55 protein-coding genes (2 of these 55 running past the window's edge) are annotated in these 57671 nt (G+C 27.7%); 3 read left to right on the top strand and 52 right to left on the bottom strand.

Annotation, left to right across the window (positions count from 1 at the left end; all coding sequences use genetic code 11):
• The 5 genes from SFBMNL_RS04210 to SFBMNL_RS04230 all read right to left on the bottom strand — a co-directional run.
• A protein-coding gene (locus SFBMNL_RS04210; protein ID WP_042294643.1) for an alpha-mannosidase crosses the window boundary here: on the bottom strand, nt 1-386 show its start. The gene continues 2746 nt to the left of window position 1, outside the view; only the first 386 of its 3132 coding nucleotides appear in the window; its start codon is at nt 384-386; the stop codon falls past the left edge of the window.
• A gap of 22 nt (nt 387-408) precedes the next feature.
• Entirely contained in the window at nt 409-1356 is a 948-nt protein-coding gene (locus SFBMNL_RS04215) for a carbohydrate ABC transporter permease (protein ID WP_014017953.1), read from the bottom strand.
• Nucleotides 1357-1375: 19 nt separating this feature from the next.
• A complete protein-coding gene (locus SFBMNL_RS04220; RefSeq protein WP_007439881.1) occupies nt 1376-2335 on the bottom strand; it encodes an ABC transporter permease in 960 nt (319 codons plus the stop codon).
• Nucleotides 2336-2502: 167 nt separating this feature from the next.
• Nucleotides 2503-4032, bottom strand: a complete 1530-nt coding sequence (locus tag SFBMNL_RS04225) for a response regulator transcription factor (RefSeq protein WP_042294644.1) — start codon at nt 4030-4032, stop codon at nt 2503-2505.
• Nucleotides 4033-4039: 7 nt separating this feature from the next.
• Nucleotides 4040-5779, bottom strand: coding sequence for a sensor histidine kinase (locus tag SFBMNL_RS04230; protein WP_042294645.1), 1740 nt, complete (start codon nt 5777-5779; stop codon nt 4040-4042).
• A 285-nt stretch (nt 5780-6064) separates the two neighbouring features.
• Between SFBMNL_RS04230 and SFBMNL_RS04235 the strand changes: the two genes are divergently transcribed.
• Both SFBMNL_RS04235 and SFBMNL_RS04240 read left to right on the top strand, forming a co-directional pair.
• Entirely contained in the window at nt 6065-6631 is a 567-nt protein-coding gene (locus SFBMNL_RS04235; protein ID WP_242821368.1) for a DUF624 domain-containing protein, read from the top strand.
• 15 nt (nt 6632-6646) lie between these two features.
• On the top strand, nt 6647-7939 hold the full coding sequence (locus SFBMNL_RS04240) for a glycoside hydrolase family 125 protein (RefSeq protein ID WP_042294646.1): 1293 nt from the start codon (nt 6647-6649) through the stop codon (nt 7937-7939).
• 20 nt (nt 7940-7959) lie between these two features.
• Here SFBMNL_RS04240 and SFBMNL_RS04245 read toward each other — a convergent pair whose 3' ends face one another.
• The 22 genes from SFBMNL_RS04245 to SFBMNL_RS04350 all read right to left on the bottom strand — a co-directional run bounded on the left by SFBMNL_RS04245 (nt 7960) and on the right by SFBMNL_RS04350 (nt 30259).
• Nucleotides 7960-10200, bottom strand: a complete 2241-nt coding sequence (locus SFBMNL_RS04245; RefSeq protein WP_042294647.1) for a glycoside hydrolase family 31 protein — start codon at nt 10198-10200, stop codon at nt 7960-7962.
• Between the two features lie 150 nt (nt 10201-10350).
• A complete protein-coding gene (gene pdxT / locus SFBMNL_RS04250) occupies nt 10351-10929 on the bottom strand; it encodes a pyridoxal 5'-phosphate synthase glutaminase subunit PdxT (RefSeq protein ID WP_005806220.1) in 579 nt (192 codons plus the stop codon).
• Between the two features lie 6 nt (nt 10930-10935).
• Complete coding sequence (gene pdxS / locus SFBMNL_RS04255) at nt 10936-11811, bottom strand: pyridoxal 5'-phosphate synthase lyase subunit PdxS (protein ID WP_042294648.1); 876 nt, start codon at nt 11809-11811, stop codon at nt 10936-10938.
• 382 nt (nt 11812-12193) lie between these two features.
• Nucleotides 12194-12742 carry a Bsp6I family type II restriction endonuclease gene (locus tag SFBMNL_RS04260; RefSeq protein WP_042294649.1) on the bottom strand — a complete coding sequence of 183 codons (549 nt, stop codon included), beginning with the start codon at nt 12740-12742 and terminating at the stop codon, nt 12194-12196.
• 16 nt (nt 12743-12758) lie between these two features.
• Nucleotides 12759-13001: a helix-turn-helix domain-containing protein gene (locus SFBMNL_RS04265; protein WP_042294650.1), complete on the bottom strand. Its 243-nt coding sequence runs from the start codon at nt 12999-13001 to the stop codon at nt 12759-12761.
• A gap of 163 nt (nt 13002-13164) precedes the next feature.
• Entirely contained in the window at nt 13165-14352 is a 1188-nt protein-coding gene (gene dcm / locus SFBMNL_RS04270) for a DNA (cytosine-5-)-methyltransferase (protein ID WP_042294651.1), read from the bottom strand.
• A gap of 716 nt (nt 14353-15068) precedes the next feature.
• Nucleotides 15069-15266, bottom strand: coding sequence for a hypothetical protein (locus SFBMNL_RS04275; protein ID WP_042294652.1), 198 nt, complete (start codon nt 15264-15266; stop codon nt 15069-15071).
• 151 nt (nt 15267-15417) lie between these two features.
• Complete coding sequence (gene spoIVA, locus SFBMNL_RS04280) at nt 15418-16899, bottom strand: stage IV sporulation protein A (protein ID WP_007440682.1); 1482 nt, start codon at nt 16897-16899, stop codon at nt 15418-15420.
• Nucleotides 16900-17059: 160 nt separating this feature from the next.
• Nucleotides 17060-18058, bottom strand: a complete 999-nt coding sequence (locus SFBMNL_RS04285; RefSeq protein WP_005806199.1) for an NAD(P)H-dependent glycerol-3-phosphate dehydrogenase — start codon at nt 18056-18058, stop codon at nt 17060-17062.
• Nucleotides 18055-19377 carry a ribosome biogenesis GTPase Der gene (gene der, locus SFBMNL_RS04290; protein ID WP_042294653.1) on the bottom strand — a complete coding sequence of 441 codons (1323 nt, stop codon included), beginning with the start codon at nt 19375-19377 and terminating at the stop codon, nt 18055-18057. Before der ends, SFBMNL_RS04285 begins: the two co-directional genes overlap by 4 nt.
• Nucleotides 19378-19755: 378 nt before the next feature.
• Nucleotides 19756-20817 carry a M28 family metallopeptidase gene (locus tag SFBMNL_RS04295; protein WP_042294654.1) on the bottom strand — a complete coding sequence of 354 codons (1062 nt, stop codon included), beginning with the start codon at nt 20815-20817 and terminating at the stop codon, nt 19756-19758.
• A gap of 415 nt (nt 20818-21232) precedes the next feature.
• A complete protein-coding gene (locus SFBMNL_RS04300) occupies nt 21233-21742 on the bottom strand; it encodes a helix-turn-helix domain-containing protein (RefSeq protein ID WP_005806194.1) in 510 nt (169 codons plus the stop codon).
• Between the two features lie 145 nt (nt 21743-21887).
• Nucleotides 21888-22556, bottom strand: coding sequence for an N-acetylmuramoyl-L-alanine amidase (locus SFBMNL_RS04305; protein ID WP_081832578.1), 669 nt, complete (start codon nt 22554-22556; stop codon nt 21888-21890).
• Nucleotides 22557-22671: 115 nt separating this feature from the next.
• A complete protein-coding gene (phoU, locus tag SFBMNL_RS04310; protein WP_042294655.1) occupies nt 22672-23328 on the bottom strand; it encodes a phosphate signaling complex protein PhoU in 657 nt (218 codons plus the stop codon).
• An 18-nt stretch (nt 23329-23346) separates the two neighbouring features.
• Nucleotides 23347-24099 (bottom strand): phosphate ABC transporter ATP-binding protein PstB, encoded by a 753-nt coding sequence (gene pstB / locus SFBMNL_RS04315; protein WP_042294656.1) that lies wholly within the window; start codon nt 24097-24099, stop codon nt 23347-23349.
• 21 nt (nt 24100-24120) lie between these two features.
• The gene (gene pstA / locus SFBMNL_RS04320; protein ID WP_042294657.1) at nt 24121-25008 is read right to left on the bottom strand and encodes a phosphate ABC transporter permease PstA; all 888 of its coding nucleotides are present in this window, start codon (nt 25006-25008) and stop codon (nt 24121-24123) included.
• A gap of 19 nt (nt 25009-25027) precedes the next feature.
• Complete coding sequence (pstC, locus tag SFBMNL_RS04325; RefSeq protein ID WP_081832579.1) at nt 25028-25894, bottom strand: phosphate ABC transporter permease subunit PstC; 867 nt, start codon at nt 25892-25894, stop codon at nt 25028-25030.
• Nucleotides 25895-25952: 58 nt separating this feature from the next.
• Nucleotides 25953-26864 carry a PstS family phosphate ABC transporter substrate-binding protein gene (locus SFBMNL_RS04330; protein WP_042294659.1) on the bottom strand — a complete coding sequence of 304 codons (912 nt, stop codon included), beginning with the start codon at nt 26862-26864 and terminating at the stop codon, nt 25953-25955.
• 218 nt (nt 26865-27082) lie between these two features.
• The gene (locus SFBMNL_RS04335; protein WP_042294660.1) at nt 27083-28306 is read right to left on the bottom strand and encodes a sensor histidine kinase; all 1224 of its coding nucleotides are present in this window, start codon (nt 28304-28306) and stop codon (nt 27083-27085) included.
• The gene (locus SFBMNL_RS04340) at nt 28293-29012 is read right to left on the bottom strand and encodes a response regulator transcription factor (RefSeq protein WP_005806177.1); all 720 of its coding nucleotides are present in this window, start codon (nt 29010-29012) and stop codon (nt 28293-28295) included. The genes SFBMNL_RS04335 and SFBMNL_RS04340 overlap by 14 nt, the downstream gene beginning before the upstream one ends.
• Before the next feature lie 23 nt (nt 29013-29035).
• Nucleotides 29036-29758 (bottom strand): peptidoglycan editing factor PgeF, encoded by a 723-nt coding sequence (gene pgeF / locus SFBMNL_RS04345; RefSeq protein ID WP_005806175.1) that lies wholly within the window; start codon nt 29756-29758, stop codon nt 29036-29038.
• 231 nt (nt 29759-29989) lie between these two features.
• Nucleotides 29990-30259 (bottom strand): YlmC/YmxH family sporulation protein, encoded by a 270-nt coding sequence (locus tag SFBMNL_RS04350; RefSeq protein ID WP_005806173.1) that lies wholly within the window; start codon nt 30257-30259, stop codon nt 29990-29992.
• 118 nt (nt 30260-30377) lie between these two features.
• On the opposite strand from SFBMNL_RS04350, the gene SFBMNL_RS04355 reads away from it, so the two are divergent.
• The gene (locus SFBMNL_RS04355) at nt 30378-32498 is read left to right on the top strand and encodes a heavy metal translocating P-type ATPase (protein ID WP_042294661.1); all 2121 of its coding nucleotides are present in this window, start codon (nt 30378-30380) and stop codon (nt 32496-32498) included.
• Nucleotides 32499-32533: 35 nt separating this feature from the next.
• Here the strand turns inward: SFBMNL_RS04355 and sigG are convergent, their stop codons facing one another.
• The 25 genes from sigG to accB all read right to left on the bottom strand — a co-directional run.
• Nucleotides 32534-33304, bottom strand: a complete 771-nt coding sequence (gene sigG, locus SFBMNL_RS04360; RefSeq protein WP_005806171.1) for an RNA polymerase sporulation sigma factor SigG — start codon at nt 33302-33304, stop codon at nt 32534-32536.
• Between the two features lie 258 nt (nt 33305-33562).
• On the bottom strand, nt 33563-34273 hold the full coding sequence (sigE, locus tag SFBMNL_RS04365) for an RNA polymerase sporulation sigma factor SigE (RefSeq protein ID WP_007440624.1): 711 nt from the start codon (nt 34271-34273) through the stop codon (nt 33563-33565).
• 11 nt (nt 34274-34284) lie between these two features.
• Complete coding sequence (locus SFBMNL_RS04370; RefSeq protein WP_007440625.1) at nt 34285-35055, bottom strand: sigma-E processing peptidase SpoIIGA; 771 nt, start codon at nt 35053-35055, stop codon at nt 34285-34287.
• 204 nt (nt 35056-35259) lie between these two features.
• A complete protein-coding gene (gene ftsZ / locus SFBMNL_RS04375; RefSeq protein WP_005806164.1) occupies nt 35260-36411 on the bottom strand; it encodes a cell division protein FtsZ in 1152 nt (383 codons plus the stop codon).
• Nucleotides 36412-36559: 148 nt separating this feature from the next.
• Complete coding sequence (locus SFBMNL_RS04380) at nt 36560-37828, bottom strand: glycosyltransferase family 2 protein (protein WP_014017958.1); 1269 nt, start codon at nt 37826-37828, stop codon at nt 36560-36562.
• A 55-nt stretch (nt 37829-37883) separates the two neighbouring features.
• The gene (locus SFBMNL_RS04385) at nt 37884-39008 is read right to left on the bottom strand and encodes a type IV pilus twitching motility protein PilT (RefSeq protein WP_007445694.1); all 1125 of its coding nucleotides are present in this window, start codon (nt 39006-39008) and stop codon (nt 37884-37886) included.
• 55 nt (nt 39009-39063) lie between these two features.
• Nucleotides 39064-39753 (bottom strand): RNA polymerase sporulation sigma factor SigK, encoded by a 690-nt coding sequence (gene sigK, locus SFBMNL_RS04390; protein ID WP_005806158.1) that lies wholly within the window; start codon nt 39751-39753, stop codon nt 39064-39066.
• A gap of 37 nt (nt 39754-39790) precedes the next feature.
• On the bottom strand, nt 39791-41389 hold the full coding sequence (locus tag SFBMNL_RS04395) for a penicillin-binding transpeptidase domain-containing protein (RefSeq protein WP_005806156.1): 1599 nt from the start codon (nt 41387-41389) through the stop codon (nt 39791-39793).
• Between the two features lie 137 nt (nt 41390-41526).
• On the bottom strand, nt 41527-42759 hold the full coding sequence (locus SFBMNL_RS04400) for a peptidase U32 family protein (RefSeq protein ID WP_014017960.1): 1233 nt from the start codon (nt 42757-42759) through the stop codon (nt 41527-41529).
• Entirely contained in the window at nt 42746-43411 is a 666-nt protein-coding gene (locus SFBMNL_RS04405) for an O-methyltransferase (RefSeq protein ID WP_005806151.1), read from the bottom strand. The genes SFBMNL_RS04400 and SFBMNL_RS04405 overlap by 14 nt, the downstream gene beginning before the upstream one ends.
• A 165-nt stretch (nt 43412-43576) precedes the next feature.
• On the bottom strand, nt 43577-44611 hold the full coding sequence (mltG, locus tag SFBMNL_RS04410; RefSeq protein ID WP_005806149.1) for an endolytic transglycosylase MltG: 1035 nt from the start codon (nt 44609-44611) through the stop codon (nt 43577-43579).
• A gap of 130 nt (nt 44612-44741) precedes the next feature.
• Nucleotides 44742-45083 (bottom strand): YlbF family regulator, encoded by a 342-nt coding sequence (locus SFBMNL_RS04415; RefSeq protein ID WP_005806147.1) that lies wholly within the window; start codon nt 45081-45083, stop codon nt 44742-44744.
• 48 nt (nt 45084-45131) lie between these two features.
• On the bottom strand, nt 45132-46955 hold the full coding sequence (locus SFBMNL_RS04420; protein WP_042294662.1) for a ribonuclease J: 1824 nt from the start codon (nt 46953-46955) through the stop codon (nt 45132-45134).
• A gap of 13 nt (nt 46956-46968) precedes the next feature.
• Nucleotides 46969-47418, bottom strand: a complete 450-nt coding sequence (locus SFBMNL_RS04425) for a Fur family transcriptional regulator (RefSeq protein ID WP_005806144.1) — start codon at nt 47416-47418, stop codon at nt 46969-46971.
• Nucleotides 47419-47453: 35 nt separating this feature from the next.
• Nucleotides 47454-47867 carry a Holliday junction resolvase RuvX gene (gene ruvX / locus SFBMNL_RS04430; protein ID WP_042294663.1) on the bottom strand — a complete coding sequence of 138 codons (414 nt, stop codon included), beginning with the start codon at nt 47865-47867 and terminating at the stop codon, nt 47454-47456.
• Between the two features lie 67 nt (nt 47868-47934).
• Nucleotides 47935-48210, bottom strand: coding sequence for an IreB family regulatory phosphoprotein (locus SFBMNL_RS04435; RefSeq protein WP_005806140.1), 276 nt, complete (start codon nt 48208-48210; stop codon nt 47935-47937).
• A gap of 69 nt (nt 48211-48279) precedes the next feature.
• Nucleotides 48280-50913, bottom strand: a complete 2634-nt coding sequence (gene alaS, locus SFBMNL_RS04440) for an alanine--tRNA ligase (RefSeq protein WP_041568918.1) — start codon at nt 50911-50913, stop codon at nt 48280-48282.
• A gap of 43 nt (nt 50914-50956) precedes the next feature.
• Nucleotides 50957-52030 carry a tRNA 2-thiouridine(34) synthase MnmA gene (mnmA, locus tag SFBMNL_RS04445; protein ID WP_042294664.1) on the bottom strand — a complete coding sequence of 358 codons (1074 nt, stop codon included), beginning with the start codon at nt 52028-52030 and terminating at the stop codon, nt 50957-50959.
• Nucleotides 52031-52054: 24 nt separating this feature from the next.
• Complete coding sequence (locus SFBMNL_RS04450; protein WP_042294665.1) at nt 52055-53200, bottom strand: cysteine desulfurase family protein; 1146 nt, start codon at nt 53198-53200, stop codon at nt 52055-52057.
• On the bottom strand, nt 53193-53639 hold the full coding sequence (locus SFBMNL_RS04455) for an RrF2 family transcriptional regulator (RefSeq protein WP_005806132.1): 447 nt from the start codon (nt 53637-53639) through the stop codon (nt 53193-53195). The genes SFBMNL_RS04450 and SFBMNL_RS04455 overlap by 8 nt, the downstream gene beginning before the upstream one ends.
• A 127-nt stretch (nt 53640-53766) precedes the next feature.
• Nucleotides 53767-54573, bottom strand: a complete 807-nt coding sequence (locus SFBMNL_RS04460; protein WP_042294666.1) for an acetyl-CoA carboxylase carboxyltransferase subunit alpha — start codon at nt 54571-54573, stop codon at nt 53767-53769.
• On the bottom strand, nt 54566-55432 hold the full coding sequence (gene accD / locus SFBMNL_RS04465; RefSeq protein WP_005806127.1) for an acetyl-CoA carboxylase, carboxyltransferase subunit beta: 867 nt from the start codon (nt 55430-55432) through the stop codon (nt 54566-54568). Before accD ends, SFBMNL_RS04460 begins: the two co-directional genes overlap by 8 nt.
• Entirely contained in the window at nt 55432-56778 is a 1347-nt protein-coding gene (locus SFBMNL_RS04470) for an acetyl-CoA carboxylase biotin carboxylase subunit (protein ID WP_042294667.1), read from the bottom strand. Before SFBMNL_RS04470 ends, accD begins: the two co-directional genes overlap by 1 nt.
• 13 nt (nt 56779-56791) lie before the next feature.
• Nucleotides 56792-57220, bottom strand: a complete 429-nt coding sequence (gene fabZ, locus SFBMNL_RS04475) for a 3-hydroxyacyl-ACP dehydratase FabZ (protein WP_081832580.1) — start codon at nt 57218-57220, stop codon at nt 56792-56794.
• A gap of 18 nt (nt 57221-57238) precedes the next feature.
• A protein-coding gene (gene accB, locus SFBMNL_RS04480) for an acetyl-CoA carboxylase biotin carboxyl carrier protein (protein WP_042294668.1) crosses the window boundary here: on the bottom strand, nt 57239-57671 show its 3' portion. Its footprint extends 65 nt past the window's final position; the window shows 433 of its 498 coding nt (coding positions 66-498); the start codon falls outside the window, past its right edge — the gene reads right to left on this strand; it ends in the stop codon at nt 57239-57241.

The following is a 57671-nucleotide window of genomic DNA, read 5'->3' on the forward strand; positions in this document are numbered from 1 at the left end:
CCAGCTATAGCGTTATGAGTTAATATAATTTCCCTATGATTTATGTCAACACCTTGAATGTGTTCACCGTCAACATAAATAATAAATTGAGGATTTGTAGCATCCCAACCTTCCTCGAAAGTAGATAAATTAAGAGCTATTGTTTGTCCAGTAAAATTTTCCGGAACAACAACACTAAATTTGAACCACCCATGACAATCTCTTCCACCCCATAAATCTCCACTCTTAAATTTTCTCCATTTATCTTCACTAACTTCTTTGATTAATTCAATATTATGGTAATTTCCATCGACATACATAAAATTGTCAATATTAATTGTATTTTTATATATGTGTTTTTGAATTTCTCTGCAGATTTTATCAATTCTTTCTAATAAATAAGTCATTTTAAAATAATCCCCTCTTTTATTATTCTTTTACAGCTCCAACAGTCAATCCACTTACAAAATATTTCTGAAAAAATGGATATGCACATATTACTGGTAGTGTTGATATTACAACTATAGCCATTTTTATTGTATCTTTCGGTAGTTTCGATGCTTGTTCAACAGCAGCTATACCAAGGCTAGATGAATTATTAGTCAAAAACTCTATAGATTTTTCTAATTTCACAAGTAAATATTGAAGTGGCATTAAACTATTGTTATCTATATAGAGCATTGCATTAAACCAATCGTTCCAGAATCCTAAAGTTAAAAATAAAGCTATTGTCGTTATTGCTGGAAGTGATATTGGTAAAACTATTTTTAAAAACAATAGCCACTCCGATGCTCCATCAATTTTTGCTGATTCAATAATTGCATCGGGTACTGTGGTTTTAAAAAATGTTCTAAGAATTATTATGTGGAAAGAACTAACACAAATAGGTAAAATAAGTGCTAGTAGATTATTTTTTAATCCTAAAAATCTTGTTACAACTAAATAAGAGGCAACCATACCTCCTGAAAACAACATAGGTATAAATATAAGTTTTGTAAAAAATTTTCTATAAGCAAAATTTTTACGAGATAAGGCATATGCATATGTCGTCATGATTATTAAACCAAGTAAAGTTCCCGTTATTGTAACAAATATTGTAATTCCATAAGCATTTAAGATATTACTTCCAGATGCAAAAATATATTTATAAGCATCAAGGCTCCATTCAGAAGGCCAAAACTGGTAACCATTTAATTGAAGTGATTGCTCACTTGTAAACGAAATAATAAGTACAAATACAAATGGAACAATACATAATGCTGCTAATATGATAAATAGCAAATTAAACATAAAATTAGTTTTTTTAGATATAGCATTAAACTTCATAATTTTTTCTTCTGATTGTGATACTTTTTTAGTCTTTGATACTCTACTCATAAATTAAATCACCCCATTTCTAGAAGAATGCATTTTCTTCATCAACCTTTCTAACTATTCCGTTTGTAACTAAAATAAGAACTAGTCCAACAAAAGATTGATATAATGCAGCAGCAGAACTCATACCGATATCTCCTAAATTGATAAGTCCTCTATAAACATAAGTATCAATAACATTTGTTACAGAATATAAAGCTCCTGAATCTTTAGGTAGTTGATAGAATAATCCAAAATCAGCTCTAAATATTCCCCCAACGGCCGTTATAAACATAATTATCAAGACAGGTTTTAATAAAGGAAGTGTTATATATTTTATTTGCTGAAATTTATTTGCACCATCTATCATAGCAGCTTCAAAATAAGACTTGTCTATACCACAAATGGATGCTAAGTAAACTACAGTTCCATATCCAACACCTTTCCACTGACTCATAAAGATAATTATAAATATCCAATATTTAGGCTCTGTGTACCAGGATATCCGATCCCCCCCTAGAGAAGTGATTATATTATTTAAATATCCTTTATCTGGACTTAAAAAAGTATATAAACAATAACTCACCACAACCCAGGATAAAAAATATGGAAGAAACATTGCGCTTTGATAAAATTTTGATAATTTTTTGTTAAGTAATTCCTTTAAAAGTATTGCAAGTGTTACAGGAATAACTATACCTAAAATTATAAAAGTTATATTATAAAGAATGGTATTTTTTGTAATAAGCCACGCATCACTACTTCCAAATAAGAATTTAAAATTCCGTAATCCAACCCACTCACTTTTAATTAAACTTTCTAAAAAACCACCGTGAATTCTCCAATTTTTAAAAGCTAAGACTATACCGAACATAGGTAAATAAGCAAAAACCAAAAACCATAGTGTGCCTGGTATCGTAAGAAATAAAAGCTCTTTATTCTCTTTAAACGTTTTAAATATAGATTTTTTATTAGCTTTATTAGAACTTTTAACTCTAGACAACCAACTCAACTCCTTTACATATATTTGTGTAAATTTTCCATCAAACAATTAAACTATAACATATAACTATTGATGCTTTGAGTTTAAAAATTTTAGATTTAGTNAACAAATTAAGGATTTCAAAAAAGTATTTATACTTATCTGTAGTAAATATAAATACTTTGATTTTAATATTTTTTCATATTTCTTAAAGTTGATGGACATACACCAAAATATTTTTTAAATTTCCTATAAAAATAACTCGTATCTATATAACCTACAGATCTTGCAATATCGTTAATCCTCATATTTGTATTCAATATAAGATCCTTTGCTTTAGTATTTTTAATCTTGTTTAAATACTCAGAAAATGAAACACCAACTTCTTTAGTAAATATTTGTCCTAAATAAGAACTATTTATGTTGTATTTTTGTGCAAGTGTTTTTAAACTTAATTCTTTATGATAATTTTTATTTATTAGATTGATAACTTGTCTAATTACAGGACTATAACAAACATCAGTATTATTCATAAGTTCAATTATTTCTCTAAGCTCGCTTGTAATAAATGTTTTAACATTTTCTCTAGTATTTTCACTACAAAGTTCTAATATCATATTGCCTAAACTATCATCTTCATATTTATCACTTGACTTTTTTAATTTGAATTCTTCAAGTATGTTGTGTATTAAAAATATTATTTTTATACAAAGATCGTAAATATTCTTAGGACTCAGCTGATTGTTGTCAAAAATAGTTTCAATATAATTTTCAAGCTCGTAGAGTTTTTTCTCTATTATCAACTTGTTTATATTTTCAAGTTCTTTTGAAAATGTTAAATTGTTATCATTAATATAATTCAAAGAGTATCTATCAAGACAAATGTTACTTCCCTCTGTAAGCATATATTTATTCAAAGCTTTTGCTATATCATAAGTGAATTCGATTTCATCGACACTATCTGTTAAATCTCCAATTGATATAAAAACTTTCTGGTTTAATTTTTCAATTATATTATTTTTAACTTCTTCATAGTAATTCTTTATTTCTAAATACTCAGTATGTTTATTCCAAGAATTTATTATAATTATTTGACCATCATATCTATGTAAAATTTCATATCCTTCTTTAAAAATTCCTTTAAATATATTTTCTATATATAGGGTTAGATCTTTTTTACCCTTATTTATAAATGTTATGATTGCAACAGTGTAATTTTTATGTTTAAGAGAAAAATCTAAATGATTCTCAATTTTTACTAATTCTTCCTTAGATGCATTTCCGTTTATATATTGAAATAAAATTCTATTTTTAGTTAATATCTTATTCTCTATGTTCTTATTGTTATTTATCTCCATCACTATTTTATTTAAAGTTAATTTAAGTTCATCCTCATCTATTGGTTTTAAAATATAATTATCAGCACCATATTTTATGGCTTCTTTTGCATAGGAAAATTCATCATATCCACTTATAATAATAAATCTAGTTTTATCGTTGATAGATTTAATCCTTTTTAATAATTCAAGTCCGTTTAACTTAGGCATATTTATATCACTAATAATAATATCAACTGGATCTTCCGTAAATTTCTCAATTGCATCTTTCCCATTGCTCGATGTTTTAGTAACTTTTAGATCGAGTTCCTCCCAGTCTAATATATTTAATAGACCTTCGATTATTAATTTTTCATCATCAACTAACATAACTTTATTCATGATAAACCTACACACCTTTACATGGTATTTTTATAATAACAATATTTTCACTTTCATCATTAGTCATTAAGGATATACCATACCCTTTACCATATTCTAATAAAATTCTCTTATGTACGTTAATTATTCCCATAGAATTATTATTGCTATATATGTCATTTTGAATTTTATGATTTATTAAGTTCCGTTTTTCCTCATCAATACCTATTCCATTATCTATTATTTTAATAAGTATAAGATCAGAATTTATAGAAGAGATAAGTATCTTTAAAATATTATCGCTATTCTCAAAATTTATCCCGTGAATAAAATAATTTTCAATTAATGGTTGCAGTGTAAATTTTGGTATCCCTTTGTCTTTAAGTGACTCATCACATTCTATATAAAAATCAAATAAATCATTGTACCTAAATTTAAATAACTCAACATATTTAGTGCAATATTTAAGTTCTGTATTTATCGTTATGATATTTTTATCTTTTAACTGATTTCTAAATAACACAGATAATATATAAAGCATCTTTCCAACTTCTTTATCGCCATTACATATTGCCTTCATCCTTATGGACTCAAGTGTATTATACAAAAAGTGAGGATTTATTTGATTTTGTAAAGATATCATTTCTGCTTTTTTAAGCTCTAATTCCGCTCTATATCTCTTATCTATATGGGTGTTTAAATCTTTACACATTTTATTAAAATTATCTGCTATATAATTTATTTCATCTAAATCTGAAGTCAAAGGTATTTCAATGTCTAAATTTCCGTGCCTAACTTTATCCATAGCATTTAAAATTTCGTTTGTCCTATTACCTAGATTTTTAATTTTAAAGAGAGCTATTAATTGAGATAAGAATATGAGAGATAATGCTATAAAAATTATCAAAGCTATACTACCATATAGATTTTCTATATTTTTAGATTCCATCATCGATATAACTGTAAGTCCATCTTTATTCAAATACGTTTTAATATAGTAAAGTGTATTTAGCATTATTTTTTTGTCATCATCATGATGAATCACATCTTCATAATACATATAAGGCTCATATCCTAATTTTTCATCCGAATCATATACGACATAACCTATATTATTTAAAATTAAAACATTAGACTTTTGATCATACTTTTCTAACACTTTCTTCAGATATTCCAAATTATAAGTTAGAATCATTAATCCTTTGGTTTCTAAATTAATTGGATCATTGATTTCTTTTAAAAGACTTATACTATTTTTATCTGTTAGTATATTTAGCAATCCTACATCACTATAAAAATCCTCTTTATTAACCTTTGTTACATTTATTTGATTTGATCGATTGAATACACTTTTGGTATTCATATTAAAACTCACAAATCCAATTTCTTTTAAATTCTCATTTGACATAAATGAGCTTCTCACAAATTTTTCAATCCCTATATGATAAGATGAATTACTCAATGACAGCTTGTCTAACTTTTGAGTTAAATAGTTTATTGTGTCAGCATTTAGAAATTTAATTATATCCTCCACAACAAAATCATCAGTATAAATATCATTAACAATTCTTAACGAATGATTATAAATATACTCAAGTTCATTATCAACATCATTTAAAATTTTCTCATTAATATACAATTGAGATTCTTTAACATTTGAAATTAAATATCTCATTAAGTAAATATCTAAAGTTAACATTAAAAAAATGACTGTGATTGTATTTATCCAAAAAATTTTTTTGTAAACTTTGGATTTATTTTCAACCATATTTTATCTCCTAAAATTAACTCATGTTTAATTACACGAATGTGGGATAAATTAATTTTTTATGGAATTATTATATAATTTTAATTAAATTATACAGTAATGTTTGAATTTGTAAACCTTTTAAATTATATTAGTATTAGATTAGTAGAAAATTTTTGGAGGTGGTGTATGCTAAACGAAATCTTTAATTTTGAAAAATTGTTTGATACTTTCAACTATGTATTTTGGTTTTTCATACTAAATCTTCTCTTCTGGATATTTAATATCCCAATTATTTTATTTTTCATGTTTATAGGAATTAGTAGAATAACTACATATTTCCCTCTATTTTTAGTTTGTTTATTACCGACTGCACCAATATTTACAGTGTTATTATACTGTGTGAACAAGCTTTACAAAAATAAGAATATATCTATACTATCTGACTTTATACGAGGATTTAAATTAAACTTTATACAAGCATTGGTTGTGTGGATAATTGAATTGATAATTTTATTTATCATTTATTCAAATATTAAATTTTTTACACTAATATTCGACAGCTTAGTACTAAATGGATTATTTATAGGAATTTTAATTTTACTTGGAATTATTACACCATTTTTATTTTTAATTATCAGTAGATTCTCTATGAAAAATCTAGATGTATTAAAACTTGGTTTTACTTTGGCATTTACAAGACCTATTTTAACTATAACAAATACACTTTTAATACTTGTATTTTTAATTTTATTTGAACTTAATAGTGCAATTTTATTGTTTGTTTCATCTATATTTGCGTTTTGCTTGGTGTTTATTAATAGAACAGTATTTAGTGAACTTGAAGAAATTTCAAGGAGAAATAATAAATAGGAAAGGATATTTATTATGAATAAATGTACGTATAAAAATTTAGATGTATTTAAAGATATTATTAAAAAAATAGCAGTTGATCTATCTAACTCCATTAATGATGAGAAGCTAAAAAAAATGTTTTGTAATTGCTTTATAAATACTCTTGAAACCACGATGAGTTTTGAAAAAGACGATACATTTGTAATAACTGGAGATATTCCAGCAATGTGGTTACGAGATTCAACTTCTCAGGTTGAACATTATATACCCTTTATAAAGCAATATCCAGAGCTAAAAGATATGTTTATCGGTTTAATTAATAGACAAGTTAAATGTATTTTAATTGACCCTTATGCTAATGCATTTAATAAAGAACCGAATGGTAATAAATGGGATAATGATATTACGGAGGATAATCCTTGGGTATGGGAAAGAAAGTATGAAATAGATTCACTTTGTTTTCCTATAAGATTAATATATAAATATTGGAAAGAGTCATCGGATTCTAGCTTTTTTAACGATGATATTTTAAAAGTTTTTAAGACAATTATTGGAATTTGGAAAACCGAACAATACCATTTTGAAGAATCAAAATATAAATTTCAGAGATTAAATTGTTCTGAAAGTGATACTTTATCCCACAATGGTATGGGAAATCCTGTAACTTACACCGGCATGACTTGGTCAGGATTTAGGCCTAGTGATGATTCTTGTGAATATGGATATCTTGTTCCTTCCAATATGTTTTGTGTCGTCGTGTTATCATATATATCAGAGATAGCTAATGAAATTTATAACGATAGCGATTTAAGTAAAAACGCACTTAATCTTAGGGATGAAATTGAGAATGGAATAAATAAGTTTGCTATTATTAACCATAAAATTTATGGAAAAATATATGCATATGAAGTTGATGGATTTGGAAATTATAACTTAATGGACGATGCAAACGTTCCAAGTTTACTCTCTATACCATACATTGGATATAGAAATTTTGATGACAAGATTTATCAAAATACTAGAAAATTTATTTTAAGTAATAATAATCCTTATTATTATGAAGGATCTTTCACATCAGGAATTGGAAGTCCTCATACACCAGAAAATTATATATGGCATATAGCTTTATGTATGCAAGGAATTACAACTAAAGATAAAAATGAAGTTAAAGAATTACTAAATACAATTATCAGATGTGATGGTGATACTAATTATATGCATGAAGGATTTAACAAGGATAATCCCAAAGAATTTACTCGTGATTGGTTTGCTTGGGCTAATTCACTTTTTGCAGACTTTATATATAAAAAATTAATAAAAGAGTAGTCGTAAATGACTACTCTTTTTTATATAAAAATATATTTTGATTGTTCCTCATAATCAAGTCCCCTATTTAAAAAATGTTCAATAACTTCTTTCATATTTACCTTAATTACTTTAAAATTATATTTTCCATTTCTATATTCATTTGTTATTCCATCATCATAATAATAAGTCCCTTCTGCAACATTTCCATAAACATTAAAAGTTACAGTATTTGGTCTGTTTTTAGTATTTAAATACTTTTCTTCATAAGTTGGTATTATACTTCCCTCTCTAATAAAAATAATGACTGTATTTAAATCACATTTTAATCTGTATCTCTGCCCACCATTATAAATTTTATTAGTCATAAAATCATACCATTTACCCTTCGGAAGATAAACAGTTTTATATATTTCACTCTTGTGCAGTACAGGAGCAATTAATATAGAATTTCCAATCATAAATTCTTCTTTCATATTAATAACATTTATATCATTTTGATATTCCATGACTAGAGGCCTAAACATAGGAAGACCATATTTATGAGATTCATAAAAACATGTATAGATATAAGGTATTAATCTGTATCTAAGTTCTATAGCATTCCTTGCTATTTTCTCAGCTCTAAAACCAAAAGACCATGGCTCCTGCCTTCTTGTATATTTATTTGAATGATTCCTAAAAATAGGAAGAAATGTTCCAACTTGCATCCACCTTATAAATAATTCCTCATCACAATCTAGCGAAAATCCCCCAACGTCATTCCCAACAAAAGAAAAACCACTAATTCCTAAGTTACAATTCATAGATATGGACATCCGAAGTTGACTCCATAAACTCATATTATCTCCAGTCCAAACTGATGTATATCTTTGACCACCAGAATATATGGCTCTACTCATAGAAAAACTTCTTAAATTTGGATTTAATTCTTCTTGTGCTTCATAGGAACATCTGCTCATTTCAAATCCATATCTATTATGAAACTCCTTATGCTCTAAAACACCATAATCACTATTATGTATACAATTTTCAGGTATAGTTTTAAAATCATTATTAAATACACATGGTTCATTCATATCATTCCAAATTCCATCTATATTATAGTCAGATATAAATTTTTTGAGTTCACTCTTCCACCATTCCCTCGATTGTTTATTTGAAAAATCAGGAAAGGAACTATCATTAGGCCATACAGCTCCAATATATACAGTGCCATCAGGATTCTTTACAAAATGATCACCTTCTATACCATTTTTATAAATATTATAATTTTCATCAACTTTTACTCCAGGATCTAATATTGTTATAGTTCTAATTCCTTTATCTTTTAAAGTTTTTATAAGTGATTTAGCATCTTCAAACTCTGGAACTTTAAAAGTCATAACTCTAAAACTATCCATATAATCTATATCAAAGTAGATTACATCAATCGGAATTTCCTTATCTTTAAATGTATTTACTACATTAAGAATTTCTTTACTATTCATATAACTAAATCTATTTTGTTGATATCCGAGACTCCATAATGGTGGCATATCCATTTTACCTGTAAGATTTGCATATTCACAAATAACTTCTTTTATATTTTTACCTAATATGAAGTTGTATTGTATATGACCACCTATAGCTCCAAAAAATATTCTATCTTCATAACTTTTACCCATATCAAAAAAACTTCTAAAGCTGTTATCAAAAAATATTCCATAAGTTTTTTGATCGTTCAATGCAATATAAAAAGGTATTGTTTTATAATAAACCAATGATTCATCATCTGTCTCTGGATCATCAGTATTAAAATTTTCTATATAATAACCCTTTTTATTTAAATCTCCACCTTTTTCTCCAAATCCATAGTAAGCATAACAGTCATCAATTTTTGAAATATAAACACATCCATCTTCAGCTTTAAATGATGGTTCAAAATCTTCGCATAAAATTTTGCCAGAAATATCTTTAAACATAACTCTTGAGTCAATTTTGTTAATGCACGTTATTATTTTATCTCCAGATATAACTATTTCATCTTCTATATTATGGATTGTAAGAGTTATGTCTTCACTTTTTAATACAGTTGAATTTGTATTTGATTTTTCATCGCAAATACCAGCAATAAATATAGATACAATATTTTGATTAATGTATTCCACACAAACTTTTCTAGAATTATAAATTATAGTTGTTACGTTACCTTTTGAAATAAATTTTTCATAAATAAGAGAGTTGCCTTTATATGATTTGAATTTTTGATTTAAATGCTCTCTATACTTTAATTGTTCCATTTTAGTTATCTCCTAAATTTTTCTCTAGTCTAACACAAATATTTAAATATGTTTTTATCTTGATGTAACAATGTTGAATTTAACCACATAAAGTATAATTTTTTCATATAAAAAAAGCACATGGCTTATAAAATATAGCCAAATGCCTTTTTATTCAGATTTGAATTTATAACATTTATCTAAAAAATACTTATGTATCCTATTATCTTTTGTTAATTCTGGATGAAAAGATAATGCAATTTGATTTCCATACTCAACGCCAACAATCTTATTATCAACTTTACTTAAAATTTTAGCTTTAGGATCTACATAAGATATATAAGGTGCTCGTATGAATCTCATTGGAAAAATTCCAATACCTTTAACTTCATGCTCTATGGCAAAACTTCCAATTTGTCTTCCATATGCATTCCTCTTTATTGTCATCGGAATAGTACCAAAACATATATCATTCTGATCTTCAATTCTTTCTGCAAGAAGTATAGCTCCGGCACAAGTTCCCATAACAGGAAATCCTATTAATATTCTTTCTCTAATATCATCAAATATATCAAGCTCGTATAAAAGTTTTCTCATCACCGTGCTTTCACCGCCTGGTAATATTATCCCATCAATTTCATTATTCATATGAGATTTTTGTCTTATCTCAAAACATTCTATTCCAAGATTATTAAGTACATTTTCATGTTCAATAAAAGCCCCTTGTACAGATAAAACTCCTATTTTCATATACGATTATCTACCTCTCTCAGACATAAGAAGTTCAATTTCATTTGGATTGATTCCAACCATAGCTTCTCCAAGATTTTCTGACAACTTAGCAATTATTTTGCTATCATTATAATTTGCGACAGCTTGGACAATTGCTGTGGCTCTCTTTACAGGATCTCCAGATTTAAAAATTCCTGATCCTACAAAAACTCCTTCTGCTCCAAGTTGCATCATAAGTGCTGCATCCGCAGGTGTAGCAACTCCACCAGCCGCAAAATTAACTACAGGTAATTTTCCATTTTCATGAACATAGCATAAAAGATCATAAGGAACTTGAAGTTCTTTAGATTTATTATAAAGTTCGTCTTTTCTCATAGATAAAATTTGAGATATTTCACTATTCATTTTTCTTATATGTCGTACTGCTTGTACAACATCTCCTGTACCAGGCTCTCCTTTTGTTCTTATCATACTAGCCCCTTCATTGATTCTTCTCAAAGCCTCGCCCAAATCTTTTGCACCACAAACAAAAGGAACGCTAAATTCCCTTTTATCAATATGGAACACATCATTAGCTGGTGACAAAACTTCACTTTCATCAATATAATCAATCTCTATTGCTTCTAATATTTGTGCTTCTACAAAATGACCAATACGACACTTTGCCATAACAGGAATAGAAACAGCCTCCTGAATACCCCTTATCATTTTTGGATCACTCATACGAGATACTCCACCAGCTGCACGAATATCAGCAGGTATACGTTCTAAAGCCATAACAGCACAAGCTCCCGATGCTTCAGCGATTTTTGCCTGTTCAGGTGTCGTAACATCCATGATAACTCCACCTTTTAACATTTTTGCTAACTCTTTATTCAACTCATAACGGTTATTATCCATTTTTACATGTCCTTTCTTTTAATATTAAATTTGAATATAATTATACCACTTAGCTTAATTATAAGGAAAATATAAATAATTATAGCAATCCAAAAATTCATCTTAAACTTATCAATTAAATGCATACTTAATTCTATAAAACAAGTAAAAATGTTTTAATATACATACCCTATATGTATAATGAAAAAATGGACTATAACCAATTCTTAAATACGAGAAGATTAAACAATATAAAGAGAGCTGTTTTTACAAGATATCTAATTCAGTCTTTTCTCCAAAATGAAATAAGTTCTAATAAATCTCATATATTTGGCAAAGATCCCTGCAAATAAACCCTAAAAGATCAATAAATACTCACATAGATAAAAATTATAAAATAAATTTATTCTCCTAAATTTATTTTATATACTGGAACTAAGTTATTAGGTTTTATTATCTTACTTTTAATAGAAAATCTTGGACGTCTACCTTGAGATTGCTGATCCCTAAAAGTTTCGTTCTTTTTTCCATTTAAAACTATACTATAAATGTCATAAGAATTTATTTCATAAAACCATACACTACCATCTATTTCCCCATTTGGAATAAAGTCAACAAAATATAACTTGTCCCATTTTGATGTTGGTCCAAATGAAGTACAATCTTCAACTATAGAAGTTGATTTAATTTGTATACCTTCTCCAGTAATTTTATCTACTGCATCATAGGAATATGCAGTTCCATTTGTTCTTATAGCATTAAAAAAAATACAATATAATGCTTCGCTGAATACATCTGGTATATTTAAATTCCTTCCATTTAACTGTTTTAAATCTTTATTAATATCTATCCATTTTTCAAAGATTCTTTTTAAAATAACATAATCATTATCATCGAATTCATCACCAAAAACTGTAACTCCATTTTTTAATTTAACACTTACTTTTTGCATAAAATCACTCCTATTATTAATCCATTTTAAATAAGATTTCAGGTTGTATATCTAATGCATCTGCTATATCAAATATCACTTCAAGAGAAACAGGCGTAACCATATTAGGAGCCTCTATATTACTAATATGAGTTCTACTAATATTAATTGCCTCTGATAGCTCTACTTGAGTCATATTTTTCAATTTACGTTGAAGGGAAATATTTAACCCTATTTTTATATATTTATCTCTATGTTTATTTTTAAAATTATTCTCCATCTATACACCTTCCAAACTTATTTTATTTAAAAAGTATATATGTTTAAACAAACTATAACTTTGCAATTACTATATATAAATTTGTTTAATTAAAATAAAAATTATTATTTAAGATCAATTAAAAATGTTACTAAAAAAACAAATCACCTTTTAGTTTTAAAAACTAGAAGGTGATTTGTTTTAAATATCCATCATTTAAATCAAATATTTTTAATATTTCTAAAGCAATTAACTCAACTATTGGAACTGAAACAGCATTACCAGCTTGTTTATATAAACGTGAATCAGCATAATCTCTATTTTTATACTTTAGAGGGAAAATATACCCATCATCTATTGGGAAACCCTGTAATTTAAATGTTTCTTTAGGGGTTAATTTCCTTATCCCATCATTTACCTTTATTAAAGGTACATTATGTCCACCCATACCCATATTTGCTGTTAAGGTTGGACATACATTACTCTTATTTTTTCTAACATACATTCCTCTTCTACATTGATAAAATTGATACATTTCACTTATCTGATCATCAAGATTAATTTTATATAATTCCTGATTATCATTAACTTCCTTATCGGATATAAAATAACGAGGATATTTTTCTTTGGTATAATAATATTTTTCTCCCATATCCTTATTTAAATGATAATCAAGTATTTGCTCTATATCTTTCTGTCTTTCTTTAGACGTTTTATTATTTTTATATTTTGAAATAATGTCTTCATCAAATAAGTTAAATTTCTTTGCATCAGATTTATTTAAAAAACAAACAATATATATTCTTTCTCTATTTTGAGGTAAATTAGAATAATCCATAGTGTTTAATATACGATCAAATACAGTATATCCTAATGATTCTAAGTTTTCCTTAATAACTTTATATGTTTTACCTTTATCATGAGATTTTAGATTTTTTACATTTTCTAAAAATAAAACTCTAGGTTTATAGTATTTTTCACCTAGTTGTTCTATTATATCAATTATACTTAAAAACAAGTTACCCCTTTTATCTTCAAAGCCTTTCTGTTCACCAGCTATACTAAAGGCTTGACAAGGAAACCCACCTGTTAAAATGTCAATTGGTTCTTCCAAAATTTCTCTATGTAATTCTAAATAATAATTATACTCAGATACACTATTTTTAATGTTTTCCGGATGTAATATTAATTCTATATCTCCTCTAAATAATTTATGTTTAAAGTTTAAATTATAGGTAACACAAGCATATTCATCAATTTCATTAGCCCATATAACATTATATCTTGAATCATTTGTCATAACATTTTTAAATCCTAAACAAATTCCTCCAACCCCTGCAAAAAGACTCCCTACTTTATATATTTTCACCATTCATCTACCTTTCATATGTTTTCTAATGTATTTAATTAGTTACCTTATATTATGAGTAAAATCAGCACTCATCGTTATTTTTATTGTTAGTTTTAATACTTAAATTTTTTATAGGTTTATCAATTATTTCTAGGACTTATCTCTATGATTTATATTAATTTTTTGAAAATATCACTATCATCATTAATTCAACTACTTAAATTCTTTAATATATATACAAAAAATACATCTTATTTCATTCTTCAAAGAGATTATAGAATCAATTAACTATCTTCATTTGAAATTTAGATTTTCTCAACACTGAAAAAAGAATAAATTATATTTAAATTTTTCAATAGAAAGTATAGATTTATTTCTATCATTTCCTATGCCACTAGCTTGAGAAATAATCTCTAAATCGTATCTTGAAATGAGTACATCTAAAATAAATTTCCCCGATTATCATAATACAATTTTATAGAAATATCTTATAAATTACAACTCAAATAAAATCTAAAAATATTTACTGATACAACTTATTATAAAATTTTAAGTACAAAAAACAAAAAAACACACCTCACTAAATTAATTTTAAAAAATTGTTTTTATACGCTTAATGTTGTGTTATTTTACATTAAACATAAATCCTCTTAAAATTGATGTAAGATGCGTTATCCTTAATTTTAATTTCTTAGTCATATATACAAGTTAATATTTTTCAAAATCTCTTACTAAAATTATTTTTTTAAAAGTGTTAGGATTCCTTGAATAGTCAATCCAATAATTAAAAAAATTATTACACCTATTAAAATAGCCCATAACCAATCTGAATGTCCATTTCCATTTCTTCCAATAATAACTGTTACCAATACCCCAACAAATAGAGAAGCAGCCCAAAAAACTCCAATTGACGAATCAAATTTATTTGGATACATTCTACACCTCATTTTTATTCAAAAATTTCTATTAAACAATAGACTAATTATATATAGTATTCTTTAAAATGTAAATAAAAAATACAAATGGATTATACAAAAAAATTAAGCACTTACACAACTGTAAATGCTTAATTTTATAATATGTTAATTAAAGAATTATACAAATCAAACCGCCACTGCCTTCATTAACAATCTTCTGTAATGTCTTTTGAATTTTAGCTTGAACATCATCGGGCATTTTATATAATTTATTTTGAAGACCCTCTTTAACCAATACCTCCAAGCTCTTTCCAAACATATTTGATTGCCACATACTAGATGGATCATTCTCAAATTGTTCAAGTAAGGATTTAACAAGTTCTTCGGTTTCTCTTTCTGTACCCATTATAGGAGATATTTCAGTCTGAATATCAGCTTTAATTAAATGTAGAGATGGTGCAGATGCTTTTAATTTTACTCCATAACGAGCACCCTGTCTTATAATTTCAGGCTCTTCAAATCTCATTTCAGATAATTGAGGTGCAACCAAACCATATCCAGTTTCTCTAACATCATTCAAAGCTTGTTCAACTTTACTATATTCAACCTTAGCTTTGTATAAATCTTTTATAAATTCTAATAAATGTCCTTCATCTTGAATTTCTTGTTCACATATTTCACTTAATATTCTATAAAATATATTACTGTGAACATTGAATTTAACTCTAGATTTACCATTTCCAAGACTAGTTTCTATTATGTCTATTCCACTTATAAATTCATCTCTTTCTGTTATATAATCAGCAATTTTTTTAACGTCACTTATTTTATTGATATCTTGACTCATGTCTTTTATTAAAGATATGAAGTTTTCTTTTAACCAATGTTTAGGGTCAAGTCCATTTATCCAAGTTGGTAAATCAATATGAAGTTCTTTAACTGGAAATTCTGTCAATACTCTCTTAAATAACTTTTCTATATCTTCCTCAGTCATTTTAGCAATATCTATTGCTACAACCGGAACATCATATTTTTCTTCAAGATCTAATTTTAATTCTTGAGTTTCAAATGTATTAGGATGTTTTGTATTTAAAATTACTACAAAAGGTTTATTTATACTTTTAAGATCGAGTATGACTCTTTCTTCAGCATCAACATAACTTTCTCTATCTATTCCTGTAAATGAACCATCTGTAGTAACAACTACTCCAACAGTTGAATGATCTGTTATAACCTTCCTTGTACCAATCTCAGCAGCTTCTTCAAAAGCAATTTCTTCATCAAACCAAGGTGTTTTAACCATTTTAGGAGCATCTCCTTCTAAATGCCCTAATGCTTCATCGACTATGTATCCAACACAATCAACTAATCTAACTTTTAACTTTAAATTCTCATTAAAGCTAATCTCGATCGCTTCATTAGGTATAAACTTTGGTTCAGTTGTATGAATGCTCTTTCCTGATCCACTTTGAGGCAATTCATCTCTTGCTCTCTCTTTTTTGAATGAATTCTCAATACGAGGAATCACCATTTTATCCATAAAAGTTTTTATAAAAGTTGATTTACCTGTTCTAACTGGCCCAACAACTCCTATATAGATATCACCTTGTGTTCTTTTTGCTATGTCTTCATATATATTTAAGTTTTCCAATCTAAGTACCTCCACAAATTAACTTAATCTATTAAATATATATTTTCTTTTTTTCACTTTATTCCACTTAGTGTTAATTAATCTAAAAAACAAAAATAGAACACTACTAAAATTTAGTAGTATTCTATTTAAAGATTTTTAATTATAGTAAAACTAAAATTTATATCTTAAATTTTTCATCTTTTTTATCCCTAGACATTAAAGTTGTTTCAATGTATCGTAAATCCTTATTATTGAATAAGACTTCATAAATTGATTCTATTATAGGAACTTCAATATTTTTTTCTTTAGCGATATTGTAAAATATTTTGCAAGCTGTTATACCTTCAACAACCATACCTATCTCTTTAATAGCTTCATCAAGTTTCATTCCTTGACCAATGAGAAGACCACATCTTCTATTTCTACTGTGATTACTTAAACAAGTAACAATTAAATCACCGATTCCTGTTAAACCAAAAAATGTTTCTAATTTCCCTCCCATTACAATACCCATTTTTATAAGATCGTTTAGTGATCTTGTAATAATTGCTGCACTTGAATTATCTCCATATCCCATACCATTAATAATACCTATGGCTAAAGCAATGATATTTTTCATTGCACCACCTATTTCAACACCAATAATATCAGAATTTGTGTAAATTCTTAAAACATCATTGGATAACATATCTCTAATTAAAATTGCCTTATCCATATTTTTTGAAGTAGCAACAAGTGCAGTAGGTTGTTTTGTAGCAACTTCTTCTGCATGACTTGGTCCAGACAAAACAACAATTGGATTATTTGGGAATTCTTCTTCCAAAACTTCTGACAGTCTTTTATATGTAGTTAATTCTATTCCTTTAGATAAACAAACCATAATACTATTTGATTTCAATTTACTATGTATTTTTCTAGATATTTCTCTTATGGCTTGTGATGGTACTGAAAGAAAAATTATATCACTATCATAAATAGCTTCATCAATATCATTAGTAGCCATAACTTTTTCAGGAATGGTAATATTTTTTAAATATTTTATATTTCTTTTATCACGGTTAATACCAAGAACAACATCGGCATTTCTATCATACATTTTTATATTAAAATTATATTGTGAAAAAATTACAGCAAGTGCTGTTCCAAAACTCCCACTTCCTAAAAATGTTAAATTCATTTCCTTTCTTTCCTCTCCTTATATTGTATTTCTATACCTGTTCCTTCAAAATCAAAACTCTCTCTTATCTGGTTATTTAAATATCTTATGTATGAAAAGTGTAAAGTACTTTCATCATTTATAAAAAATATAAATTTAGGTGGCTTAACATCAACTTGAGTGCAATAATATATTTTTAACCTTTTAAGTCCAACTATTGGAGGCTCTTTTATCATCGTAGCTCTTCCTATAATTTCATTTAAAATTCCAGTTGGAACCCTTCTTGAATAATTTTCATAACATTTTTTTGAAATTTTTAAAACTTGATGAATTCTTTGTCCTGTCAATGCAGATATAAATAAATACGGAGCATATGTAACAAAATTCAATTGATTTTGTATTTTATTTTTGAACTCATTATAAGTTCTATTATTTTTTTCAACAACATCCCATTTATTTACAACTATAACTATAGCTTTATTTCTTTCATGAGCATAACCAAGTATTTTTTCATCTTGCTCAGTCACTCCTTGAGTTGCGTCAATCATAAGGAGACAAACATCACATCTATCAATACTATAAAGACTACGAATAACACTATAATGTTCAACATTTTCTTTTATTTTAGCCTTCTTTCTAATACCTGCTGTATCAATCAAAGTAAATTTACCAACTTCATTTTCAAAATATGTATCAATAGAATCTCTAGTAGTTCCTGCAATATCACTTACTATTGACCTATTATATCCTAATAATTTATTTATTAATGAAGACTTTCCAACATTAGGCTTGCCAACAAAAGCGATTTTAATTATATCATCCTCACTATCTTCAAAATCACTATCTTCAAAATGTTTAACAACTTCATCAAGCATATCACCAAGTCCTAAAGCCTGACTTGAAGATATAGGACAAGGCTCACCTAGACCAAATTCATAAAATTCATACAAATTCATCTCGTCTTTTTTAGAATCAATTTTATTTACAACAAGTACAATAGGTTTCTTACTTTTACGAAGTATACGAGCAACTTCTCTATCTCCATCTACAAGACCAGTTTTACCATCAACAATAAACAAAATTACATCAGCAGTTTCTATCGCAAGCTCCGTTTGAATTCTCATATTTTTAAACATATCATCATTAGTTTTAAATTCAATACCACCAGTATCAATCATTATAAATTTATATTTAAGCCATTCTGCATCTCTATAAATTCTATCTCTAGTAACACCAGGAGAATCATCAACTATAGAAACTCTATCTCCAACAATTCTATTAAATAATGTAGACTTTCCTACATTAGGACGACCAACAATTGCAACAATCGGTTTTTTCATTTTATATTCCTCCAACATATTTATAAATAAAATATGTTTCACATTTAAATTCTTAAATTATCAATTTTATAAATTCATTTACATTATAACACAATTATCAATTACATCACTCTCAGACGTTAAAATATCTCAGTTAAAAATAATATCAAATGTACTGTTGTTAATATGCTTACCTACTGTAAACTTCCATAAATTTGTACACTCAATAGGTGACTACGTAAGCTCTCCTGTTTTTCATCATACCTAACCCTATAAATCAAATTTTTACACTCTAATTATTTCACACTATAGGATAAAAAGAACAAAAAATTTATGAAAATATTTCAAATAACAATAAAAAAGGTACAGTAATTAAACACTGTACCAAACATTAACCAATTAAACTTCTATTGGATCTTTCTTAGCAATTGCATTTTTATCATTGAATCTCAAAAATCCACAAATATGATCAACCAATTTATTTAATCTTTCAACATCTATATTATTTTCTAAAGTATCTGTTGTTTGATGAATTAGATCATCATCATAAGTATCCATAAAGAAAATTGACTGAATTCCATTTTTCTCAAAGGCCATATGATCACTAGTATAGTTTCTAATTTTTGTGTCTTTATTAATAGCCTCACCTGTTGTATCCATATATTGAAAAATTAGTGGAGATAACTCTGGAGATCTTTTATCACTACTATAAACAATGAGAGGAGACCCATTCTTTACTCCAACGCAATCTATATTTATATTGTAAATATTTTTATATCTATCTTTTATATCATTAATCAATGCTCTTGAACCAATATATCCTATTTCTTCATGATTAACTGCTGCTACTATTATATCTGTTTCAAATGGAGTTTCCTTTGACATTTCTTTAATCTTATGTGCAATTCTTAAAAGTACTGCTGTACCAGAAGCATTATCTACTGCACCAGGATGAATTGTTTTATCATCTTTTGGGTTAAATCCTCTACCAATATGATCAAAGTGTGCTGTAATTACTACTGCTTTACTCTTTTCACTATGATTAGTACCTTTTATCAATCCAACAACATTACTTTTTTCACCATCTGGGTCAATAATTTTGTAAGCATTAATGTTACTTTTAAATTTGTATTTATGCAAATATGTATCCTTAAATAAATAATCTAAACCTATATTTTCAAATTGAGAGTTTAAATATTCTACAGCTTTATCATTACCATCAGTATCGCTTGCTCTTCCCTTAAATTCTTCTGAGGTTAATATCTGAATAATTTTTTCAGTTTCATCTATTAAATCAGGATTTTGAACTGGAGCATTATCTGATTCATTAAACTCATTTTTAAGTGGAATAGCTTCTGAAAGAGCCCCTGTTCCTTGATAAATTTCTTTAAAATTATCTGGATTTTTTATACATGAGCTCGTACTAAATAAAATGACAAACGCAAGTAATAAGACTTTCATTTTTTTTAAATAATTTCATAATTTTTAAAATATTCCCTCCAAAACTTATCAAAATATCATATTCAAAATTATATCATTTTTACATTTAATTCACAATATATCATAAAATTTATTTAAAAATAAATTCTCTTATTTTAAAGTTTTGATTTTTTAACTTATTATATTCCTCTTTTTATACTGATTTACAGTATATTTTGTATTAAGATTGATATAATTTATACCTGAATTGCCATTATTTTTAACTGAACACTACTACATCATATTTTACTAGAATCAGTACCTTTTTAATATAAAAGTCCACTCCTTCCAGGCATATAAAATGCAGATATAGTATCTGGTTCAAACTTAATGCTCCGTCCAATTCCAGCTTTAAATTTCTGTTCCAACTTTCATAATATTGGCAACTCGCATAATTTTATTCTTTCTTTTGTATCAACAAAATTCCAATGATTGCCACAATAAAGATAATCGGTGATACTCTAACAAACATCCATTCTAATGAATGAAATGCCACCCCAAGGACAGCAGTTTCTGGCTCACTATAATTCCATCCCAAATAAGAACTTTCCAATAACAATAATATTGCAAAAATTATTACTATAATTGCACATAACGAAATAAGTCCACAATGAATAATTTTTCTTATCGTGCTTTTCTTTTGTGCTAGTTGTAAGTTTATCACTTCCAATTTTTCTGAAATAACTTTTAAGGTATCAGCTTCTATTTCAGTAATAGTTTCTCCTAACAATGTACTTACAGATATTTCAAAAACTTCCGATAAGGAGATTAACATATCGGAATCAGGAACTGACAGTCCTTTCTCCCATTTGGAAACTGTTTGTCGTACCACATTTAATTTAACAGCAAGCTCCTGTTGTGAAAACCCTTTTGATTTCCTAATTACTTTAATATTTTCATTAAGCATATGAAAAAAGTCTCCTTTCTTTCAGTTGTTACAACTATTATAAGAAAAACCTACCATTACTACAAGCAACGTAAATTAACATTGACTTTTTGTATCAAACTAAAAGAGAAAAAAGCTTTTGCTCACATTAAATGAGCAAAAGCTTTTATTTTAAATATATATTTTTAAACTCATCGCTATCAGCTATACGTTTTAGCATATCTCCATAACTTAACCCATTTTCCAATTCGTCATTCCAAAATTTCAATCCCTCGTCATCGGGCTCTCGCTTAAATAAATTTTCATATAATAATCGTATAAATTTTGTATAATTAGTTGAACTATAGTCCATATTTTCTATATCCTTTTTAAATTTTTTCCACTTCTCCCAGTTATTTTCTCTCATCGACAATGGACATATTTTTCTGCTGGCGTCATAATGCCTAACAACACACTCAAGCGGAATATTATATTTATCCATTTGATATTTGGTCAACTTAAGTGTATTATTGTAAATTTTTTCATAATTACCATCAGAATTAACGCACATCTCTATTCCAATACTATTTTCATTTGTAATTCCGTATTTTCCATGTCCATCACCACAATGAAAAGATTTATCTGAGTCTTTAACAATTCTTAAAATTTGAGTATCATCTATGAAATAATGTGCAGATGCATCTCTATACTCTGAATTAAAAAAATGATAATGAGCATCAGCATTTGCTCCAACACTAGTATTATCTGTATCGTGTATTACTAAATACTTAATTTTTTCTCCATTCCTCGAGGAAAAATTATATTTAATTAACTTTTCATTAATCTTGATTTCCATTCAAATCATCCTTTGATTGTTAAATTAATTTTTAATTAGTAATATATACAAAATTCCTTCAAATTGTTACAAAAAAACCTTAAGATATATAATACCTTAAGGTTTAAACATTAAATTATTTATTTAATCTTCTTTTAAAAAACTCACCGGACTTTAAATACATAATATTTTCACAAATATTATTTATATGGTCTCCTGCTCTTTCAAAATATTTAATAACAAATAAGGTTTGAACTGCTATATTATTTGTAATTTTGCCTGAGTTCATTTTTTCCATAGTATTTGAAAAGACTTTAGTATACTCATCATCAATTGCTTCATCACTCTCGTATATTTCAATAGCCTTTTTCTTATTATTATCAACATAAGCTTGAATTACTTCTTTGACCATTTTCTTAATTATGCTTGAAAAATAGTCTGATATTTCAGAATCAATATTTTCATTCTCAGGTATATACATAGATACTTTTGCTAGATCTACAGCATAATCACCTATACGCTCTAAATCCTGGATTATTTTTATTGTTGTAAATAGTCTCCTCAAATCACTTGCAAGCGGATTCTGAGTCGCAATTAATTTTAAACACTTATATTCCATTTCTTCTTTAAGAAAATCTATATTATCATCATTTTCAATAATTAATTTTGCTAACTCACTATCCTTAGTTCTTAAAACTTTCTCTGATTTTTCGAACTGTTCTATAACAAGATCTCCTAATTTCAATAGAGCTTCATTTAACTCATCTAAAACTCCTCTAAATTTTATGCGCATAACAATCCTCCTAAAATTCTATCCAAATCTTCCCGTGATATAGTCTTCCGTAAGTTTATTAGCCGGATTTTGGAATATTTTTTCAGTCTTATCCATTTCTTCAAGTTTACCATTCAAAAAAAATGCTGTGTAATCAGAAATTCTTCCGGCTTGTTGCATATTATGAGTAACTATAACAATAGTATATTTCTTTCTAAGTTTAACTAACAATTCCTCTATTTTTATAGTCGAAATTGGATCTAATGCCGAAGTTGGTTCATCCATTAAAATTATTTTTGGCTGAGTAGCCAAACATCTTGCAATACATAATCTTTGTTGTTGTCCTCCAGACAAATTATAAGCACTTTTCTTTAAGTCATCTTTAACTTCATCCCAAAGTGCCACATCTTTTAATGTAGTTTCAACCAATTCGTCCAATATATTCTTATCTTTTATTCCATAATTTCTAGGGGCAAAAACTATATTATCGTAAATAGATTTAGGAAATGGGTTTGGTTTTTGAAAAACTAATCCAACCTCTTTACGAAGAAGAACAACATCTTGATCTTTTATATCTTTGCCATCTAAAAGTATATTGCCAGTATATCTGGCATAATCAAACATTTCATTCATTCTATTTAAATTTCTTAAAAACGTAGATTTACCACATCCTGAAGGCCCAATAAGAGCTGTAACCTTATTTTCATATATATCAATATTTATTTCAAATAAGGTTTGTTTTTCTCCATAAAAAAAATCTAAGTTTTCAACTTTTATAATAGCTTTTTTCATTAAATATTAATCCCCTATCTTTTAATCATATTTTTTTTCGAATTTTTTCCTTATAATAATTGCTACGATATTAAATACTAAAACGATCAATAATAAAATAATTATTCCTGACGATGCTAAATACTGAAATTCAATCTCTGGTCTTGAAGTCCAATTGTATATTTGTATAGGCAAAACTGTAAATCCATCGAATAAACTTACAGGTATAAATCTTATAAAAGTTGCTGCTCCAACCACAATAAGTGGAGATGCCTCACCAATAGCACGAGCAAGAGATAAAACTATTCCAGTAACTATATTGGATAAAGCACACGGAAGAACTACACCTCTAATAGCTTTCCATTTTGATACACCAAGTGCTAAAGCTCCTTCATAAAATGAATACGGTACAGCCCTAAATGCCTCTTGTGAAGAAATTATTATTGGTGATAAAACCAACAAGGAAAGCGTTAATGCTCCTGATAATATACTTGATCCAAACATAAATAATTTTACAAAAACCCCAAGACCAAGTATACCGTATACAATAGCAGGAACACCCGCTAGGTTTTGAATATTTAATTTAATGAAATTTGTAATCTTTGATGGTTTAGCATACAATTCCAAATAAATAGCTGTACCAATTCCAAATGGTATAGAAATTACTGCAGTCAAAATTAATATATATATGCTTCCAACAATTGCTGGTGCTATCCCAGCTTTTAAAGGTCTACTGGATGGAAAGTTCGTTATAAACTCCCAATTTAAATTTTTTAATCCATTTGAAAAAATCTGAACTAATAAAGCAATTAGAAAAAATATTCCTATACCCGTTGCAATTAAAGTTACGGTTTTTAGCATTTTATCTTTAGCTTCTCTTTTCTTGAGATTATTTTTTATAAGTTCCCTATCATATAATTCACTTTTCATTATTTACCCGCTTTCATTCCTAAAACTTATATTTATTTTTGTTTATAATTCTACGAGCTATAATATTTAAAATTAATGTAATTAAAAACAATACAGCTCCACAAACAAAAATAGTTTTATATTCAATAGAATCAAAAGATACATCTCCCATACTAACATTAGCCATATAAGTAGTTAATGTTTGAACACTCTTTAACGGATTAACATTAAAAAGTGGATTACTTCCAGATGCAATTGCAACAATCATTGTTTCACCTATCGCACGGGAAATAGCTAAAATAAATGACGATATAATTCCTGATTTAGCTGCTGGAATTAAAACTTTAGTTGTAACTTCATATTTTGTACTACCAAGAGCATAAGCCCCTCTTTTTATTGAGCCAGGTACACTTCTTAATGCATCCTCACTCAGTGATGCAATCATAGGAATAATCATTATACCTATAGCAATACCAGCACTTAATGCATTGTATATCTCCAAATTATGTATAAATAATTTTAATATAGGTGTGATAAAAGTTAGTGCAAAAAATCCATAAACAACAGATGGAATAAATGCCAATGCCTCTAAAACAGGTTTTAAAAAAGCACGAACTTTTTTAGATACATATTCACTTAAATAAATTGAAATTAAAAGTCCTATAGGTATTGCTATTAAACATGAAATAACAGCTATCATTATAGTCCCAATTATTAAAGTCATAATATTATAAGTAGGTGTACTTAAAAGTGGATTCCATGAATTTCCTTTAAACAATTCAAAGAAACTCACTTCTTTAAAAAAATCTTTAGCTTCAAATAATAATAGAAAAACTATAACTATTGTTATAAAAATCGAAATAAAGGCAAATAATTTTAAAAGACTTTCTATAAACTTCTCCTTCACTAAAATAAAACCTCCAAACCAATATTAAATTACTTAAATGTACAATTATATTTAAAAATTATTTTAAATTCTTTAATTGATCCTCGTAATCCTTATCTGATAGTCTGACTAAATTAACTTCCTCAGAAAGAGTACCAGAATTTAAAAGATAAAATTTAAGAAATTCATTTATTTCTTCCCTACCAAGATCATTTTTATCAAAATATATTCTGAGAGGTCTCGATAATAAATAACTTTCATCATTTATAGTTTGCATAGAAGGTATAACATTATCAATAGATAGTAAATTAATCTTATCTTTATTCGATTCGTAGTAACTATAACCAAAATATCCTATTGAATACTTATCACCACTTATCCCTTTAACCAAAATATTATCATCTTCACTAACTATAGCATCTTCCCTTTGAACTTTAGCCTTACCATTTACAACCTCAGTAAAAAATTCAAAAGTTCCAGATGCTGTACCTGGTGTATAAACCTTTATTAATTCATTTGGAAATCCTTCCCTTACATCACTCCAATATAACGCAGGATTATCATATCTAAAAATATGAGAAAGCTCTTCTTTAGTTAAATTTGTCACAAAATCATTATCTTTACTAACAATAACCGATATTCCATCATTTGCTACAATTAATTCCTGAGCATCAATTCCATTATTTTTAGCTTGCTCTAATTCTGAATCTTTAATCTTTCTAGAAGCATTAACTATATCTATTTCACCTTCTATAAATTTTTTCATTCCTCCACCAGTTCCAGATTCAGCTATAGATATCCTAATCTTTGGATTAACTATGGAAAATTCTTCAGCTACTATCTCTGTAATTGGATAAACTGTTGATGATCCATCAATTACAATATTGCCACGCAAACTGGATTTATTTTGATTGTTACTTGCACAAGAAACAAACGAAAATAAACACAATGCCAAACCTAAATTTAATAATTTAAAGATTCCTTTGCTCATAAAATTACTCTCCTCAAACTAATCTAATATTTATTCTAAATTAAATTAGTTAAGTTTATATTTTGTCAATGTTAAATCTATATTAAATATAATAGCCACCTCCAAAAATAGATTTTGAAGATGGCTCAATTTCTATAAATATATTTATTAGTAATACTCCAACCTAATAAAACATTTCGTTTCCATTATAAAAAAATGAATAAAGTAGAGCAATTGACTTACTCTACTTTATTTTTAGGAATATTAACTTTAAATGTCACACCTTTATCTTCATTATTAAAAACCTCAAGATTGCCAGAAATCTTTTTGACAGCACCATAAACTATGGACAAACCTAAACCAGTTCCTCGAAATTTTGTTTTAGAAGTTGGAATTTTATAAAACCTCTTGAATATGTTTTCAATTTCGTTTTCTGGTATTCCAATTCCATCATCTGAGAATTTAATACATAGATTTTTACTATCCTCTTTGCAAATTATATCTATATTTTCTCCAAAAGAGTGTTTTATAGAATTATCAATTATATTTAAAAATATTTGCATAATATACTTTTCGCAACTTAAAATTTTAATTCTATCTCCAATAATATTAATATTAATATTATTAGATATCTGAGGAGTAAGTAATTGTTTAACACTATATAACAATTGCATGATATCTATCTTTTGCTTTGTTATATCATTCTGTGTTTGAATTTCTGAAAAAATAAGTATATCACTTATTAAATTGTTGAGCCTTATAGCTTCCTTCGATATTATATCATAAAATATTTGTCTATCATTTTCATCCTCAACCTCTTTTAACGTATCAGCAAATCCTATTATAGATGTTAGAGGTGTTTTTAATTCATGTGTTATATTTGAGATAAATTCTGCACTCATATTATCAATCTTCTTTTGTTCGGTTATATTTTTAAATGTATATACAGTAAAATTATTATTTATCTTTTTTATATAACACGATATATTAATAAATGAATATTCTTCAGGTATCTCAAAAATAGTATCATTACTAAATTCAAGCAACCATCTTAAATTAGTTTCTTTAAGTAATTTATTATGTATTTCTTTCAAACTTAAAATATTAAATAATTTACCTAATTCATCATTTACATAATAAATCCTATTTTTACTATCTAAAATCAGGACTCCATACTCAAGAATATCTATTGTTCTCTCTAAAACATAATTATCTTCACATAATTTATCATACTTTTTATACACTTTATTAAACTTAAGCTTTATCAAATCTAATATATTTTCTAATCTAAAACTTTTTTTATTGGCCATATTAACAAGTGATTCTAAATAATCATTAGAATTAATTGTTAAAATATTTAACAAATTACGCTTAATTCTATTATTAAACTTTAGAACCCAAATAGACATACTTAAAATTAGTATTAATAAGAAAACTATCAATATTAAATTAAAATTCTTCATTATCCTTTAAATTAAATTTATATCCTATTCCTCTCACAGTCTCAATAAATATAGGATTTTTGTCATCATTTTCTATCTTTTTTCTTAAATTTCTAACGTGAACATCTACAGTTCTAGTTTCACCTATATAATTGTATCCCCAAATATTATCAAGTATATATTCTCTAGTTAAAACACGTCCATTGCTTTTTATTAGCATAACTAATAACTCAAATTCTTTAAAAGTCATATCTAGCTTTCTGCCTTTTTTATATACTTCTCTCTTTTTTAAATCTAACAATATATCACCAAATTTGAAATCATAAGATAAGTTAATTCTACTTATATTCAATTTTTCCATTCTTCTAAATACAGCTTTTATTCGAGCAATTACTTCATTTATGGAAAACGGTTTACAAATATAATCATCTGCTCCAAGATCTAGTGCTAAAATTTTATCAAACTCTCTATTTTTTGAAGAAACTATTATTATCGGTATTTTATTAGTATTCTCATTAGTAGATAACTCATTACATATTTCAAAACCATCTTTTTCAGTTAGCATTAAGTCAAGCAATATCAATTCGGGTCTAAATTCTGTTACAACATTAATTATATCTAATCCATCTAAAGTACATTTTACATCAAATCCATTTTTTGTCAAATTATATCTTAATAATTCAGCAATATTTAATTCATCTTCAATAATTAAAATCTTTTTACCCATAATCACTTAATCCTCTGTAAAGTTTATTTAATAAAAATAAATGAGAATATTCTGTTTAAAGATTTTGGATCTTTTCTATATGAATAAAATTTTACATCATTACTACAATGAACACAATAATCTATAACATTTATATTCTCAAGCGGAATATTACAATTCAATACAGAAGTCTTAATACATTCCAATAGATTAAGATTATTTCCATTAAATATATTATTATTTTGTTTAAATTTATAATGCTCACTAAACTTACGTTTAAGCTCCTCTCCAATTTCATAACAACAAACTTTATTATGAGGTCCTATATAAATAACTATATCATTAATATTTGAATAATATTTTTCTAAAAAAATATTAATTGCATTTACTGTTATTTCGTTATAAGTTCCCTTCCATCCACTATGTAAAATCGATACAATATATTTTTGAGAATCAAATAAAAATATAGGGACACAATCTGCAGTAAATACACCTATCCCATAATTCCTCTCTTGTGTTATTAATCCATCAGCTTCTATACCACTTGAAAAATTTTTATCACATTCAACAACAGTACTACCATGTATTTGAGATGCTACAAATACATCGTGTAAATCAAATTTTTTCTTAATAAAATTTATATTTTTATTATAGTTTTTAAGATTTGGGTGTATTCCAAATTCAGAATTAGCTGTGGTAATAACAAAACAAATATTATTTACCTGTTTATATAGAAAATATTTATTATCAATTTCTATTAATTCCATAAAAATCACCCTATAACAAACTAAATTAATATACCTAAGAAATACAAAAATCCTCCAAAAACGATTGAAGGAATTTCAAAAATTTATACAGTTAACAAACTACATAAAACTACTAGAAATAGTATCTTGTAATTTCCTTTAAAACATAATAACATAACCAAAACAAAAATTACAATAAAATTTAAAACCGAATTATTAATTAATAAAAATATCAAATTTCAAAAAATACCATTAGTTCCTTGCTTCTAATAATAAATCAATATTGCTTCCATCTACCAATATAACATCTAAACCTATATTTATTATCTTATCCCATGGAATTTCCAAATAATTATTTTTAAAAAACCATGATCCCTTTGTATAAGAAACTATAATTGATAACACCCTAAATGTATCTGTATCAATAACAAAATCATTTATATATCCTACTTTAGCACCTATACTTACATCTATGACTTCCATAGTCTTTAAGTCATTTAATGAAAATGACATATCTAACATAAAATCATTCCTTTGTATTTAAAAAAATTTTTTATTAATCTATATGATTCAATAACTTTATTTATACTATCTAAGTGTTATAATAACCATATAATTATTTATATTGAAAGGATTGTATATGAATAATCACACTTTAAAATTTAAAAATATGAATTGTTATGAATGTGCAGGAAAAATTAAAAATGAACTACTAAAATTAAGTTATATATCTAAAGTTGATATAGATGTATTAACCCAAAATCTTAACTTAGAATTTAAAGATACCTTAAATATAAGCCAAAAACTACAAGAAATTATGGAATTATGCATACAAATCGAACCTGATATGAGTTTTAACACATCCAATCATCTAAATGAATCTAAAAATAAAATAAACTCCTTAGAACTCATCTCATTTTCCATAGGTATAATCTTATTTATAATTTCATTTTTTATCAAAGAATCTGAATTATCCCAAGCTACACATCAAACTTTAATTTTTAAATTTTATGTATGCTTTGCAAGTTATTTACTAATAGGATTTAATATCTTAAAAAAAGCAGTTATGAATATAAAAAGAGGGATAATATTTGATGAAAATGCATTGATGATGATTGCAACAATTGGTGCATTAATCATAGGAGAATTTCAGGAAGCTGTAGCAGTTATGATTTTCTCAAGAGTTGGAGAATTTATACAAGATAGGGCTATCAATAAATCACGATCATCAATATCAAGTCTAATGGACATAAGACCTGATACTGCAAATTTAGAAACTAATGATTCTATAAAAATTGTTGATCCAAGCAAAGTTAAAATTGGAGATATAATTGTCGTAAAACCTGGTGAAAAAATTCCTCTAGATGGTGAAATTATACAAGGAATATCACAGTTAGATACAAAAGCATTAACTGGTGAATTTTTAACTAAAGAAGTAACAATTGGAGATAAAGTAATATCAGGATGTATAAATATAACATCTCTAATCAAAATAAAAGTAGAATCGGAATTTAAAAATTCAACAGTATCTAGAATTCTTAATCTTGTAGAAAATGCAAATTCAAAAAAATCAAATACTGAAAATTTTATAACTAAATTTTCAAAGATTTATACACCTACTGTTATAATAATTGCTTTTATAATTTCAACAATTCCACCAATTATTCTAGGTTACAACACTCTATCAGAATGGATCTATAGAGCCTTAATCTTTTTAGTTATATCTTGTCCTTGTGCACTAGTAATATCAATACCATTAAGTTTCTTTAGCGGCATAGGTGTAGCATCTAAAAATGGTATACTTATAAAAGCTAGTAATCACTTAGAGGCACTAAATAATTTATCAACTATAGTATTTGATAAAACAGGTACACTAACAGAAGGAAAATTTTTTATAAGTAAAGTTATACCCAAAAACTGTGAAATAGATGAATTAATAAAATATTCTGTAATGGCTGAGAGTTTTTCAAATCATCCAATAGCTAAATCCATAATTGATTATTATAACAAACCTATTGATAAGTTAAAAATATATAAATTCGAGGAGATTCCTGGATATGGAATCAGTATCTGTATAGACAATGATATTATAATAAGTGGAAATAAAAAGATGATGGATAAATTCAATATTAATGTTGATTTTATAGATGAGAGTGGAACAAAAGTGTATGTAGCAAAAAATAATACCTATCTCGGATGCATTTTGATATCAGATAAAATAAAACAGAATTCATCTAAAACTATATTTGAATTAAAAAAGATGAATATAAATAATTTAGCAATGCTTACGGGGGATAATAATAAGACAGCTCAAGCTATAGCAGATACATTAAAAATTACAAAAGTATATTCAGAGTTGTTACCAGATCAAAAAGTAAAATATGTAGAAGAATTACTATCTAATAAACCTCCAAAATCAACTTTAGCATTTATTGGAGATGGTATAAATGATGCTCCTTCTCTAGCTATGGCAGATATTGGAATATCTATGGGAAGCATTGGAAGTGATGCTGCTATTGAAGCATCTGATATTGTTTTAATTGATGATGACCCATATAAGATAGTAAAGGCAATAAAAATAGCAAAACAAACAAGAACAATTGCTATGCAAAATATAGTATTATCTTTAACCGTAAAAATATTGGTAATAATATTAGGGGCCTTAGGATTATCATCTATGTGGACAGCTATACTGTCAGATGTTGGTATATCACTTGTTGTAATCCTAAATTCAGTTCGTATATTAAAAAATGAAATATAAATAATAAGAGGCTATCTATGACAGATAGCCTCTTATTATATGTACTTTCTCATATGTTTCAAAGCTGTTTTCTCTAACCTGGACACTTGTGCTTGAGAAATACCAATTTCCTCAGCAACCTCCATTTGAGTTCTTCCAGTAAAAAATCTTAAATTTAATATCATAGTTTCTCTTTTATTTAATTTTTTCATAGCCTCTTTTATAGATATATCTTCTATCCAATTTTCATAACAATTCTTGGAATCACTTATCTGATCCAACACAAAAATTGAATCTCCTCCATCATGATAAATAGGCTCAAACAATGATATTGGATCTTGTATAGCATCTAAAGCAAATACAACTTCCTCTCGGGGAATATCTAACTCTTTAGCAATTTGAGATACAGTAGGCTCTTTATTATTCTCCGACATAAGCTTATCTTTTACGATTAAAGCCTTATATGCTATATCTCTCAAAGATCTGCTAACCCTAATAGCATTATTATCTCTCAAATATCTTCTAATTTCTCCTATTATCATAGGAACTGCATAAGTAGAAAATTTAACATTTTGTGTTAAATCAAAATTATCTAAAGCTTTAATAAGTCCTATACAACCGACTTGGAACAGATCATCTACATTTTCTCCCCTATTATTAAATCTGTGTATAACACTCAATACTAGCCTCAAATTTCCTTGTATAAACACCTCTCTAGATTTTGTGTCACCATTTCTCATTTTTAATAAAAGTTCTTTCATCTCTTTGTCCTTAAGCACAGGTAATTTAGCTGTATTAACACCACATATTTCAACCTTACTTATCATAATATCAGTCCCTTCAGAGTACTTATCCTTCTTAGTATTACCGACATCATTCGATATTATTCATCTTTTTTAACTCTTTTGTAATTTTTTTGTAGTATTTAAATCATTTAAATATTTATTCATAATAAGCCTTAATTAATCAATTTCAATACATGTAGTATTCTCAAAAAATATTTAAGGGAAAATTACTACTATATTTAAAGTAATAATTTTCCCTTAAAATCCTAATAATAAATATAAATTATCTTTATATAAAAACTATAGCATTTTATTTATTTCTTTCTTTAATTTTTTAATAATTCTCTTCTCTAATCTGGATATATATGATTGAGAAATTCCTAAAATATCTGCTACTTCCTTCTGGGTTTTTTCTAAGTATCCATTTAAACCAAATCTTAAAGATATTATTTCATGTTCTCTATTATTTAATGATTCCATTGCTATAACAAGAAGTCCCCTATCAATTTCCTCTTCAATAAATTCAAAGACATTGCTATCACTAGACCCAAGTATATCAGATAATAATAATTCATTCCCATCCCAGTCTGTATTTAATGGTTCATAAAATGAAATTTCTCCCTTTACTCTATTCATTCTCCTTAAATACATTAATATTTCGTTTTCAATGCATCTAGAGGCATATGTTGCTAATTTTATTTTTTTATCTGGATTAAAAGTGTTAACCGCTTTAATAAGACCAATAGTTCCAACAGATATAAGATCTTCTACCATAATCCCAGTGTTTTCAAATTTCTTGGCAATATATACAACCAATCTTAAATTTCTTTCTATCAATATTGTTCTTACATTTTCTGTATCAGTTATTAATAATTTATTTATAAGATCATCTTCTTCATCACGAGTTAATGGTGGCGGTAATGCATCACTACTTCCTATATAAAAAATAGCACGAGTTATACATTTAAACTTGTAAATCAAATTATTAATGAAAATTATTATCTTCCTCATTAACCTTCCCCCTAAATTATGCACCTAGATAATATTGCTTCAAAACGTTTATTAGAATCTAACAATGTGTTGGTTGTACACAAAATAACATCAGCATAAAAATCTCTATTGTTATTTTTAAAATAAACATTCTTGATCTTTATACCTTCAAAATATGATGTATCCCCCGTTATAACCTTATACGGTATTTTATAAAAATACTTTTCATGATAAAAAACACCTGGAATACATCTTTTCTCTACAATTATTACTGGTAAGCCAGATACTGGTTCATATAATTCATTACCTGTATCTAAGAACCCCCTAAATTTATAAATTTTATTTTGATAGTTTAATTCTATCTCAAATATGTAATTATTAAAAAATGCACTCCTAGTTATATATTTTTTTACCACGCTATATATGACAAAAACAACAATAAAAATTATTAATATAATTCTATAATTTATAGTTATTAACCATACATTTAAAAATTTAATAATTCCAAATAATACAAATGATGTGAATAACATACTTACAATTATTTGTACAAAATAATAAAGTCTAATGCTAGGCATACATAAAATCAATCCACTTAATATACTTAGTAATGTAATAAATAATAAATAAAGCACAGAATTTAAATTTATTAAAATCAAACTAGCTATAAATGATGATATGGCAGATGCAATTAATAACCTAAGTAAATTTAATTTTAAATTCAGCATTTTAAAAGACGTATATAAAACAAATAAATTAAAAATGAAGTTCTCAAATACAAATAAGTCATAATAAATAACCATATTCAAGTCCTCCTATTTAAATCTCTATATATTATAGGAGTTATACAATTAAAATTTTGTTGTTTTTACTGTAATCAATATATTTTTTTATGTAATATTTTACAATCTTTATAAACCTATATAATTTCAAAAATAAAAATAAGAAGACTAGTATTATCATATAAAAATATACTAGTCTTCTTATTTTTACCTATAAAATATGTACTATTTATTAAAATCACGTTTCCTTAAGAAAGCTGGAATGCCATAATCATCATCCTTATCATTAGAATTATTTTTCTTAAAGTCCTTTCTTTCTTCTTGGGATTCCTCTTTTTTATCATCATTGATTGTTTTAGGAACATCTGTTTTAGTTGTTAAAATCTCTTCCTTTAAAATTTCACTTACTTTTCTATTTATACTTCCTTCAAAACCAGTAGCTATTAAAGTTACTCTAATTTCATCTTTTAAATCTTCATCTATAACAGCACCAAACATAAATACAGCATCTTCATCTGTAGATTCCTGAACCATGTTCCCAGCTTCATGAATTTCATGCAACGATAAATCAGGACCACCCGTAACATTCATCAATACACCTGTAGCTCCAATTATAGAAGTTTCTAATAGCGGTGATGATATTGCTTGTTTAGCTGCTTCTATAGCTCTATTCTCACCAGTACCTCTACCTATACCCATATGAGCAAGTCCCCTATCGCTCATAATAGCCTTAACATCAGCAAAATCTCTATTAACTATACCAGGTATAGTTATAAGGTCTGATATACCTTGAACACCCTGTCTTAAAACATCATCTGCTTTTTTAAAAGCTTCAAGTAATGATGTTTTCTTATCAACCATTGTAAGCAATCTTTCATTAGGTATAGTTACCAATGTATCAACCTTACTCATTAAATTCGATATACCCATATCTGCCTGTATCATTCTTTTTCTTCCTTCAAATGGGAAAGGTTTCGTGACAACACCAACTGTCAATATACCTAATGATTTAGCTATTTCTGCAACGACTGGAGCAGCACCTGTACCCGTTCCTCCTCCCATTCCTGCAGTTATAAATACAAGTTCAGCTCCTTGTATCGCATCTTTTATCATATCCTTACTCTCTTCAGCAGCCTTCTCACCAATATCTGGATTTGCTCCAGCTCCAAGACCTCTTGTTAACTTCTCCCCTATTTGGATTTTAGATTCTGCTTTAGATAATCTTAATGCCTGATTATCGGTGTTAACAACAATAAATTCTACATTTTTAAGACCATCTTCTATCATTCTATTAACAGCGTTCCCACCGCCGCCGCCACATCCAATTACTTTTATTCTTGCGTTTTGAAAAATACTATTCATATCAAAATCTAACACACTAATTCCTCCTATTTATTAGAAAAGCTAAAATTTAAATTTTGTACTAAAAAACTGGAAAACTTATATATAAAAATTTAAATACACCGCAGCCTAAAGAACTATGTACACGAGAGATATATTCAACAAAAATCCTTAAACTCCTTGTTTAATTCTTAAATTTTTCTAGTTCATTAATACTTACATTTCTTGAATGATCTGTATGAAACCATTCTTTTTTATTTTTATTTAAAATTCCCTGTATAGATATAGGCACCCAAGTTATTATATAAAATGGGTATATAAATATATAATAAAGTAAAACTTTAAATGTTAGTTTAGAATCTAAATGTATCATTATAGGAGTTATCATAAGTTGAAATATAAAATAGGCTAATGATATGAATCTTATAGCTTTAAATTCGAAAATTAATGGTTGTCCCATAAGAACAGCACTTAATGATAACGATAACTTACAAATATTAAACATCGAAACTATTCCAAGTATAGTTATTACTATAGGTTGTATGGAATATAAGGCACAGTCTAATGCTCTCAAATCTTTATGAGAAAACACCCTTTCTGTTAGCTTCCAAAAATATCTACTTGATACATCAGCGAATCCTTGCATCCACCTTCTTCTTTGATTCCATGATTGTTTTAATGTAAGAGGCTTTTCATCATAAACCACAGCCTTATAGGCAAATACAACTCTCATATTATTCATTATTAATTTACAAGTAAACTCTAAATCTTCTGTAAGGCACGTAGCTCCCCATCCAACTTTTTTAAGAGTTTCAATATCTAAACAAAATCCTGTACCTGATAGCTGACAAGACAACCCTAAATTATCCCTACATAACTGAAATAATCTATTATTACTCCAAAAAGCTATAGAATAACTCATTGTAAGCCAATTATCATTTGGATTTTTACTATCAATATAACCTTGAATAACTTTATGTCCATTATTTAATTTCACATTCATTTCTGTTAAAAAATTAGGTGATACAATGTTATCAGCATCTAAAACAATAATAGCAGAATATTTATCTCCCATATCAAATATTTTATTAAACATCCATTCTAGAGCATAGCCTTTCCCTTTATTCTTATCATCAAATCTTTCGTATACTAATGCTCCCTGAGCTAAAGAATATTCTTTTGTTCTATCCGTACAATTATCCGCTATAACAAAAATATCATAAAATTCTTTATCGTAATTCAAATTTTTTAAACTATTTAAACTATTAGAAATAACCTTTTCTTCATTATGAGCTGCAATAACAATAGCAAATCTATTTTTATTTTCAATTTTTCTATTTTCTCTATTTCTCAAAAGAAGACCCAATATTGAAACTGCTAAATAATAAAATGAAATAATATAAACTAAATTTATGATAATTGAAGCTATTTTTTCAATCAAATCAAAAAACAAATTGATATACCCCCTCTTAATAGCTACTTCTCTAAATACATTACTACAATATCACTTAATAATTCAATATAATTTTTGCAGCAATTTCTTTGTTAGACACATTTTGGACAAAAACTTCCCTTGTTATAAGTCCACATTTATAAGCTTCTATAAGAGAATTATCCATGGTATACATACCTAATTTCGTATTATTTTGTATTAAAGTGTATAGATTTTTAATATTATTTTCTTTTATACAATTAGCTATCATCGGAATATTAATCATAAATTCAAATAAATACAAGTCTTCTTGATTTTTATCAATAATATTTTTTTGATTAATTATACATCTTAACATGTTTGCCAAAACATTTTTTAAATAAAATTTGTTTTTAGGTTCCATTTCAAACAAAGATTCTAATGTATGCTGTATATTATTTAAATATACTGACGCTATAACAAGTACTCCAGCATCACAACACTTCATTATTAGTTTTAATACATCATAATTAGGTATATCATCTATAACCAATATATTTGGTCTTTCCCTAAACGCAGATTCAATACCACTTACATATGAATACGTATCTGTACCAATTTCTCTCTGATTGACTATAGATTTATTGTGCTTATATAAAATTTCAATAGTTGATTCAAGTGTAATAATATATTTTGAAGATGTTTTATTGATTTTTTGAATAATATTTGAAACAGTTAAATTTTTTCCACTGTTAATTGATCCAATTATCAATACTAATCCATTATTTAATTGTGATACAAAATTATAAATATTATCTGGAATATTAATCTCATTATTAAATTCACTTTTAGATAATATTTTAATTGATATGGCAATGCTATTTCTCTGTTTGAAAATATTTGCTCTAAATCTCCCAATACCTGACATCGAAAACGATGTATATTTTTCACCAATTTCACATAGCTCTGCAAATTTGTCTCCTAAAATTTCCTTTGCATAACTTATAAGCTCATCCTGATTTAATATTTTTTCAACTACTAATTCTAAATTCGAGTTAGTGCGTCCCAATATATTCGCGCCAACACTTAAATATATATAGGAGAATTCTTTATCACAAGCTATTTTTAATATCTGTTGTAATGTTAACATATGTATCGTAAAAGAGCATAAAACTCTTATCCCTCTCTCAAAAATAGATTCTATATAGTTTATACTTTCCAAAAATACACCTATTTATACAAAAATAACCATCTCTAATTATGAGATGGTTATTACATTATTTTTTAAAAAGTAATTCTTTATTTAATTTACTTAATGCCTTTTTTTCAATTCGTGAAACATACGATCTTGAAATATTTAATTTCTTAGCTATTTCCTTTTGAGTTTTAATTTTCCCATCTATTAATCCATATCTTAATTTTATTATAATTTGTTCTTTCTCATTTAAAATATTATTAAGCTTTTTATACATCTTCTTTATAGTTAATTTTTGTTCCACAATGTCAATTATTGTGTCATCACTACTATTTAGTATATCTATAAGTGAAATTTCATTCCCCTCTTTATCTGTTCCTATGGGATCTTGAAGAAATACTTCATTCTTTGTTTTCTTAGTATTTCTTATTAGCATAAGAATTTCATTTTCTATACATCTCGCAGCATAAGTTGCAAGTTTAGTTCCTTTTACATAATCAAAAGATTCAATACCTTTTATAAGACCTATTGTTCCAACAGATATCAAATCTTCCACATCCTTTATTGACGAAAATTTCTTTGCTATATGAACAACTAATCTTAAATTTCTCTCAATCAAAATATTTTTAGCTTCCAAATCCCCTGCTTTAAATCTATCTATATATTCTTTTTCCTGTTCGCTAGTTAACGGGGTTGGGAATGAATTATTTCCGACTATATATCCTACAAATAAAACGACGCTACCTATGATCTCAAATAAGTTATCTAACAATTAAGATCCCCCTATTTAAATGCTCAAAAATACGAAATTAAAAAGTACTAGTATAATATTCCACTATTTCCTTAAAAATTGGACCTGCAGTATTTCCTCCAAATTGTCCTTCTTCGTTTATATTTTCAACAAATACAAACATTGAATAGTACTTATTTCTATGTTTAAAATATCCTAAAACCCATCCATCTGAAACAATATTTTCTCCATCAAACCTCTCACTTGTACCTGTCTTAACACCACTCTCTACACCACTAATTTTGATATTCTTTCCCGTACCATTTTCCAGAGTATTTATTAACATACTTTTTAATATATTTGCAGTATCTTTTTTCAATACTTTGTCGGAAGTATTACTAAACTCTTTTATAACCTCATTATTTTCATTAACAATCTTATCAATTAATTTTAGTTTAGTATAAATGCCATTATTTAAAATTGTATTTGTTATATTTAAAGCTTGTAATGGTTCAATTAACATATTTTGACCCATAGATAAAAATAAAGGTCCATCTTCATATTCTTTAGGTTCAGCATAGCTTCCACTAGCCTCTCTTAAGTCGCTAAATCCTAATACTTTTTTAAAAAATCCTTGCTCCTCAGCATAATTTTTAATTAAGTCCCATCCAACCTCTTTTCCTATTTCTGCAAATATATTATTGCAAGAAACAGCAAGAGCATCTTCCATAGTTAATTTTCCTGCATGCCTATCTTTACATAGATTATATCTGCTATTTTCACAACTAAATTCATGCTTAGATGTAAAAATTCCAGAATCAATCGCAGCTTCCGCAACCACTAATTTAAAAACCGAACCTGGTACATATCCAAGACTTGTGGATCCAAGAATAATATTAGGATTATACTCATTTTTTTGAGTTAATGCTTTTATTTCTCCAGTTGATGCTTCCGATATAGCAATTGCTATGCTATCAAATTCATCATATTTTTTATCACTAATTATATTTTTTACACCATCTTGTAACTCCTTATCTATAGTTAATTTGAAATTGTTATTATTTGGATCCACAACATCTTTACCAGTTTTAACATAATTAAAATCAATCTTTGGATATTTGTTATTTTCTATATAAGTATGATAATTTTCTTCTGTCGAATTTTCGGAAATTTCTTTTATCAGAATATTTTCAATTGACCATGCTTCTTTTTCATTAAACTCATCGTATTCATAAAGATAAATTCCATTTATATCTTGTACAGTTTGTAATTTCTCATATGTATATTTATCAACCTCAAATTTGAAATTATATCCAGGATTCTCCTGAAATTTTTGAATTAAATCAAAATCCTCATTATAGTTCTTTAAAATAGATGTGAATGTTAAAATCTTCTCCATTTCTATATTATTGTTAAAATTCTTAAATATGTTAGATTTTACTTCTACTATATATTTAGTACTATACTTAATAAGATCATTAGACTTATCATCTAAAATCCTATAATTTAAATTACTTGTCCTATAATCTAAGTTATATTGATTCATTGCTATAGATACATACTTGTCTGCCTTTGCACCTAACTGTATAAATGCAAGTCTAAAAATTATAATAGAGATACTCAATCCAAATAAAATATTTATAAACCTTATTCTCAATCTAACATTTTTCTTGTCCATAATAAAACTCCATCCTATTTACCCAAACAAATATTTGTATAAGTCATTCCAAATCATAGCAAAAATATTCACAAATATTAATAAATTTTCAAAAAATGAATTTAAGGTTAGGATAATACCATCCTAACCTTAAACTTCTAGCTTAATGAAATTTCATTTTTCTTCATAATTATAAAATCATTTTGTTTTAATTCAGTTTCAACATGTGCTGTGAAAATCATTTGAGCATGATTTGCCTTCTCAATACTTTCACCTTTACTATTTTTCATATCATTCAATACGACCTCAAAATTTTCAGTTTTAGGTCTTATAATTTCAACCTTATCTCCATTAAATACTCTATTTCTTTGTTCAATAGTTGCTATCTTTGTTTCTCTATCATAATCTTTTACAATTCCAATTATATCATATTCTCTAACATATGTTGCACTCTCATAGCTTTGCTCTCCAGATTTACCATAAAAGAAACCAGTAGAGTATCTTCTATGACTTATCTTTTGAAGATTTCTTTTCCACTCAGGATTAACTTTAAAATTTTCAGGATCTGCGTAATAAGTATCAATTGCTTCTCTATACATCTTTACAACCATTGCAAGATAAAATAAACTTTTCATACGCCCTTCAATTTTAACAGAAGCAACACCAGATCTAATAACATCATCAATATGTTCAATCATACATAAATCTTTTGAGTTCATTATGTAAGTTCCATCTTCATCCTCAAAAACTGGATAATACTCATTTGGACGTGTTTCCTCTACAAGATAATATTTATATCTGCATGCCTGAGAACACGCTCCTTTGTTTGAATCTCTTGATGTCATATAATTTGATATCAAACATCTTCCAGAATAAGCCATACACATAGCACCGTGAACAAACACTTCTATCTCACAATCTTCTGGCAATTTATTTACGAATTCTTCTATCTCTTTTAATTTTAATTCTCTAGCTAAAATTATCCTTTTTAATCCATAATCATACCAAAATCTTGCAGTTTCATAGTTCATTGCATTTGCCTGAGTACTTAAATGTATATCTATATTTGTATTCTTTTTAATTATTGAAATTAAACCAGGATCTGCAACAATAGCCCCATCAACTCCAAGAGATTCACATTTTTTAACATATTCCTCAATACCATTCATATCAAAGTTTCTTGGAATTGCATTTAAAACTAAATAAACCTTTACCCCTCTATCGTGAGCATATTCAATTCCTTCCTTCAATTCATCAAAATCAAAGTTATCTGCAAATGCTCTCAGGTTCAATCTTGGACCGCCAACATAAACAGCATCAGCCCCAAAGTCGACTGCGACTTTTAATTTTTCCAAACTACCTGCTGGTGCAAGTAATTCAACCTTTTTCATTTTCTTCATTCCTCCTTAAAATCATTACACCGTCGCCAATAGGCAATAACCATGTCGAAAATAGTTTATTATTGACAACATTTTTCAAAAACTTTCTCATGTTATTTATGATAGTTTTTTTGCGTTTCACAATCAAACTATCCGATGCAACCATACCTTTATATAAAACATTGTCAAACATGATTATACCATTTTTATTTAAATTTTGGATACAATTGTTCAATAGTTTTTCATAATGAGATTTAGACGAATCAATAAATATAAAATCATAATCACAATCTAAATATTCAAAATTTTCAAAACAATCGCCTTCTATAAGTCGTATATTATCCTCATAATTAAACTTTTTAAAATTATCTTTTGCAAGTATAATACGATCTCCATCCCTTTCAACAGTTGTTATTTTTACATTACCTTTAAGCTGTTCACACATAAATATAGATGAAAATCCTATGGCTGTTCCAAATTCTAAAATATTCTTAGGACTATTAAGCTTAAATATCATACTAATAAAATTTTGGACCTGCTTATCAATTATTGGAATATGATTTTCCAAAGCGTATTCCTCAAGCTCCATAAGATCTTCTGATAAATCTAGATTTATATTCTCAATTATAAATTTGTTTATATCATCATTAATTATATTACCCATGCTAATTTCTCCTAAATCGACATAATCAATAAAAAATAATTTTTTGTTGTATTTTGACTATTTATAAAACTATAGTCAATAAACTTATTTATGTCAACAATCGTATACCCTTAAATCTTATTAAAAAATAAAAAGACCACTTATATTAAAATGGCCTTTTAGAATTTATTTTTTTACAGCAAGAGTTGTATCTCTAATAGCTTTCTGTTTCAAGAAATCTGAATAATTCTCAAAGAAATAATGGTAATTTGTTTCATCATTTAATATAAAATATAAATAATTTGTATCACTTGGACTAATTGCCGCTTTAATAGACTCTCTTCCTGGCGATGCAATAGGTCCTATAGGTAAGGATGAATATTTATATGTATTGTATTTAGAATCAACTTCCAAATCAGAATTATATAAAACCTCTTTATGCTTTCCTAAAGCATAAATAACAGTTGCACATGATTGAAGTGGCATTCCAACCCTCAATCTATTATAAAATACAGATGCAGCCTTAACCCTTTCTTCATCGTGTATAATCTCTCTCTCTACAATAGATGCCATCGTTACAATATCATCTATTTTATCTTCAGGAACCGAAACCTTCAACTCAGTTTCTATTTCTTTTAAAACTTGCTCAAATCTATCAATCATAGTTTTTATAACTACATTTGGTGTTGAATCCTTATCAAAATGATAGGTATCTGGAAATAAAAAGCCTTCCAACAAATATCTTCTTTCTTCGATATTTTTAACGTATTTGGGTAATGGATAATATCTTACTTCATTCAAAAAATCTTGTTTTGTAAAATTGAGTCCTGATTTTTCAAATAATTCTCCCATTGCCTCTATAGAATAACCTTCTGGAACAGTAACTTTAACAAATTCATTTAACACTCCTTTATTAAGGAAAGCCATGAATGTCCCTAAAGATACATCATTTCCAAAAGAATATTCTCCTGGTTTTATATTTGTATCATAGTTAAATACCTTAAGAGAAATTTTTACAAATAAATGGTTCCTGAGTTTACCTTGATTTGCTAATTCATCTATTACATTATTTAAGGTATCTCCCTCTTTAACATTAATCTTTACATCCGATGAAAATGGTCTATTATTTATCGATTGAAAATTATAAACAAAGTATGCAACAAAACATAATAGCACCGAGAAAACTAAGATTAAAATTTTTGATAACCAAGATATTCTCATTAAATCCTCCTATATATTATCAACATTTATAATTCATTAAAGCCAAAATAGATACACGCCATTATTCATATAAAAAATAAAACAAAAAAGCCAAAGTGTAAAAAGTCAATACACTATGGCTAAAATCTAATTAAACAAAACTTTGTATTCCAAAAGCTTCATTTAATATCTTCATTATGTCATCAACAATTATACCAACTTTTTGTTCGTATTGAACATATTCAGCTACAACAGGGTTAGCCATAACTTTTTGAGATACTACTTTAAACTTCTCTTCTGTTTCCTTCTCTAGTTTTCCTGATGAGCGTTGCTCATTGAAAACCAAAAATTGAACATCTCTTAACTCTTTTAAAAGAGACTTCAAGCTATCATCCGCATTAATTTTTTCACTTATCTCTTTTAATTTCTTAACCTCTTCCATTTGCTTAATAGAACTAGCTAGTTCATGAGCTTTATCATGAATATTAACCATTAATTTCTCCTCCTAATATTAATGTAATATAAAAATTATCCTATATTATTATATTTCCATTATAATTGGTAAAATCATAGGACGTCTCTTAGTTTTTTCATATAAAAAGCTTCTAAGTGTATCTTTAATGTTCGACTTCAAAGTAGACCAATCCATTATTCCATCTTCTTCACATTCACGAAGAACTTCTCTAACTAAGTCCCTAACATTATCAATTAGTTTCTCAGATTCACGCACATAAACGAACCCTCTTGATATTATATCCGGACCTGCAATTATTGTTCCATTTTGACTGTCTATAGTAACAACAACTGTAAGAACTCCATCCTGTGATAAATGCTTTCTATCTTTCAATACTATATTACCTACATCACCAACACCAAGTCCATCAACAAATATTTGACCTGATGGAACAGTTCCTACTTTGCTTATAGAATTTCTCTTTACCTCTGCAATTTCTCCACATTCCATTATCAACATATTTTTTCTGCTGATTCCTAAGCTCTCAGCTAATTCAACATGATGATTTAGATGTCTAAATTCACCATGAATTGGTATAAAGAATTTTGGTTTTGCAAGTGCAAGCATCAACTTAAGTTCTTCTTGACAAGCATGACCTGAAACGTGAACCTTAGCTTTGGATTCATATATAACATCAGCACCACTTTTAAATAATCTATTTACAACCTTAGATACAAGTTTCTCATTTCCTGGAATTGGAGTCGCTGAAAATATAACAGTATCTCCTGGAGCTATTGATGCTTTTTTATGATCTCCTGATGCCATTCTCGCAAGAGCTGACATAGGCTCTCCCTGAGTTCCAGTAGTTATAATAACAATTTTATCTGGAGCCCATCTATTAATCTCATCAATTCCTATTAAAACATTGTCATCAAATTGTATATATCCAAGTTCTTTAGCAACACCTGTTATATTTTCCATGCTCCTACCAGATATAGCTACTTTTTTTCCGTACATAGAAGCCGCATTAATTATTTGTTGAATCCTATGAACATTAGATGCAAATGTTGCAACTATAATTCTGGATTTTGCTTTGCCAAATATATCTTCAAAAGTCTTACCAATTACCCTTTCAGAAATTGTATATCCTGGTTTCTCAACGTTCGTACTCTCACCAAGCATACAAATTATACCTTTTCTTCCTAATTCTGCAATCCTACCAAGGTCAGCAATTTCTCCATCTATCGGAGTAAAATCAACCTTAAAATCTCCAGTATGATAAACTATGCCAATAGGAGTATGTATTGCAATTGAAACAGCATCTGGAATACTATGATTATTTTTTATAAATTCCATACTAATACTGTCAAACTTGATAACATCTTTAGGCTTTACAACATTTAACTTAGCATAATCAATATAATGTTCTTTAAGTTTCACTGATAGTATACCCAATGTTAACCTTGTTCCATACACAGGCACATTAATCTGTTTTAATATGTAAGGAACAGCACCTAAATGGTCCTCATGACCATGAGTTAAAAATATTCCTTTAACTCTATCTTTATTTTTAATTAAATATGTTATATCGGGTATTACCAAATCAATCCCATACATATCATCATCTGGGAATTTTAATCCACAATCTATAACAAAAATATCATTTTTATATTCTATTGCTGTTATATTTTTCCCAACTTCATTCAATCCACCAAGCGGTATGATTTTTATAGAATTTTGAGTTCTTTTAGAATCCTTGTTAAAAGCTTTTTCTCTCCTTTGTTGACTAGACTCTTTTTTCGAACCCCCATCTCTCTTATTAGCTTCATCTTTTTTAGAATAATTATCTCTTGATCTATAATTATTCTTAGAATCAATAACATCATGTTTTGATTCCACTTTTAAATCCATTACTTAATTCCTCCTATTCCCTTTTACATTCACTACAAATTCCTAAAATTTTTAAATTATGGTCAATAATTTCAAATTTGTATTTATTCTCAACCTGTTTTTCAAGATCTTCTAACAAATCCTCTTTAACCTCCATAATTTTATTACATTTAACACAAATTAAATGGTGATGCGTATGTTCCTCATCAAAAGAAGACAATTCATATCTAATAACTCTACCATCAAATACTAGTTTGCTAAGAACTCCTAACTCCTCAAATAACACGATAGTTCTATAAACAGTAGCAATCCCTATAGTCTTATTCCTTTTATTTACATAGTTATAAATCTCATCAATTGTTAAGTGCTTATCTCTATTTTCAATTATCACACTTAATATGCATTCTCTTTGAGCTGTTAATTTATATCCTTTTGACTTTAGGTATATTTTTATATCTTCTATATCATTTAATCCTCTCTGCATTAAAACTACTCCTTAGACATAAAGTCCAAATTATATCATTTATTTAACATATTCAAATAATCCTGTAAAATTATTTGAGCTGCCATCTTGTCAACTATATTTTTCCTCTTTTTCCTAGACATATCTGCTTCTAACATAAAATTATTTGCCAAAACCGTAGTCAATCTTTCATCCATAAATTCAATTTTGATACCCTCATCTAAAATCTTTTCCAAATCTTCACAAAACTTAATAACCTTTTCCCCTTGAAATCCAATGCTACCATTCATATTCTTGGGTAAACCAACGACAAGCTTACTAACTTTATTATCTTTTATAATTTTATTAATGTAACAAATATCCTTCTCGTACTCACTACGCCTATATGTACCAATACCTTGAGCTATTATTCCTGAACTAATAGCAATTCCGATATTCTTATCACCTATATCTAATCCCATATAACTCATCCAATTAACCTCTGCACAACTAATAAAAAAATCCAAGTAAGCTAACCGCAAACTTGGATAAAATTAATTACTTTTTTAAGTAAGTTTTCAATACTTCTTCTAATATCTCATCACGCTCAAGTTTACTTATCAATGCCCTGGCACCGTTATAATTTGTAATATAAGTTGGATCACCAGATATAAGATATCCTACTAACTGATTTATTGGTTTATATCCCTTTTGTTCTAAGGAATTGTAAACCTCTTCCAATATTTCTTTAGTGTTCAATTGATCTACAGGTCTGACTTTGTTGTCAATCAAGTTCCGATCATATTTTATAAACATAGTAAAATCTTTTTTCATAATCCATACGCACCTCCTCTTTTGGAGTCGTCTTACAGTAATTATATAACAATAATTATCATTTGGCAATTAAATAATTTCATATATCTGATCAAAAGCATTCTTAAGCTTTTCGATATTCGTTGTAGATCCTTGTGCCATATCTTTTCTACCGCCTCCGCTTCCATCAGCCAACTTCAAAGTTTCCTTTAACAATTTTCCACAATCAATGCCAAACTCAATTGCTTTTTTACTTGCCATACAAACAACACTTGCTCTTCCATTTATCACAGAGGCAAGCATAAACACTCCACATTCTACTTTATCTCTTATATTAGCACAAGTATCTCTAAGTCTATTAATATCAACATCATTAAATATATTAACAACTATCTTTATACCATTCTTCTCTTTACAATTCTCAATAATATTGTCTATATCTTTTAGCTTTTCATTTGATATTGCTGAAACTAAGTTTAGTATTTCACTATTTTTATTTTTTATATCCAATACCAAATTTTTAACTTTATTTACAATTTCATTAGTTGATGAAGCCTTAATTTCAGACGAAATTTCGTTCAGTATATTTCTATTAGACTTTACAATGTCAAACACGTTACTTCCAGTAGTTGCCTCTATTCTCCTTACTCCTGAAGATACAGAACTTTCACTAATTATAACAAAACCACCAATAAATCCAGTATTATCAACATGTGTTCCACCACACAATTCTATACTAAAATCATCTACACTAAGTACTCTAACCTCATTTTCATATTTTTCATCAAATAGAGAAATTGCACCCTTTTCTTTAGCAGATCTTATATCCATAATCTCAGTTTTTACATTTATTTGCCTATATATATATTCATTTACTATATTTTCAACTTGTTGTATTTCATCAGAAGTTAGAGCCTTAAAATGGGTAAAATCAAATCTAAGTTTCTTATCATCTAAATAGGACCCAGATTGTTTAACATGGTTACCCAAAACTAGTCTTAAAGCACTTTGAAGCAAATGTGTAGCAGTATGATTTCTACAAATCGACCTGCGTCTAGATTCATTAACAATAAGCTCAATTTCATCATCTTTATTAATAATTCCGTCTAAAACTTCTACAAGATGATATATCTGCCCCTGCATATTTTTCTTAGTTGAAATAACTCTTGCAACTCCATTTTGGGATTTTATTGTACCTATATCTCCAATTTGCCCTCCCATTTCAGGATAAAAAGGTGTTTCATTTGAAATCAAAAACCCCTTAGTGTCTTTTTTAATACTATCACTAAAATTATTATCAACTATTAAATCCTTAATTTTAGATTTAGTCTTCAAACTTTCATATCCAACAAATTCCGTCTCGTAATTTTCAGTTAAGTTCAATACACCAAGATCATTCCCCAAGTAATTATCAGTTTTTCTAGAATCTCGAGCCATTTTTTGTTGATTTTTCATCTCAAACTCAAATCCATCAATATCAACTTTTATATTCTTCTCTTTTAAAATTTCTTCAGTAAGCTCAATAGGAAATCCATATGTATCGTACAATTTGAATGCTTTACTTCCTGAAAGAATAAACTCGTTCCTATCCTCTAATTCTTTAACATAATTATTAAGCAAAATATCTATTCCTTTATTCAAAGTCCTACTAAAATTATCTTCCTCAACATCAACTATATTATTTATATATTCTTTCCTTTCAATTAACTCAGGATAACTATTTTTATATTTATCAATGACTCTGCAAACAATATCATTTAAAAATTTTCCATCAATGCCTATAAGTTTTGCATGTCTAATACTTCTTCTCATTAATCTTCGTAGAACATATCCACGACCTTCATTACTAGGAATTACTCCATCACAAATAAGAAAAGTTATACTACGAGAATGATCAGCAATTACTTTTGATGAATAATCTAATTGATCATCTCTACACAATGCACTGGCCATATTCTTTACACTATCAACTATAGATTTAAGAAGATCAGTTTCAAAAACATTACTAACTCCTTGAGTTATGATAGCTAATCTCTCAAGCCCCATACCAGTATCAATATTTTTATACTCTAAAGCTTCATATACCCCATCTTCATTTTTGTTAAACTGAGTGAATACAAGATTCCATATTTCAAAAAGTTCACCTTTATCTTGTAATTCTAGAAATTTTTCTACAGAATCAATTTTCTCATCCACGAAAGAATAAAATATCTCAGAACAAGGTCCACAAGGTCCAACACCAATTTCCCAAAAATTATCTTCCTTACCGATCCTAAAAATTCTATTGCTACCAATGCCAATTTCTTTTTCCCAAATCTCAAAAGCTTCATTATCTTCCTCATAAACACTTACATACAACTTATCAATAGGTATACCAATAACTTTAGTTAAAAACTCCCAAGCATAGGCTATAGCATCCCTCTTAAAATAATCTCCAAACGAAAAATTTCCAAACATCTCAAAAAAAGTGCAATGTCTTGCTGTCTTGCCAACACTGTCAATATCTCCAGTCCTTATACATTTCTGACACGTTGTAACTCTACTAGATGGAGGAAGTGCAGCCCTCGTAAAAAACTTTTTCAAAGGTGCCATTCCTGCATTAACAAGCAATAAACTATCATCATCTTTAGGCACCAAAGGGAAACTACTCATTACATAATGTGATTTGTTTTTAAAAAATTCAGCAAATAAATCTCTCAAATCATCATAAGTATATTTTTTCATAACACACATCACTCCATTTTAATTAAAATCTGTCGAACTATGTCTAAAAATATTTTCTCATAATTCCACCACCTAGAACCAAATCACCCTGATATAGTACTAGAGATTGACCACAAGTCATTGCACGCTGTGGATCATCAAAAACAATTTTTATCTTACCATCATTAACCCTAAACATTTTAGCAGAACACAGCTTTGCTTGATAACGAATTTTAGCCTCAACTTCTAATCCATCTTCAAAATCTTCAATATGTACAAAATTAACATTATCAATTATAGCATTTCTAAAAAATAGATCTTTTTCCGAACCAATAATAACCTCATTAGTTTTGGAATTTATACCTATAACATATACTGGTTTCCCAAGTGGCAAATTAAGTCCCTTCCTCTGACCTATTGTATAATAAACAATTCCTTTATGTTCTCCTAAAACTTTTCCATCCTTATCAACAAAATTTCCTTTAACAATCTTCTCTCTATTTGATATAAAATTACCGTGGTTACCATCAGGAACAAAACAAATTTCTTCACTATCTTTTTTATTATGTATATCCATTCCAATTTCTTTAGCAATCTCTCTAACCTGTTCCTTTGTATATTTCCCACAAGGCATTAAAATATTCTTGAGTTGATCCTGATTAAGAACATACAGCATATATGTTTGATCTTTCTTATGATCAATTCCTCTCTTCAATATAAACTTTCCATTAAATTCTTCAATATTTGCATAATGACCTGTAGCTATATAGTCAGCCCCCAACTTCTTTGCCCCTATTAAAAATTCCCCAAACTTTATATGTCTATTACATTCAATACAAGGATTTGGAGTATTACCAATCATATAATCTTTAACAAAATAATCAACTACCTTATCCTTAAATATATCCTTATAATTCAAAACATAAAATGGTATATCTAAAAGTTCCGCAACCTTACGAGCATCAAGAACTGACGAAAGTGAACAACATCCACCTTCCTTAAGCAAATAAACTTCATCATTCTGAGATAAATTCAACATAATGCCTATAACTTCATATCCTTCTTTTTTCAAAAGATATGCAGCAACAGCACTATCAACTCCACCACTTAAACCAATAACAACTCTCTTTTTATCCAAAACACATCACCCAAACTCAATCTATTATCTTCTATATCTCTTAACTATATCTTTTAATTCTTCTATCACATAATCGGCATCCTCTTTTTTCGAGTTCTTTCCTAAGGTAAATCTAACAGAACCTTGAGCTTCTAAGGACGAAAGACCTATTGCCTGAAGAACATGTGACGAATTAACAGATCCAGAGTTACAAGAACTTCCACTAGACGCACATATACCTTTCAAATCCAGAGCAAGAAGTATTCCCTCATCTTTGATTCCTTCAAAACATACATTTATATTATTACTTGTTCTATATTTAAGTGATCCATTAATACGACTATTTGGTATTTCCTTCAAAATTCTATCAATCATATAATCTCTAAGTTCTTTTAATTTTCTATTCTCTTCATCAATATCCTCACACACAAGTTCAATCGCTTTGCTTAATCCAACAATTCCATAAACATTTTCAGTACCAGATCTACGTCCCTTTTCCTGACTTCCACCATGTATATAATTATCAATACTTGTTCCATCTTTTATATACAGAATTCCAATTCCCTTAGGTCCATATATTTTATGTCCTGATATAGATAACAAATTTACAAACTCATATTTATCAAGTGATATATCAATTTTACCTATGGCTTGTATCGCGTCAGTATGAAAAATAATATTTTTATTATGACAAAGTTCAGATATAGCCTCGATATCTTGGATTGTTCCAATTTCATTATTAACAAAAGCAATAGAAACAAGTATTGTTTTATCAGTAATTGCATTATTTATATCATTTACATTAACAATACCATCAGAATCAACATCCAAATATGTAACTTTAAATCCATTCTGCTCTAAATATTTACAAGTATATAAAACAGAATGATGCTCTATCTTTGTTGTTATAATATGATTTCCCTTTTTTCTATTAGCAAAAGCAACTCCTTTAATCGCCCAATTATTCGATTCTGTTCCACCACTAGTGAAAAACACTTCTTTTCTTTGACACCTTAAAACTCTTGCAATATTTTCTCTTGAATGCTCTATTGCATTTTTTGCAACTCTTGAGAATTCATGTATTCCAGAAGGATTCCCAAAACATTCAGTAAGATATGGTTTCATCGTATCTATAACTTCATCCCTTAAAAAAGTTGTGGAAGCATAATCCATGTAAATTCTTTCATTCATCGATATTAACCCCTATATTTATAAAATTTAATTTATTATGTTCATCTATTATATCCTGAAGCGTAACTGATGAGAAAATACTATCAATGGCATCTTTTATCCTAACCCACAAAACACGAGTAGCACATTTATCTAAATTATCACAACTTGAATCCTTTTCGACACAATCGGATATATTAACAGGACCTTCAACTACATCTATAATATCTTTAATTGTAATTTCTTTAGGAGTCCTTGTTAATGAATAACCTCCCTTAGCTCCTCTAACACTTTTAATAAGATTGGCTTTCTTAAGAATAGAAAATAATTGTTCTAAATAAAGCTCAGATATCTTTTGTTTTTGTGCAATACTACGCACAGACATCATTCCGGTATCATAAACCAAAGCAAGCTCAAGCATTGCCTTTATTCCATATCTACCTCTAGTAGACATTTTCATGTAAATTCTCCTTAAACTTAATAATAATTCAAAATTATAGCAATTTCATTTTTTATAGTCAACACGACCAAACTATATAAAAAATAAAAATCTAATCCTAATAAACAATCAGATTAGATTTTTAAAATTACTCAATTCCATATTTACTAATTTTTCTAAATTTTTGATATCTTTCTTCTTTAATTTCACAACTCGACTTATTTTTGAATCTCTTAATAAAATCAATTATATCGTCTCTCATAGACTCAGCGATCTTATCTTTAGTTACATGAGCACCTTCACCGTACTCATCAATTATCTTGTCCGCAATACCAAATTCCTTCAAATCATAAGATGTAAGTTTCAAAAATTCAGAAGCCTCTTTAAATTTGCTAGAATCTTTCCATAAAATACTAGAACAAGCTTCTGGAGATATTACAGAATAAATTGAATTTTCAAGCATCCAAATTTCATTAGCTACAGAAATACCTAACGCTCCACCACTTCCACCTTCAGATATTACAATAGATAATATAGGACAAGTAAATCCCATCATTTCAAATAAATTTTTAGCAATAGCTTCACCTTGTCCTCTCTCTTCGGCTTGTTTACCACAAAACGCTCCAGGAGTATCAACAAAAGTTATTATTGGCCTATTAAATTTATTTGCCTGTTCCATCAATCGTAGAGATTTGCGATATCCCTCAGGACTAGGCATTCCAAAATTCCTTAAAATATTATCCTTAGTATTTTCTCCCTTCATTTGTGCAATTATTGTCACAGGCGTATCGTTTATAAATCCAATTCCTCCAACTATAGCTCTATCATCTGAATAATATCTGTCACCATGCAATTCTTCAAATGAATCAAATACATTTTCCAAATAGAATCTTGACGTAGGACGCATAGGCATTCTAGCAAGTAAAACCCTATCCCAAACACTCAAATTACTCATTTGCATCTCTCCTATGTGCCTTTAATATGTAAGTTATAATATTTTTCAAATCTTTTCTATGTACTATTTTATCTATAAAACCCTTATCTAAAAGAAATTCAGCCTTTTGGAAATTATCAGGTAATCTTTCATTAATAGTCTTTTCTATAACTCTCTTACCTGCAAATGCAATATACGCATTCGGTTCACTAATTATTATATCACCAAGCATAGCAAAACTCGCCGTAACTCCACCTGTAGTAGGATCAGTTATTACTGTTAAATATAATAAACCACTATCAGATAACCTCTTCAAAGCACCACTAATTTTAGCCATCTGCATTAAAGACAATATTCCTTCCTGCATCCTTGCACCACCTGATGCTGTAAAAATTATCACAGGTAACCCATTCTCTATAGCATACTCTATAGCACGAGTTATTTTTTCACCAACAACACTCCCCATACTTCCTATCATAAAAAAACTATTCATGATACAAACAACTGTTTCATAACCACTAATTAAACACTTACCACATACAACAGCATCTTTTTCTGATGAAACTTTCTTAGCATCTTTAAGTTTTTTATCATAATTAGGAAAATCTAATGGATCAACACTAACCATGTCACTATCAAATTCTTCAAAGGTATTTTGATCTACCAAATACTCAATTCTTGTCCTCGGATCTAATCTAAAATGATACTCACAGAAAGGACAAACCATTAAATTGTCTTGAATATCTTCCTTATATAAAATCCTCAGACAATTATTACACTTAATCCAACGATCATTTGGAATATACACCTTTCTCTCTTCTTCAAAAGGCATCGTACTTACAGTAACATACTTATTTTTCTTAAAAAAATCGATTATCATCACTTGATATTCACCAACTTATTCAAAAATCCTGTATTATAATTACCTCGAGCAAAATCTTCGTGATTCAAAATATCAAAATGGAAATCAATATTGCTTGTAATTCCATCAATAATAAATTCAGCCAATGATCTCTTCATCTTCATTATAGCTTCATCTCTAGTATTACCATGAACAATAAGTTTAGCAATCATTGAATCATAAAACGGAGGTATTGTGTATCCCTGATAAACAGCACTATCTAATCTAACACCCAGTCCTCCTGGTACATTCAACTGATCTATCTTTCCTGGACATGGAACAAAATTTTTCTTAGCATCTTCAGCGTTAATTCTACATTCAATAGAATGACCATTAATCTTTAAATCATTTTGATTAAAAGATAATCTCTCACCAGCAGCAATCCTAATTTGCTCTTTTATTAAATCTATACCTGTTATCATCTCTGTTATAGGATGTTCAACCTGAATGCGTGTATTCATTTCCATGAAATAAAAGTTTTTATCATCATCAACCAAAAATTCAATTGTACCTGCATTCACATAGTTGACAACTTTACAAATCTTAACAGCAACCTCACCCATTTTTCTTCTTATATCATCATTTAAAAATACGGAAGGTGCCTCTTCAACTATTTTTTGGTTCTTACGCTGAACTGAACAATCACGTTCAAATAAGTGTACAACATTTCCATAATTATCTGCTAAAACTTGAAATTCTATATGATGTGGATTCCTAACATATTTTTCTATATATACAACATCATTATTAAAACACGCAAGAGCCTCAGCCTTTGCCATTAAATATGCGTCCTTGAAGTCATCTTCCTTATCTACTATTCGAATACCTTTACCGCCTCCACCAAGTGCAGCTTTTATCATAACAGGAAAACCAACTGATTTAGCTATTTCAAGAGCATGCCTCTCATCTCTTATAAAACCCTCATAGCCATCAACAATAGGTATACCATGATTTTTCATTGTAATTCTCGCATTTGCCTTATCACCCATCATATCCATAGTTTCTGGAGTAGGGCCTATGAATATAATATTACAATCTTTACACATCTTAGCAAACTTAGAATTTTCAGAAAGAAATCCAAATCCTGGATGAATAGCTTCTGCACCACTTAATGATGTAGCCTCCAAAATATTGGGTATATTTAAATAAGAATCCCTAGCAGAGTTTGGACCTATACAAATAGCTTCATCAGCAAGTTGAGTATGTAATGCTTCCTTATCAGCCTCTGAATAGACAGCCACGGACACTATGCCCAATTCTTTACATGCCCTTATTATCCTTACAGCTATCTCTCCTCTATTTGCAATCAAAATCTTGTTTATCATAAAAATCTCCTAACTACTTAATAGCAAACATTATTTCTGCCTCACAAGCAATTTCACCATCTACTTTAGCAACAGCCTCTGCTTTTCCAAAACTAGACCTCATTTTTAAAATTTCGCACTTAAGTTCCAAAACATCCCCCGGAACAACAATTTTTCTAAATTTTATCTTATCTGCTCCAGCAAAAAATGCAATCTTTCCTCTATTTTCTTCAATTGCAAGTATAGCTGCCGCACCTGTCTGAGCCAATGCTTCCAAGATTAATACCCCTGGCATCACAGGTTGATCTGGAAAATGCCCTTGAAAAAAATTTTCATTAAAAGTAACGTTTTTTATTGCAGTAACGGTTTTCTCTGTCATATCTATTATTTTATCTATAAGTAGAAATGGGTATCGATGCGGAATAATCTTCAATATTTCTGTTATATCCAACACTTTTTTCATTTAGAAATTCACCTTCTATTAATTCTTTTTAATCTTAAATAGTTTTTGTCCAAATTCTACCATTTGTGCATTTTTAACCAAAATTTCTATAACTGTTCCTGAAAATTCACTTTCAATTTCATTCATCAGTTTCATCGCCTCTACTATACATACAGTATCACCACATGATATACCCTGTCCTACAGAAATATAAGGCTGTTTCTCTGGAGAGGATGCCAAATAAACGGTTCCAACCATAGGAGAAGTTATGTACTCTATATTTTCTTCAGAAACCTCTTCCTTAACATCATTTGATGAATTATTTGATAAGTTATCAATTACACTATTGATGTCATTTTCAGATCTAATATTATTATTAAAATTAGGTTTAGTAATTTGATTGGTTGAGACGCTATCTAAACGATTTGATTCTTTATCAAGTTTTAAATATAAATCTTGATAATTTATTTCC

Origin of the sequence: Candidatus Arthromitus sp. SFB-mouse-NL, from assembly GCF_000709435.1 — a bacterium.
Classification (GTDB): domain Bacteria; phylum Bacillota; class Clostridia; order Clostridiales; family Clostridiaceae; genus Dwaynesavagella.

What these genes read in the sequence shown, in the direction of transcription:
- SFBMNL_RS04215 (WP_014017953.1), bottom strand. Translation starts at nt 1,356, where the DNA reads ATGAGTAGAGTATCAAAGACTAAAAAAGTATCACAATCAGAAGAAAAA.
- SFBMNL_RS04225 (WP_042294644.1), bottom strand. Translation starts at nt 4,032, where the DNA reads ATGAATAAAGTTATGTTAGTTGATGATGAAAAATTAATAATCGAAGGT.
- SFBMNL_RS04230 (WP_042294645.1), bottom strand. Translation starts at nt 5,779, where the DNA reads ATGGTTGAAAATAAATCCAAAGTTTACAAAAAAATTTTTTGGATAAAT.
- SFBMNL_RS04235 (WP_242821368.1), top strand. Translation starts at nt 6,065, where the DNA reads ATGTTTATAGGAATTAGTAGAATAACTACATATTTCCCTCTATTTTTA.
- SFBMNL_RS04240 (WP_042294646.1), top strand. Translation starts at nt 6,647, where the DNA reads ATGAATAAATGTACGTATAAAAATTTAGATGTATTTAAAGATATTATT.
- SFBMNL_RS04245 (WP_042294647.1), bottom strand. Translation starts at nt 10,200, where the DNA reads ATGGAACAATTAAAGTATAGAGAGCATTTAAATCAAAAATTCAAATCA.
- pdxT (WP_005806220.1), bottom strand. Translation starts at nt 10,929, where the DNA reads ATGAAAATAGGAGTTTTATCTGTACAAGGGGCTTTTATTGAACATGAA.
- pdxS (WP_042294648.1), bottom strand. Translation starts at nt 11,811, where the DNA reads ATGGATAATAACCGTTATGAGTTGAATAAAGAGTTAGCAAAAATGTTA.
- SFBMNL_RS04260 (WP_042294649.1), bottom strand. Translation starts at nt 12,742, where the DNA reads ATGCAAAAAGTAAGTGTTAAATTAAAAAATGGAGTTACAGTTTTTGGT.
- SFBMNL_RS04265 (WP_042294650.1), bottom strand. Translation starts at nt 13,001, where the DNA reads ATGGAGAATAATTTTAAAAATAAACATAGAGATAAATATATAAAAATA.
- dcm (WP_042294651.1), bottom strand. Translation starts at nt 14,352, where the DNA reads ATGGTGAAAATATATAAAGTAGGGAGTCTTTTTGCAGGGGTTGGAGGA.
- SFBMNL_RS04275 (WP_042294652.1), bottom strand. Translation starts at nt 15,266, where the DNA reads ATGTATCCAAATAAATTTGATTCGTCAATTGGAGTTTTTTGGGCTGCT.
- SFBMNL_RS04285 (WP_005806199.1), bottom strand. Translation starts at nt 18,058, where the DNA reads ATGAATTTAACATTTTTAGGAAGTGGGAGTTTTGGAACAGCACTTGCT.
- der (WP_042294653.1), bottom strand. Translation starts at nt 19,377, where the DNA reads ATGAAAAAACCGATTGTTGCAATTGTTGGTCGTCCTAATGTAGGAAAG.
- SFBMNL_RS04295 (WP_042294654.1), bottom strand. Translation starts at nt 20,817, where the DNA reads ATGAAAGTCTTATTACTTGCGTTTGTCATTTTATTTAGTACGAGCTCA.
- SFBMNL_RS04300 (WP_005806194.1), bottom strand. Translation starts at nt 21,742, where the DNA reads ATGCTTAATGAAAATATTAAAGTAATTAGGAAATCAAAAGGGTTTTCA.
- SFBMNL_RS04305 (WP_081832578.1), bottom strand. Translation starts at nt 22,556, where the DNA reads ATGGAAATCAAGATTAATGAAAAGTTAATTAAATATAATTTTTCCTCG.
- phoU (WP_042294655.1), bottom strand. Translation starts at nt 23,328, where the DNA reads ATGCGCATAAAATTTAGAGGAGTTTTAGATGAGTTAAATGAAGCTCTA.
- pstB (WP_042294656.1), bottom strand. Translation starts at nt 24,099, where the DNA reads ATGAAAAAAGCTATTATAAAAGTTGAAAACTTAGATTTTTTTTATGGA.
- pstA (WP_042294657.1), bottom strand. Translation starts at nt 25,008, where the DNA reads ATGAAAAGTGAATTATATGATAGGGAACTTATAAAAAATAATCTCAAG.
- SFBMNL_RS04330 (WP_042294659.1), bottom strand. Translation starts at nt 26,864, where the DNA reads ATGAGCAAAGGAATCTTTAAATTATTAAATTTAGGTTTGGCATTGTGT.
- SFBMNL_RS04335 (WP_042294660.1), bottom strand. Translation starts at nt 28,306, where the DNA reads ATGAAGAATTTTAATTTAATATTGATAGTTTTCTTATTAATACTAATT.
- SFBMNL_RS04340 (WP_005806177.1), bottom strand. Translation starts at nt 29,012, where the DNA reads ATGGGTAAAAAGATTTTAATTATTGAAGATGAATTAAATATTGCTGAA.
- pgeF (WP_005806175.1), bottom strand. Translation starts at nt 29,758, where the DNA reads ATGGAATTAATAGAAATTGATAATAAATATTTTCTATATAAACAGGTA.
- SFBMNL_RS04350 (WP_005806173.1), bottom strand. Translation starts at nt 30,259, where the DNA reads ATGTTAGATATGTCATTTTCATTAAATGACTTAAAGACTATGGAAGTC.
- SFBMNL_RS04355 (WP_042294661.1), top strand. Translation starts at nt 30,378, where the DNA reads ATGAATAATCACACTTTAAAATTTAAAAATATGAATTGTTATGAATGT.
- sigG (WP_005806171.1), bottom strand. Translation starts at nt 33,304, where the DNA reads ATGATAAGTAAGGTTGAAATATGTGGTGTTAATACAGCTAAATTACCT.
- sigE (WP_007440624.1), bottom strand. Translation starts at nt 34,273, where the DNA reads ATGAGGAAGATAATAATTTTCATTAATAATTTGATTTACAAGTTTAAA.
- SFBMNL_RS04370 (WP_007440625.1), bottom strand. Translation starts at nt 35,055, where the DNA reads ATGGTTATTTATTATGACTTATTTGTATTTGAGAACTTCATTTTTAAT.
- SFBMNL_RS04395 (WP_005806156.1), bottom strand. Translation starts at nt 41,389, where the DNA reads ATGGACAAGAAAAATGTTAGATTGAGAATAAGGTTTATAAATATTTTA.
- SFBMNL_RS04400 (WP_014017960.1), bottom strand. Translation starts at nt 42,759, where the DNA reads ATGAAAAAGGTTGAATTACTTGCACCAGCAGGTAGTTTGGAAAAATTA.
- SFBMNL_RS04405 (WP_005806151.1), bottom strand. Translation starts at nt 43,411, where the DNA reads ATGGGTAATATAATTAATGATGATATAAACAAATTTATAATTGAGAAT.
- mltG (WP_005806149.1), bottom strand. Translation starts at nt 44,611, where the DNA reads ATGAGAATATCTTGGTTATCAAAAATTTTAATCTTAGTTTTCTCGGTG.
- SFBMNL_RS04415 (WP_005806147.1), bottom strand. Translation starts at nt 45,083, where the DNA reads ATGGTTAATATTCATGATAAAGCTCATGAACTAGCTAGTTCTATTAAG.
- SFBMNL_RS04420 (WP_042294662.1), bottom strand. Translation starts at nt 46,955, where the DNA reads ATGGATTTAAAAGTGGAATCAAAACATGATGTTATTGATTCTAAGAAT.
- SFBMNL_RS04425 (WP_005806144.1), bottom strand. Translation starts at nt 47,418, where the DNA reads ATGCAGAGAGGATTAAATGATATAGAAGATATAAAAATATACCTAAAG.
- ruvX (WP_042294663.1), bottom strand. Translation starts at nt 47,867, where the DNA reads ATGAGTTATATGGGATTAGATATAGGTGATAAGAATATCGGAATTGCT.
- SFBMNL_RS04435 (WP_005806140.1), bottom strand. Translation starts at nt 48,210, where the DNA reads ATGAAAAAAGATTTTACTATGTTTATAAAATATGATCGGAACTTGATT.
- alaS (WP_041568918.1), bottom strand. Translation starts at nt 50,913, where the DNA reads ATGAAAAAATATACTTATGATGATTTGAGAGATTTATTTGCTGAATTT.
- SFBMNL_RS04450 (WP_042294665.1), bottom strand. Translation starts at nt 53,200, where the DNA reads ATGAATGAAAGAATTTACATGGATTATGCTTCCACAACTTTTTTAAGG.
- SFBMNL_RS04455 (WP_005806132.1), bottom strand. Translation starts at nt 53,639, where the DNA reads ATGAAAATGTCTACTAGAGGTAGATATGGAATAAAGGCAATGCTTGAG.
- SFBMNL_RS04460 (WP_042294666.1), bottom strand. Translation starts at nt 54,573, where the DNA reads ATGAGTAATTTGAGTGTTTGGGATAGGGTTTTACTTGCTAGAATGCCT.
- accD (WP_005806127.1), bottom strand. Translation starts at nt 55,432, where the DNA reads ATGATAATCGATTTTTTTAAGAAAAATAAGTATGTTACTGTAAGTACG.
- SFBMNL_RS04470 (WP_042294667.1), bottom strand. Translation starts at nt 56,778, where the DNA reads ATGATAAACAAGATTTTGATTGCAAATAGAGGAGAGATAGCTGTAAGG.
- fabZ (WP_081832580.1), bottom strand. Translation starts at nt 57,220, where the DNA reads ATGAAAAAAGTGTTGGATATAACAGAAATATTGAAGATTATTCCGCAT.